We start from the raw sequence: 55,977 nt of genomic DNA, 5'->3' as shown, positions 1-55,977 counted from the left end.
GGACGTTCGAGGTGCAGTTGCTGAAGGTCTGCGCGGTGAGCGACTCGGTGGCGGTGCCGGGCGCGGTCGGGTTGTCGACGACGGTGGCGGTGAACCCGGACGTGGCGCAGGAGATGCCGCTGGTGCCGGTCGTGCTGTTGTACAGGGTGGCGGCGGTGCCGCTGGCCAGCGACGCGTTGAGGACGTCACCGACGGCGACGTCGCCGTTGGCGGTGGTCAGGACCGCCCCGGCCGCGGAGGCCGGAGTGACCGCCGGAAGGGTGAGGACGACGGCGGTACCGGCGACGGCGAGGAGGGAGCGGATGCGCATGGCGGGTGCCTCTTTCTCAAAGGGGGTATTTCTGGGGGGAGTTGACGCACGCAGGCGCGCCGTCCGCCATGTGGGGCGACACGGGGCGGCGTCCGCCGTTGCCGGTTCGTCACGCCTTCTCCGTACGTGACGGACCGGCAACGGCAGCCGGCCGGTGACCGGCCGGAGCCACTGGACGGTGACTCAGGCCGGGCCGGGCGGAAGGGCGACCGGACGCGGCCCGCGGGGGGAAGCGGCCTCGTCGGTGCCGTGAAAGGGGTTTCGGACTCCGGGCGGACATGCCCGTACAGAACGGAGGGTCCGGGAACGCGACGGTCGCCGCGTGACGGATCCGGCGCCACGGATCCGGGCCGAGCCACTCGTCCGGGCTGGGCCACGGAGAGTTCTAGACCTGAGTTTCAGTCAACGTCAAGACGTAGGAACAAAGTTGACGGCACGACAGATAAATCTACGAGACCCTGGAGGGACTTGATCACAGGTGACACATGATGAACACTCTTTTTCCACATCTCCCTTGACCCCTCGCTGTAACCATCGGTAACTTCCTCGTTGGCTACTGCTGCGTAACGTGAAAGCCCTTACGGCTTCCGGGAGGCGCGAGGAGACGTGCGCGGCAGCCGCTGTCCGCGCCAGGACAACGTGCCACTGAAGCCCAACCCGCACCATTTCAAGCGCATGGGAGCAGACATGGCCTCGTCCCCGGACGTCACGTCGTCCGCCGACAACACACCCGGGAACCCGGAAAGCGGTTCCTCAGGAAGACGCGGCCGGGTCCGGCTGCGCCGGGCCGCAGTGATGGCGGTGCCTGCCGCCGCGGTCGCCGCCGGCCTTGCGATCCTCACCGCCGAGGGTGCCCTCGGCGTGCAGTTCTCCATCTCCGGCATGCCCTTCGTGGTCACCGCCGACAAGCTCGACGGCACCGGCTTCGAGCAGTTCGGCGCCCTGGACCACATGATCGAGAACAGCCCCAACCAGGGCGACACCGGCGGCCAGGTCCTGGTCGTCACCTCGGTCGTGCAGAACGGCAAGATCTACAACATGTGCCAGAGCGTCGACCTCGGCGGCATCCAGCTGGTGCTCACCGCCGGCGGCGAGGGCACGCCGGTGCAGGTGGAGAAGCTGGCCATCGACTCCGACGTGATCAAGGGCGACGCCGAGTTCCACGGCATCGAGATCGGCGGGGACTCCAGCGAGTTCAACAAGGGCGGCGTGAAGGGCCCCGAGGGCGTCTACGGCCAGCAGGCCGACACGGTCCTCATCAACAACCTGTACCAGCACAACTACGCGGCCACCGCCGGCGTCTTCAAGCTGCCCGACCTGCACATGCGGTTCGGCACCAAGGGCTGCCCGCAGTGAGCCGAGCGGGCCAGTGGCGCAGCGCCTTCCGCACATGGCGGGGGCGTCGGCCCTTCGTGGGCGGTGTCCTCCTCACCCTCGGCGGTGGCGAGATCCTGCTGACCATGAAGGCGCCGCTTCCGGTCATCCTGCACATCGGTATGCAGGGTCTGGCGGGTTACCTCCTGCCCGCCCTGATGATGGTCTGCGGTCTGCTGATCCTCTTCAACCCGAGTCAGCGGCTGTTCTACTCCGTGATCGCCGTGCTGCTCTCCCTGGGCACCTGGCTCACGTCCAACCTGGGCGGCTTCATGGTGGGCCTGCTGCTGGGGGTCGTGGGCAGTTGCGTGACCTTCGGATGGCTGCCCGACCAGGAGCCCCGGGTGAGCCGCCGCAAGCGGCGCAAGGCGGCCCGGGCGACCGAGACGCTCAGCCGGTCGGTGCTTCCGGAGGCCGGCGAACCGGCCTGAGGACGGACTTTTCCACCGGCGGGGCCGGGGCGACCTGCACACAGCGGGAAGCCCCGGCCCCGCCGGTTCTCGGACACCGGCCCGACAGCCCTCCGGCCCACCGGGTGAGGGCGCCGGATTCCGCACGTCAGTCGGCGCGGCCACCTGGACCGGCCGCCTGCCGGCCGGGCATGGCCAGTTCTTCGTCACGCAATGCCCACCTGGGGTCGTTCTCGTGGCGGAGGCCGGTGGCGGCTTCGGCGGGCTCAGTGCGCCGCCGCGGGCGGCTCCGCCGGGGTGACCGTGGGCGCGTTGTCCGCGGGCCCCTCTTCCTTCATCGCCTTGGCCTCGCTCTTGAGGATGCGCATCGACTTGCCGAGGGCGCGTGCCGTGTCCGGCAGCTTCTTCGAACCGAACATCACGATGACGACGAGCGCCACGATCAGCAGGTGCCAGGGCTCCAGTCCGTTGCGGAGCATGCTCACGACCTCTCCATCGGTAACGGTTGCTACATTGCGCAACTGTACAACCCGGTCGGCTACGACGGACGGCGGCGGGTCAGCAGCCGCAGGGCGAGGGCGTAGAGGGCGAGTACGACGGTGAGCAGCAGGTAGTACGGCACCGGCAACGGGGTCATGCCGAGACGGGTGCCGAGCGGACCGGGCGGCAGCAGCAGGCCGACCGCGCCCAGGACGGCGGCGGACCGGGCGACCGGGCCGACCGCTCCCGGGGTGCGGGTGCCGGTGCGCAGCAGCACCATCACCAGCGCCTGGGTGAGCAGGTTCTCGGTGAACCAGGCGGAGTGGAAGACGGCCCGGTCGTCGACGGCGCCGGAGCCGTCCGGGGCGAGCGCGAGGACGGCGAAGGTGGCGAGGTCGGCGACCGCGTTGAGCGCGCCGAAACCGATGAGCAGGCGCAGGAAGGCACGGGGCCGCAGCTCGGCGGGGCGGCGCAGCGCGGCGGCGCCGGGGCGGTCGTACGCGAAGGCGAGCTGGGCGGCGTCGAAGCAGAGGTTCTGCACCAGCACCTGGGCCGGGAGCATGGGCAGGAAGGGCAGCAGCAGACCGGCGGCGAGCATCGCGAGGACGTTGCCGAGGTTGGAGGAGAGGGTGACCCGCAGGTAGGAGGCGATGTTGCCGCTGCTGTGGCGGCCCGCGGCGATCGCGTGGCCGACGGCGCCGAGGTCCTTCTCGCCGAGGACGACGTCGGCGCTCTCCCGGGCGACGGCACAGGCTCCGCGCGGGGCGATGCCGACGTCGGCCGCGCGCAGGGCGGGCGCGTCGTTGACGCCGTCGCCGAGGAAGCCGACGGTGTGTCCGGCGGCGCGCAGAGCCGCGACGACGCGTGCCTTGTCGGCGGGGGTGCAGCGGGCGTGCACGACGGTGGTGGCGGGAGACGCGGCCGGGGCCGGAACGGGGTCCGCGCCGATGACCACCCGTCCCGGCTCCAGTCCGAGTTCGCGGCAGACGCGGGCCGCCGTCCCCGGGTGGTCGCCGGTCAGCAGCCGTACGGCGACGCCACGGGCGGCCAGGTCCCGCAGGGCCGCCGCCGCGTCCGGGGCGAGGGTGTCGCGGAAGGCGACCAGGCCGCGGAAGGTGAGGCCGCGCTCGTCGGCGGGTGTGTACGCGCGCGTGCGGGCCGGCCGTACGGCGGTGGCGACGGCCAGCAGCCGCAGGCCGCCGTCCGCCTCCCGTGCGGCGAGCGCCTCCAGCCGGGCCCGCTCCCCGGGCGCCAGGACGCACCGGTCGAGGACGTCCTCCACGGCGCCCTTGACGACCAGGGTGTGGGTGCCGGCGCCGGGGCCGCGGACCACGGCGGTCGACAGCCGCCGGACGGGGTCGTGGGGGATGGCGTCCAGCCCGTCGTGCTCCTCGTGATCGGTCACCGCTTCGAGGAGCGCCTCGTCGAGGGCGTCGGGCGCCGGGAGTTCGGCGAGCTGGAGGGTCCACCAGGCGTTGACGGCGGCCCAGCGCAGCGGCGCCGGGTCGTCGTGGCCGTCCGGTCCGAGCGAGCGCTCGGCGACCGGGCGGTCCTGGGTGAGGGTGCCGGTCTTGTCGACGCAGAGGACGTCGATCGCGGCCAGGTCGTGCAGGGCGGGCAGCCGTCTGACGATCACACCGTGGGTGCGGGCGAGCAGGGCGGCGCCCCGGGCCAGGCAGGTGGTGACGATCACCGGGAGCATCTCGGGCGTGAGGCCGACGGCCACCGCGACGGCGAAGGGCAGGGTCGTCAGGCCCCGGCCGCGCAGGGCGGCGTTCGCCATGAGCACCAGCGGCGGGGTGAGCAGCATGAAGCGGATCAGCACCCAGGAGATGCCGTGCACGGAGCGGTCGAACGCGCTCGGCTCGCGCCGCGGCGGTCCGCCGAGCGCGGCGGCGAACCGGGTCCGCGCCCCGGTGGTGAGGACGACGGCGGTGGCGCTGCCCGAGGCGACTTCGCTGCCCTGGAAGCAGAGGTGGGACTCGGCGCGGGCGTCCGGCGGATCCGCCGGGGACTTCGCGACCGGCGCCGACTCCCCGGTGAGGGCGGCCTGGTGCACGGTCAGTCCGCGGGCCCGCAGCAGCCGTACGTCCGCGGGGACCAGGTCGCCGGGGCCGAGCCTGAGCACATCGCCCGGCACGAGTTCGGCGACCGGGATCTCCCGGGGCCGGGGCGGCTGTCCGCCGGTGGGGCGGCGCAGCACGGTGGCGGTGCCCGCGACCAACTCGCGCAGCCCGGCCAGGGAGCGGTCGGCGCGGTGCTCCCCGCTCGCGCGCAGCACACAGCTCACCGCGACCAGGGCCAGGATCACGACGGCGGTGCCCCAGGCGGCGACCAGCGCGCAGACGAGACCGAGACAGAGCAGTACGGCGGTGAAGGGGTCGCGCGGGCCGCGCAGCAGCAGCCGGGGCCATGAGGCCGGCCGGGACTGCGGCAGGGTGTTCTCGCCGGTCCGCTCGAGCCTGGCGGCGGCCTCGGCCTCGGTCAGTCCGCGCGGACCGCTCTCCAGCCGGCGCAGCGCCTGCAGGGCCGTGCCCCCGGCGACGCGGTCGGCGGCGTCGGCGCCCTCGTCAGAGGCCACGGAGGCGGACGGCGCGAGGGTCGGCTCCGGCCGCCCGGTCGGCCCGGTCGTTGAGGCGGTCCACGGCGAGTCGTACGACGTCGACCACGTCGGGATCGTCGACGAAGTACACCTGTCGGCGGCCCTCGCGGCGGGAGCGGACGAGCCCGGCCAGTTTCAGCTTGGTCAGGTGCTGGCTGACGGCGGGCAGCGCACCGCCGACCCGCTCCGCGAGCCCGGTCACATCGCTCTCGCCCTGGGCCAGCGCCCACACGATGTGCAGCCGCGCCGGGGAGGCGAGCAGCCCGAAGGTCTCGGCCGTGTGCGCGAGCACGTCGGCGGAAGGGTCCTCGAACGCCACGGCGGTCCGCCTCCTTCACTGGGCCCGGAACCGGTTCAGTCTAGGGCGTGTGTACCGGGCGGCCCGAGGAGCCGGCCGCCCGTCCCCGCGGGTGCCCCGCGGCCGGCGGCGGCGGGAACGGACGCGGGAAGGGTGAAGAAATCTCCTGTCACCCTCCAACCTCCGGTCACCGTGAGAAGTTGGTGCACATGGGAAACGAAGAGACCGCGGTCCCCTCGGACATCGACTCGGAGACGGCGCACTCGGCGCGGATCTACGACTACATCATCGGTGGCCGGGACCACTTCCCCGCGGACCGCGAGGCGGGCGACGCGATGGTCCGGGAGTGGCCCGCTCTCCCCGTCCACATGCGGGCCAACCGCGACTTCATGAACCGCGCGGTGGGACATCTGGCGCGGGAGGCGGGCATCCGCCAGTTCCTCGACATCGGCAGCGGGATCCCGACCTCCCCCAACATCCACGAGATCGTCCAGGCCGAGGCCCCGGACGCCCGGGTGGTGTACGTCGACAACGACCCGCTCGTCCTCACCCTCTCCCGGAACCTGCTGAGCGGCACCGACGAGGGGCGCACGGCCTATCTGGAGGCCGACATGCGCGATCCGGCCGGGATCCTGGCCGCGCCCGAGTTCCGTACGACGCTGGACCCGGCCCGTCCCGTCGCCCTCACGGTGATCGCGATCGTGCACTTCCTGCTCGACGAGCACGACGCCGTCGGCATGGTCCGCCGGCTCCTCGACCCGCTGCCGTCCGGCAGTTACCTGGCGATGTCCGTCGGGACCGCGGACTTCGCACCCGACGAGGTGGGCAGGGTCGCCCGGGAGTACGCGGCGCGCGGCATGCCGATGCGGCTGCGCACGCGCGCGGAGGCCGCGGAGTTCTTCACGGGTCTCGAACTCGTCGACCCCGGGATCGTCCAGGTCCACCACTGGCGTCCCGACGGCAGCGGCACCGAGGTGGTCCGCGACGAGGACATCGCGATGTACGGGGCCGTGGCCCGCAAGCCCTGACGCAGGGTCGAGATGCCGCACAGCAGATTTGACGATCAGTCAATCGACCTGCGGCGCTGCCCGTTTCCGCCCCCCGTGGCCGACTCCCGGATCACAATGCGGCAGCGGCAGCTCACCCCAGGTGGTTGCTCACTTGACTGTCAGCGGTCACACACGGTTGGCTCCGAGCCAGCGAATGCCTTCCGACGGCGCGCGCCCCCGTCGCCCCGGCGACGCTCGCCCCCGTTCTCCCTGCTCTGCCGCACAGCGAGGTGCAGCCCCCCATGAACACTCCCCTCCCCGCTCATCCGTCCCGGAGAGCCACCGGCTCCCCCGGACCGCTGCGTCTCACGGCATTCGCCGCGGTCGCCTGCGTCCTGCTCGCCGGCTGCTCCGGCTCGTCCGGTTCGGACGACTCGGGCGGGGACTCCGCGGGCCGCTCCGGCGGCCGGCTCAAGATCGCCCTGATCACCCACGGCGCCAAGGGCGACGCCTTCTGGGAACGGGTGCGCAAGGGCGCCGAGGCGGCGGCGGCCAAGGACGACGTCGAACTGACGTACGCGAGCGACGCCGACTCGGCCGGACAGGCCGAGCTGGTACGGGACGCCGTCCGCAACCGGGTCGACGGCATCGCGGTGACCCTGGCCAAGCCGCAGGTCATGAAGAGCCCGGTGGTCGCCGCCAAGGCGGCCGGCATACCCGTGGTCGGCCTCAACTCCGGTATCGACGCCTGGCAGTCCACGGGGCTCATGGAGTACTTCGGGCAGGACGAGAGCGTCGCGGGCCGTGCCGTCGGCGACAAACTCGACGGCCTCGGCGCGAAGCACGCCCTGTGCGTCATCCACGAGCGGGGCAACGTCGCCCTGGAGGCGCGCTGCGCGGGCGTGAAGAAGACGTTCGCCGGGGAGACCGACATCCAGTACGCCGACGGAACGGACATGGACGCGCTGACCACCGCCGTGGCGACCCGGCTCCAGCAGGAACCCGACATCGACGAAGTCATCACCAACGGCGCCCAGTTCGCGCTCGCCTCGGTGGAGGCGGCGAAGAAGGCGGGCAGCAAGGCCAAGGTCGCCACCTTCGACCTCAACCAGGACCTGGTCGATGCCGTCCGCGACGGCAGTGTGCAGTTCGCGGTGGACCAGCAGCCCTATCTCCAGGGCTATCTGGCCGTGGACTCGCTCTGGCTCTACAAGACCAACGGCAACATCAGCGGAGGCGGGGTGACGCCCGTCCTGACGGGCCCGGCCTTCGTGACGAAGACCAACGTCGCCGACGTCGCGCGGTTCGCCGAGGGCGGAACACGCTGACCCCACCCCTGCCCGATCCCCGATCCCCGACCCATCCGATCGCTCTAGGACGACTATGTCTCCACGGACAGGTGCCCGGCGCCGACGTCTCGGCTCCATACGTCTCTCCCTGATCCTCCTGGCACTGGTGCCCAGCGTCACCCTCGCCGCCATGTGGGGCGTGACGACGATCCAGATGTTCTCGGAGGGACTGCGGCTGCGCACCCAGACCGAACTGAGCCGCTCGACCGGCGCCATGGGCACCGAGGCCACGCTCGCGCTGCAGCAGGAGCGCAGCCTGTCGGCGGTGTGGCTGGCCTCGAAGCCCGCGGGTTCCCGGGCCGCCCTGGAGACCGCACGGGAGAAGACGGACGCGGCGGTCGCCAAGCTGGTGGACCGGTCCGACGACATCCAGATGGCGCCGACCCGTGTCCGGGACCGGCTCTACTCCGTCGTCGCCTCGGTGAGCAGCCTGGAGTACTACCGGGGCCAGGTGGACAACCCCTCCGACATCACCCCCGCGCAGGCGCTGGACCAGTACACCTCGATCATCGACGACCAGATCCACGCCTTCGAGGAGCTCTCCCAGGTCGACGACGGCGACCTCACCTCGCAGGCCGGACCGCTCGTCGCCCTGGAGCACGCCGCCGAGTTGGTCTCCGAGGAGGACCTCCAGCTCACCCTGGCAGGGCCCGAGGGGCGGATGGACGAGAAGACATGGGCGCAGTTCGCGCAGTTGGTGAACACGCGCCGCTGGCTGGTGCAGGACCAGATCGTGCCCTCGCTCACCGGCTCCGCGAAGACGCAGGTCGAGAACATCCTCACGAGCTACCAGTGGCAGACCCTGCAGGCCGTCGAGGACAAGGTGCTCGCGTCCCGTGCGAAGCAGAACGAGAACGGCGACGTCGTCCTTCCGGACGTGCAGAAGCAGTGGCGCGCCTCGCTCATCGAGGTCTCCGACCAGTACTCGGGGCTCATCCGGCAGCAGACCACCACACTGCTCCGGCACAGCGGGCAGGACGCGCGCGGGCTGCTGATCAAGGCGGGTGCGCTGAGCGCCGGCGGCCTCGTCGCCCTGCTGGTGTGCGTCGGCATGTCCTGGCGGATCACCCGCTCGCTGTCCCGGCGGCTGCGCGGGCTGCGCGAGGCCACGCTGAGCCTGGCACAGGAACGGCTCCCGGAGGTGGTGGCGAGGCTGGACCGGGGGGAGACTGTCGATGTGGACTCGGCGACTCCGCCGCTGGACTACGGCGGCGACGAACTCGGACAGGTGGCCCAGGCGTTCAACACGGCGCAGCGCACTGCCGTGCACACCGCCGTCGAACTCGCGGACACCCGGCGGGGTTTCCAGAAGGTCATCCTGGGCATCGCCCGGCAGAGCCAGAACCTGGTCAACCTCCAGCTCAGCAAGCTGGACACGCTGGAGCGCACCCACCAGGACCCCGAGGTCCTCAAGGGGCTGTACGAACTGGACTCCACGGCCAGCCAGTTGCGCCGCTACGAGGAGAACCTCGTCATCATCAGCGGCGGCCGGCCCGGACGCAGCTGGTCGCAGCCGGTGGCACTGATCGACATCCTGCGCAGCGCGGTCGGGGAGGTCGCCGAGTACCGGCGGGTGGAGGTGCACACCGAGGAGGAGGTGTGCATCGCGCCGCCCGCCGTGGCCGACGTGATCCATCTGCTGGCCGAGCTCATCGACAACGCGACGTCCTACTCGCCGGCGCCGAGCACGGTCGGGGTGCGGGCGGCCATGGTGGCCAAGGGGCTGGCGATCGAGGTCGAGGACCGCGGTCTGGGTCTGTCCGAGGAGGACTACGCCTCCTTCAACGCGCAGTTGGCGGTGTCCCCGCAGTTCGACGTGGTGGCGCTCGCCGACGACCTGCGACTGGGCATGTTCGTGATCGCCCGGCTGGCCACCCGGCACGGCATCGCCGTGACCCTGCGGCCCTCGCCGTACGGCGGCACCACGGCGATCGTGCTGGTCCCGCACGACATCGTGGTCCCCGAGACGGCTGCGGACACGGCCCCGGAGAGCGGCGGCCCGCGCATCCCGGCGGCCCTCGTACCGCCCACCCCGCGGGGGGAGACGTCCCGGGCGTCGTCCCAGACCGTGTCCGACGCTCCGCGGGAGAGGCCGAGCGAGTCCCGGGAGCCGTCCGGCCCGACGCGCCGCGGCACCGACCCTGCGCAGGAGGCGGCCGCCCAGGCCCCGGAACACGGCAGGTCCGGCTCCGACCGGATCCCGTCCCTCCCGGTACGCCGCAAAACCCCGCCGCCCTCCGACCCGCCGACCGCGACGGAGAGCGCGCCGCCCCCGTCACCCGAGGAGCCGGCCCGGACCGACGGCGCGGCGGGCGCCACCCCCGCCGCCACGGACACCTCACCCTCCCCCGCGGGGCCCCCTCCGCCGGGCGACCGGCGGCCGCACGGGCTCTCCCCGTTGCCCCGGCGGGTTCCCCAGACCAGCCTCGCCGCCGAGTTGCGTGAGGAGTCCGCCGCGCCCGAGGAGGACGGCTTCCCGGACGACTTCACCGCGGAGCGCGCCGCCTCCTCCCTCGCCGGCTTCCAGCGCGGCACCCTCGAGGCGCGCGAGTCCGGCCTGCCGCCGTCCGGCCCGGACGAGGCGGCCGCCGCTCCGGCCGCCCCCCGCCCGCCCGTCGCGGCCGCGGGCACCCCCAAGTCCCCGACATCGCCCGCCGACCGCTCATGAAGGACACCGCGATGACACACTCCATCCCTGCCACGAACACCCAGCTCGACCAGTTGCTCACCGGCCTGGTGGACCGGGTCGCCGACGTGAACCAGGCCGTCGTGCTCTCCGAGGACGGCCTGGTGGTCAGCAAGTCCACCGGCTTCCTGCGCGAGGACGCCGAGCGGCTGGCGGCGACCGCGTCCGGGCTGATGAGTCTCAGCAAGGGTGTCAGCATGGACTTCCGCGGCGGCCCGGTGCGCCAGGCGCTCATCGAGATGGCCAACACCTACCTCATCCTCACCTCGGCCGGCCCCGGCGCCCATCTGGTCGTACTGGCCGGCACGCACGCCGACGTCGGCGTGGTGGCGTACCAGATGAACATGCTGGTGAAGAAGATCGGCGAGCACCTCAGCGCGGCGCCGCGGACCAATATCGGTCCCGTCGTCCGCGGCAACGGCGGGTGAGGTGAGCGGAGGCGACGAAGCGGGCCGGCTCGTCAGGCCGTTCACCCTCACCGGTGGACGGACCCGGCCGAGCCGCGCCGATTTCACCCTCATCACCACCGTGACCGCGGTGGACCCGCCGCCAGAGCGGGCGGCGCGCCCGCAGCCGGAGCACGCCCGGATCCTGCGGCTGTCCGCCCGGCCCGTCGCCGTGGCGGAACTCGCCGCCCATCTGGACCTGCCGGTGAGCGTGGTCGTCATCATGCTCTGCGATCTGCTCGAGGCGGGCCTGATCACGGCCCGCCCGCCCCGTTCCGTCTCCGGCACCGCGGACCTGGACCTGCTGCAGAAAGTGAGGGACGGCCTTGGCCGGCTCTGAGCCCACCGCCGCACCGGTCGCGGCGCCCGACACGGTGAAGATCCTCATCGCCGGCGGCTTCGGCGTCGGCAAGACGACGATGGTGGGGGCGGTCAGCGAGATCGCCCCGCTGCGCACGGAGGAACCGCTGACCGTCGCCGGGCTGGGCGTCGACGATCTGAAGGGCATCGAGGAAAAACGGTCCACCACCGTGGCCCTCGACTTCGGGCGCATCACCATCGGCGACGACCTGGTGCTGTACCTGTTCGGCACCCCCGGCCAGCAGCGCTTCTGGTTCATGTGGAACGACCTGGCCATCGGCGCGCTCGGCGCGGTCGTGCTGGTGGACGTGCGGCGGCCGGAGTGCAGCTTCGCCGCGATCGACTTCTTCGAATGCCGGCACATCCCGTTCGTCGTGGGGGTGAACGGCTTCCACGGGCAGCACCCCTACCCGGCGGACGAGATCCGGGAGTCGCTGGCGCTGCCGGCGCACGTCCCGGTGCTGCTGTGCGACGCGCGGGAACGGAACTCGTGCCGGGACGTCCTGACAGCCCTGCTCGACCGGGCGATCGCGGTGACCGCGGACCCGGACGCCGGCCTCGTCTAGGCCGTGTCGCGAAGGCGGCGAACGCCGGCTGTCGGGGCGCCGGCGGACTTCGGCCGCCGCAGCAGCGCCGCCGTCTCCGGGTGCGGGCCCGTCTCCGCCCACCGCAGGGGTGTCCAGCCGGTGCCGTGGTCCTCGCGCAGGTCGGGGTCGGCGCCGTGGGCCAGGAGGGTGCGGACCGTCTCGGTGTGGCCCCAACAGGCCGCCGCGCACAGGGGTGTTCCCTCCGCGCCGGGGCCCGCGCTCTCGGCGTCCGGCGGGGCGCCGGCCTCCAGCAGCCTGCGGGCGATGCCGGCGGCGCCCTGGACGCAGGCCGTGTAGAGGGGGGTCGTCCCGTCGGCGTCGGGCGCCGCCGGGTCGGCTCCGGCCCGCAGCAGCAGGTCCACCTGGCGGCTGTCCTCGAGCAGGGCGGCGGCGACCAGACGCCGGGTCAGTTTCTTCTGCCGTCTTCTGTTCACGGCCGCCGAGGGTAGCCCCCTCCGCCCGCGCGCCGCCGGATTTGTCGGGGGCGGCGCACAGTCGGAAGGCAGGAAACTGCCGAGTTGTGTCCCAGTGATTGACCTGTACCTCTCACGCCTCTACGTTCTGACCGGCTCACCGAACCTTGTTCGGTATTTCGACCATCCGGGCATCCCGCACCCCGTGGAGAGCACATGACCCCCAACCCCTCCCGCCGCCTCTTCCTCGGCGCGGCGGCCTCCGTCCCCCTCGCCCTGACCCTCGGCACGCCGGCCGCCCACGCGGCCGACTCGGCGTATGTGATGGGCTACTTCACCGAGTCCACCAACCTGGGCGACGGCACCGACTACGGCCTCCACCTGGCCGTCAGCACGGACGGGCTGCGCTGGACGCCGCTCAACCAGAACAACCCGGTTCTCACGCCGACGGCAGGCGCGCTGGGGCTGCGCGACCCGTTCATCCTGCGCAAGCAGGACGGCACCTTCGTGGTGCTCGCCACCGACCTCAAGGGCACCGACTGGAGTTACGTCAGCCAGTACGTGCACGTCTGGAACTCCACCGACCTGCGCACCTTCACCGGCTACCACCGGCTGAAGCTGCACGACATGAACACCCACAGCTGGGCGCCGGAGGCGTTCTGGGACGCCGGCCGGGGCCAGTACGCGCTGATCTACTCCGCCGTCAACAGCAGCGGCCACAACGTGATCATGGTGAACTACACCACCGACTTCGTCACCGCCTCGGCGCCCCAGGTCTTCTTCGACCCCGGCTACGACGTGATCGACGGCGACATGGCGGTGGGCGTGAACGGCGTCAACTACCTCTACTTCAAGAAGGACCAGACGCTGGTGGGGGCCCGCTCCACCTCGCTCGACCCGGGCAGCTTCACGCCCTTCACCACGGGCGTGGCGCACGGCGGAACCGAGGCCCCGACCCTGGTCAAGTCCCTGTCCTCCGGCACCTGGTGGCTGTGGGGCGACACCTACACCCCCAACGGTGTCTTCTACGCCTGGCAGTCCGGCGACCTGTCGGCGGGCACCTGGACCGCGCTGGACCAGAAGACGTACACCCAGCCGGTCAACTCCAAGCACTGCGGCATCACGACGATCACGGCGGCCCAGTACGACAGCCTGCTCTCCTACTGGGGCGCCCCGGCCTGGAACCGGCTGAAGTCCTACAACTATCCGGCCCGTTACGTCCGCCACTCCAACTACGTCGGCCGTATCGACGAGTACCCGGTCGAGCCGTACAAGGACTCGCTGTGGACGATCGTGCCGGGCCTCGCGGACGGCTCGGGGGTCTCCTTCCGGTCGGTCAACTACCCGACCCGCTATCTGCGGCACTACAACTACCAGCTGCAACTGGACGTCAACGACGGCACGTCGACGTTCGCGGCGGACGCGACCTTCTACCGTACGGCGGGGCTGGCGGACTTGGGCTGGTCGTCGTTCCGCTCGTACAACAACCCGACCCGCTACATCCGGCACTCGAACTACGTGCTGCGCATCGACCCGATCTCGACGGCGACCGAGCAGCAGGACGCGACCTTCTACGTGGGGTACTGAGCGGCCCGCCGGATCACAACCCGGCCAGCAGCGGCAGGAGTTCGGTCGCGGCCGTGAGGTCCGCGGTGAGTGGGCGGTCGTCCGTGCCGAACGGCAGGGCGGCCGCCGCCACGGTGAAGGCGGCGCACCGCGGCGGCAGCGACAGCATCCGCAACGCCCTTACGGCGGTGACGAGTTCGCAGGCGAGGACGGTGGCGTAGGCGTCCGTGGCGCGCAGGGACTGGCGGGCGGCCTGGCCGGCGAAGCTGGCGGCCTCCTCCAGGCCCCGCGCGAGGACCGCGTGCCCGGCCGAGGCGGGCGCGGCGCAGGAACGCAGCTCCGCCAGCGCGGAGTTGGCGGTGTACTCCAGGATCATCGTGCCCGAGCTGCTCGCGGCCCCGGTGGCCAGGAAGGCGGACAGTCCGGTGAGGCCGGGGTCTCCGAGGGCGGCGAGGCGGGCGGCGGAGAGCTGGGCGGTCTGCAGCAGCGCGAGGTTCGCGGCGTCCAGGGCGAGACCGAGCGGAGCCGCGAAGAAGCCGCCGTGGTGGTAGGCGGCGGTGCCGTCGGGCGCCATCAGCGGGTTCTCGGAGGGGCAGTTGACCTCCGCCTCGACGACCGTGCGCAGCCGGTCCGCGGCGTCGAGGGCGCAGCCGTGCGCCTGTGGGAAGGCCCGGAAGCCGAACGGGTCCTGGATGCGCCGGCCGGGGGCGCCGGACGCCCGGTCGTCGATGCCCAGCAGCCGCCGTACCTCCGCGGCGGCACGGGCCGCGCCTGGGTAGGGCCGCAGGGCGTGCACGGGTGCCGCGTACGCCTCGGCCGAGCCGGACACGGCGGTGAGGGAGAGGGCGGCGACGGCGTGCGTGGCCCGCAGCAGCGTCTCGAGGCCGTGCTGCGCGAACGCGGCCTGCCCGAGCGCGAGGGCGTTGCTGCTGAGCAGGGCGAGCGCGTCCCCGGGCTCCGGAACGACAGGTGCGGGCAGCGGCCCCGCAATCGACGCCCGCCCTCGTCCCGGCTCGGCGGGCGGCGGCCCGGCGGCCGGTGCGGGGGTTTCTCCGTGTCCGGTCGGCAACGGGTCGGCGGACGGTGTGCGGGCGTCCCGCGGGCAGGTTCCGGACGGGCCGGCGCCAACCGGTACCGGCCCGTCCGGGTCCTGCACCCAGGGCCGTTCGCCGATCAGGGTGAGGCCGGTCTGGGCCAGGGCGGTGAGGTCGCCGGTGCCGATGCCGCCGTACTCGTTGACCGCGGGGTGGACGCCGAGGCGCAGGGCCTCCATGAGGGCGTCGACGAAGGCGGGCTGGATGCCGGAGCCGCCGGCGAGGAGCTGGTTGGCGCGGACCGCGAGCATCGCGCGGACCTGACGGGCGGGGAGCAGCGCGCCCGCACCGCCCGCGTGGCTGCGCAGCAGACGCAGACCGTGGTCGCCCTCGTCGTCCTCGTCGACGAGCACCGAGCGCTGGGCGCCGACGCCGGTGGTGCGCCCGTAGAGCCGTCCGTCGGCCGCGAGGCGACGGGCATGGTGCCAGGAGCGTACGGCCCGTTCGCGGGCCTCGGGGGCCACTGCGGGCACGGCCGCACCGTCGGCGAGCGCGACGAGCTCGCCGACGGTGAGGGTGCCGCCGGTCAGGACGACCCGGACGCGCTCCTGGTGCGCCGGTGTCCGGGTCGGTCCGTCGGTGGTTGCGTCCAACGCGGCAGGGTCAGTCCAGGCCCGCCGACTTCAGCCAGGCCTTGGCGACGTCCAGCGGGTCCTTGCTCTCCAGCTGCACCTGGGAGTCCAGGTCCAGCAGGGTCTTGGTGTCGAGCTTGGCGGAGACGGCGTTGAGCGCGTCGACGCCCTCCTGGGAGAGGCCGCTCTTGTACACCAGGGGGGTCACGTTCGCGAAGCCGAAGAGGTTCTCCGGGTCCTGCAGGACGACGAACTTCTCCTTGGTGATGGTCGGGTCCGTGGTGAAGATGTCCGCGGCCTGCACCGTGTTCTTCTTCAGCGCGGCCTGGGTCAGCGGGCCGCCGGCGTCCAGCGCCTTGAAGGACTTGAACTCCAGGCCGTACACCGACTTCAGGCCCAGCATGCCCTGCTGCCGGGTCTGGAACTCGGGCGAGCCACCGAGGACCAGGTCGGGCGCGATGGCCTTGAGGTCGGCGAGGGTCGACTCGGAGGTCAGCTTGTACTTGTCGGCGGTCGCCTTGTTGACCGTGACGGAGTCCTTGTCCTCGGCCGGGGAGGACTCCAGGAGCGTCAGCTTGGAGTCGAGCTTGGCCTTCGCGGCCGCGTTCACGGTCGCGAGGGACTTCTGCTCGGCCTTGGCGTCGAGGTAGGCGAGCAGCGAGCCGTTGTACTCCGGAAGGACGGTGATGGAACCGTTCTTGAGCAGGCCGTACGTGGTCTCGCGGCTGCCGATGTTGGGCTTGTAGGACACCTTGATGTCCTTGGCCTTGAGGGCCTCGCCGTAGATGTCGGCGATCAGGATGCTCTCGGCGAAGTTGTTGGAGCCGACGACGACGGTCCCGCTGTCCGCCTTGTCTCCGGCGAGCGGGTTGTCCTTGGTGTCGTCGGAAGAACCGCATCCCGCCAGCAGGGCCGTCATCGCGGCGAGCGCGACGGCCGCCGCGCCGGGGTGGTTCCTGAGGGACCTGGACCTGCTGCTGTGGGCGTTGGAAGTCACTGTTCCGTTCCGAGCTCTGGGGGGCGATGAGGAACTGACGAGGTGGGACTGATGGGTGTGGTCCGTCGAGGCGGTCCGTCGCAGCGGAGCGCCGACGCGTCACTGAAACACTCTGGCCTGATCCAATCGACCCACTTCTCGGTCAGTCAAGAGCGGTCCGGTCACCGATTGGACTCGATTCATGGTCACTTGGGTGCTATTTGGAAGCGCATTATGGAGTTTTCGGGGGCGCTTCGTAATGGATTCTTGACGTAGGGCGACGTGCTCGGCCGATCAAAGAAGCGATAGTCTCGCCCGCAGTTGGCGTCGGCCAAGCGGTGCGCGGGGGTCCGCTAAGGTCTCGTTCCACTCACATTCGGCCACAAGCGTGCACCGCCACACCCGCAACACCTTTTGAAGGAGGCCCGGTGTCCACGAACGAAGTGGACGCGCCCGCCCGGTCGGCATCCTCGGCACCCTCGTCGGTGCGCCGGGGTCTGCGGGGCTTCGCAGACCGGTGGCCCTTCCAGCGCAAGCTCAACGTACTGGTCGGTATCCCGCTGACGGTGATCGCCCTTCTGCTGGCGTACCTGATCGTCGACCTGGTGCAGGAGTCCAACCGCGCCGAGGAAGCCGCCCAACTGGTACGGGACAGCGCCCAGGTGGCCCGGCTGGTCGCCGACCTGCAGGCGGAGCACCAGCAGGCGATCCTGCTCTCGGTGCGTCACGAGGCGGCCTTCGACGGCGGCACACCCTCGACCGACGCCTACCGGCAGGCCCAGCTCACGGTGGACGCCCAGGTCACGAAGGTGGTCGACACCTTCGGCGACCGGCTGCCGGACTCCGAGGCCCAGGCCCTCCGGGAGGTCCAGGGTCTGTCCGGGCTGCGGGACACGATCGAGCAGGGCTATCTGCCCGCCGACAACATCGACCCGGCGTACTCCGGCGCCTCCAAGGGCCTCATCGACGGCCTGGGCCTGGACCGGAACTCGGCGCTGGCCACCACCTTCACCGGCAACCTGCTCGACTCGCTGCTGCGCGCCGACGCCGCCCACGGCGCCTACGAGACCGGGGTGTTCTCCGCGCGCACCGGCGACAGCAACGCGCTGATCGAGTTCACCGGCGCGGTCGGCGAGTACGAGCTGTTCGCCTACCAGGCCGAGCGGTTCGACCGGTTCGCGTCCGCCGCGCAGGACGACGAGTTCGGCGGCATCGAGCACAACTCCTCGCAGGCCTCGATCAGCCAGCACTTCGCCGAACTGGCCGTCGACCCCAGCGCGTTGCAGGCGGGGTCCAGGGCCGAGATCCGTGCCGCGTTCCGGACGGCCCTCGACTCCTACCCCGAGTACGGCGCGCAGGCCAAGAACCGGCTGAAGATCACCACCTCGCTGATCGGCCAGATCGCCGACCACGCCGACGACTCGGCGTCCAGCGCCGAGTGGCGGGCGGGCGTCCTGCTCAACCTGGCGCTGCTGGGCTTCGCCCTGTGGATCGCCTTCGCCGTCCTGGTACGGCGCTCCGTGGTCCGCCCGGTGCTGGCGCTGACCGGGGCCGCGCAGGAGGTCGCCGACGTCGCCGGGCGCGAGCTCGCCCGGGTCGCCGACGACGACGCCGAGGAGACCGGCTCGCCGCGACTGCGCGAGCTGCCGGTCACCGCGGACGACGAGATCGGCGAGCTGGCCGAGGCCTTCAACAACGTGCAGACCACCGCGGCCGCGCTGCTGGAGCGGCAGGTGCTCAGCCGGCGCAACGTCGCCGAGATGTTCGGCAACGTGGGCCGCCGCGTCTCCAATCTGACGACCCGCCAGTTGGCGCTGATCGACTGGGTGGAGCGCGGCGAGACCGACCCCGCGCTGCTGGAACGCCTCTACTCGATCGACCACATCGCGGTCCGCCTGCGCCGCAACGCCGACAGCCTGATGCTGCTGGCCGGCATCCGCGAGACCGTCCTCGACTCCGGGCCGACCGAGCTGACCAACGTCGTCCGGGCCGCGCTCGGCCAGATCGAGGGCTTCCAGCGGGTACGGCTGCACTCGGCCACCGAGACCATGGTGGAGCCCGACATCATCGGCGACCTGACGCTGATGATCGCCGAACTCCTGGAGAACGCGGTGTCGTTCTCGCCCGAGGGCAGTTCCGTCGAGGTACGGGTCGGCGTCGCCGAGGACGGCGCGTCGATCACCGTCGCCGACCACGGCCTCGGGATGAGCGCCGATCGCCTCGCCGAGGAGAACGCCCGTCTGGTGCGCCGCGAGCGCCTCGACCTCGTCCCGACCAAGGTGCTCGGTCTGTTCGTGGTCGGCGCGCTGGCCCGCCGCTGGAACATCGACGTCACCCTCTCCCGCACGCCCGGCGGCGGTGTGACGGCCGAGGTCCGGATCCCGTCCACCCTGCTGCTCACGCTCAGCGGGGGCGTGATGCCGTCCGCGGCCACCGCGGCCTCTCTGCCTGCCCCGTCGGCGCCCGCCGCCGGCCCGTCGCCCGCGGCGTCGCTTCCGCCCGCCCCGGCCCCCGGGGCCGACGACGACGGGTTCCCGCTCCCGCGCCGGGTGCCCCGCCGCGAACAGCCGTCCTGGGCCGAACCCGACCCGGTCCGCCCGGCCGACGGCACGCGGCGCGAAACGGGAGCGTACGACCGTACGCCCGAGCCGGCGCGGTACGACGGCGTGGTCGCGCGGGCACCGGAGAGCGCCTCGGCGCAGCCCGGCTCCGCCGCCGACGACCGCACGGCCCACCCGGCACCGTACGAGCGCCCGGCCGCCCCCTCGGTGCCCGCCGCCCACGGCAGGACCGGCGAGGCGGGGCTGCCCGTGCGCGGTGCTGAGCCGACCGCCCGCACCCGTCCGGCCGGCCAGGACCCCTGGGGCCGTACCGCCGGACCCGCGCCGTCCGGTGCCGCGCCCCACGCGGCCGAACCCCCCGCCGGCGACGGCCCGCGTCCGCTGCGGCGCCGGGTGCGCGGGGCGACCCTGCGGACCACCGTGGACGCCTCCGCGCAGACCGCACGGCAGGCCGCCCGGCCCGCCGACGCGGACGCGGTGCGCAGCGCGCTGGAGGAGTTCGAGGCGGCCGTGGAGCGCGCCCACCGCGACACCGGCGCACACCCTCTCCCGGCTGACAGACCGAGCCCGCACGACCGGCACGACCAAAGGGTCCCGGACGACCACCGGAATCCCCCGCACCACCAGAACCACCTTCCGGAAGGAGCCGAGCAGTGAGCACGTCGACAGGTGAGACCCCCACCTCAGACGCCACGCCGACCGACCTGCGGGCCGCCGCAGCCGACTTCACCTGGCTGCTCAACCGTTTCGCCACCGAGACCGCGGGTGTCGTGGACGCCATCGCGGTGTCCTCCGACGGCCTGCTGATCGCGGTGTCCGAACTGCGCGAGCACGCCGACTCCGAGCGGCTCGCGGCGATCGTCTCCGGCATCACCAGCCTGGCCGCGGGCGCCTCCGGCAACTACGGTCTGGGCGGCCTGAACAAGGTCATCATCGACCTGGAGGGCGGTCACGTCCTGGTCTCCGCGATCGGCAGCGGCGCCGTCCTCGGCGTGGTCACCGACAAGGAGGCCAAGCTCGGCAACATCGCCTACGAGATGACGGTGTTCGCCAACCGGGCGGGCGCCGCGCTGAGCCCGCAGCTCGTCCTGGAACTGAAGAACAGCGTCGGCGCCACCAGGTCGCGCTGAGCGTCGGCCACCGCAAAAGGAAGCGAACACCACCGATGGCGGATGGCCGAGGCCCGAGCGGTCCGGGCGAGGTCCCGGCCGGCCCGGTCGGCCCCGCGCCCGCCGTACGGCCCTTCCTGGTCACCGCGGGCCGGGTCGCGGGGGCGGGCGCGGCCCAGGCCGGCCGGACGATGCCCGTCGAGACCCAGTTGGTGGCGACCACCGACGGGATCGACGCGCTCGACCGGCTCTCCTTCGAGCAGCACGACATCGTCGCCGCCTGCCGGGTGCCGCAGTCCATCGCGGAGATCGCGGCGCGGCTCAGGCTGCACCTGAACGTGGTGCGGGTCCTCGCCGAGGACCTGCGGGCGGCGGGGCAGCTGTCGATCCACGTGCCCGACTCCGGCGTCACCCATGACTCGTCCGTCCTGCGCAGGGTTATCGATGGCCTCAGGGCCATCCCAGACTCCCGGGGGGTACTCCGTGACTCCGACTGAACCGCTCGTCCGGCCCGCCGCGGGCCAGGCAGCCGCACGGCCGCCGCTGCCGGTGAAGCTGGTGATCGCGGGCGGCTTCGGCGTGGGCAAGACCACCGCGGTCGGCGCGATCTCCGAGATCGAGCCGCTGACCACCGAGGCGGCCATCACCGAAGTGGCGGCGGGGGTGGACGACCTCAGCCACACCCCGCGCAAGACCACGACCACGGTCGCGATGGACTTCGGCTGTCTCACCATCGACCCGACCCTGAAGCTGTACCTGTTCGGCACGCCCGGGCAGGAGCGGTTCGGCTTCATGTGGGACGACATCGTCGAGGGGGCGGTCGGCGGGCTCGTCATCGTCGACACCCGCCGTCTCGACGACTGCTACGCGGCCGTGGACTACTTCGAGCACAAGCGGATCCCGTTCGCGGTCGCGGTGAACGCCTTCGACGGGGAGGTGGCGCACACTCTGGACGAGGTCCGGTGGGCGCTGGACGTCTCCGACGGGGTGCCGGTGCTGGTCTTCGACGCCCGTGAGCGCGGCTCGGTGCGGGACGCGCTGCTGGTCGTACTGGAACAGGCGCTGGCCCGCTCGGAGGGCTGAGCACACACCGGTCCGCGGTCTCCGGGCGCCCTTCACGGGTTCGTCCGGAGGCCGCGGATCCGTGTCAGCCGGCCCGCCGAACCCCTGGCGACACCGCCGCGCGGGCCGCCAGCCAGAAGATTCCGAGGGTCGCGAGGGCGAGGCCTGCCACCAGGGTGGCGCCGCCGACGACCTTCTCGTAGTCGTGCTGGTAGAGGCCGTCGACGATGTAGCGGCCGAGGCCGCCGAGGCCGACGTACGCGGCGATGGTGGCCGTGGAGACGATCTGGATGGCCGCCGAGCGCAGTCCGCCGAGGATGACGGGCAGCGCGACCGGGAGTTCCACCTGGAGCAGGATCCAGGGCTCCGCCATGCCGATGCCCCGGGCGGCGTCCACGGGCGACGGGTCCACCGAGCGCACCGCCTCGTAGGTGGTGACCAGGATCGGCGGGACCGCGAGCACGACCAGCGGGATCATCACGGGCAGCATGCTGAAGCCGACGATGATGGTGATGAGCACCAGCAGACCGAAGGTGGGCAGGGCCCGGGCCGCGGTGGCGATCAGGGTGAGGGTGTTGCCGCCCTTGCCGTAGTGACCGGTTACCAGGCCGATCGGCAGGCCGATCAGGGCGGCGATGGCGAGCGCCTCGAGCGAGTACTGGAGGTGCTCCCACAGCCGGGTGGGGATGCCGTCGTAGCCGTGCCAGTGGGCGCTGTCGCTGAAGAAGGCGTTGACGAAATTGAGGACGTTCACCGGGCCTCGACCGCCTTCCGGGTACGGGCGGCGCCCGAGCCGCTGGGCATCCAGGGGGTCAGCAGGAGGCGTACGCCGACCAGCGCCGCGTCCACCAGGACCGCCAGGACGGCGGTGGTGAGCACGGAGTTCCAGGCGAGTTCGGGCCGGTTGTAGATCTGCGCGTCGTGCAGCAGGTTGCCGAGCGCGCCCTGGTTGCCGATCAGCATGCCGACGCTCACCAGGCTGATGCTCGACACCGTCGCCACCCGCAGCCCGGCGATGATCGCGGGAGTCGCGATCGGCAACTGGACCTGGACGTAACGGCGCAGGGGGCCGAAGCCCATCGCGGTCGCGGCGGCGAGCGTCTCCTGCGGCACCGAGCGGACGCCGTCGACGATCGCCGGGACCAGCACCACCAGGGTGTAGACGGTCAGCGGGATCATGACCGTCAGCTCGGTCTGGCCGGTGTAGTCGATGAGGACCACGAAGAAGGCCAGCGAGGGGATCGCGTACAGCACGGTCGTCACCCACAGCACCGGCGGGTACAGCCAGCGCAGCCGCACGCACAGCTGGGCGAGCGGCAGCGCGAGCACCAGACCGCCCAGGACCGGCAGCAGGGCCTCGCGCAGATGCAGCACGATCAGGCCGAACCAGTCGTGCTGGAGGTCGCTGGGGATGTCGAAGAAGCGGTTCATCGCAGGGCCTTCGGCTCGCCCGCGGCGCTCTCGCCGTCGCCGGTGGCGCCCGCGCTGTTCTCGTGGGCGCCGCGGATCGCCTCGGCGATGGTGGCCTGCGAGACGACGCCGGTGGCGCGGCCCTCGCCGTCCACGGCGACCGCCCAGCCGGTGGGCGACAGGACGGCGCAGTCCAGGGCGGCCCGCAGCGAGTCCTGTCCGGCGGTGAACGGCCGCCCGTACGGCAGCAGTCGGGCCGGGTCGATCCGGCCGGCGGTCAGCGCGTCCGGCTCGCCCCAGCCGAGGGGACGGCCCTCGAGGTCGGTGACGAGGAGGTAGGACACGTCCGCGCCGCGGTCGGCGATCTGCTCGGCGGTGGCGTCGACGGCGACGATCGGCGCGGTGAGGAGGTCCAGGCCGGCCGCGGAGAAGAAGGACAGGCGCCGGATGCCGCGGTCGGCGCCGAGGAAGTCCTCGACGAACGCGTCGGCCGGGTTCGACAGCAGCTCGGCGGGCGGCGCGAACTGGGCGAGCTTGCCGCCGGTGCGCAGGACGGCGACCATGGTGCCGAGCTTGACGGCCTCGTCGATGTCGTGCGTGACGAAGACGATGGTCTTGCCCAACTCGTCCTGGATGCGCAGGAGTTCGTCCTGCAGTCCCTTGCGGACGACGGGGTCCACGGCCGAGAACGGCTCGTCCATCAGCAGCACCGGCGGATCCGAGGCGAGTGCCCGGGCCACGCCTACGCGCTGCTGCTGACCGCCCGAGAGCTGATAGGGGTAGCGCTTGGCGAGCGAGGCGTCGAGCCCGACGCGCTCCATCAACTCCCGCGCCCTGGCCCGCGCCTTGTCCTTGCTCCAGCCGAGCAGCCGGGGCACGGTGGCGATGTTGTCGACGATCGTACGGTGCTGGAAGAGACCGGCGTTCTGGATGACGTAACCCATGGACCGGCGCAGGGTGTTGACCGGCTGCTGCCGGGTGTCCTTGCCGTCGATGGAGATCGTGCCCTCGCTGGGCTCCACCATCCTGTTGATCATCCGCAGCGTGGTCGTCTTGCCGCATCCGGAGGGGCCGACGAGAACGGTGATCGCCCGGTCCGGGATCTCGAGGGAGAGCCGGTCGACCGCCACCGTGCCGTCCGGGTACCGCTTGGTGACTGAATCTATCCGTATCAAAACGCCGAATACCCTTCGGGTCTGGCTGTTTCCGCCCACTCTCGACCAGACGAGTTTGGGGCCGTTGCGGGGAGAGTCTAAACCGCTTACGTTTCGGACGTTTTCGCGGGCGAGACAAGACCTCGAGCGACCCGGACTGTGCGCGACCTGTGAGTCTCCTGATTCTCACCCTTCGCTCAGAAGCGGCTCAGGGATCCCCCAGATACGGCGCCCATCGTCAGGGTCATGAACGAAACGAACGCGGGAGGCGTCCGGCGCCGGTCGGTCGAGATCGTGGTGCCGGTGTACAACGAGGCGCACGTCCTCGCCGACAGCATCGGCCGTCTCCACGCACATCTCGAAGAGTCCTTCCCGTTCGCGTTCCGCATCACGATCGCGGACAACGCCAGCACGGACGCCACCTGGAGCGTGGCGACCGACCTGACCCTGCGGCTCCCGCACGTCCACGCCCGGCGCCTGGAGGAGAAGGGCCGGGGCCGCGCCCTGAAGCACGTGTGGTCCCGCTCCACCGCCGATGTCGTCGCCTACATGGACGTCGACCTCTCCACCGGCCTGGAGGCCTTCCTCCCCCTGATCGCCCCGGTCCTGTCCGGCCACAGCGACCTCGCGATCGGCAGCCGGCTGCACCGGCAGGCGGCCGTGGTGCGGGGCGGAAAGCGGGAATTCGTCTCCCGCTCCTACAACACCCTGCTCAAAGCCGGTCTCGGCGCCCGCTTCTCGGACGCGCAGTGCGGCTTCAAGGCCGTCCGCGCCGACGTCTTCCGGGCGCTCGCCCCGCACATCGAGGACACCGCCTGGTTCTTCGACACCGAACTGCTGGTCCTGGCCCAGCGCAACCGGCTGCGCATCCACGAGGTCCCGGTCGACTGGACCGACGACCCCGACAGCCGGGTCGACATCGTCCGCACGGCCCTCGACGACCTGAGAGGCATGGGCCGGATGCTCCGCTCCACCCTCACCGGCCGCACCCGGATCCCCGCCGTCCCCCGCCGCACGAGCACCCCCCAGGTGCCGGCCGCGCGCACCCCGTCCCCCGCCGCCGTCCTGCCCACCGGGGCGGACCACCACCTGGAGTACGCGTCATGACGACCCTCGCCCCGCCGCCCGCCCCCGCCCGGGAGGACGGATCCCGTCACCGGGCCGCGCCGCCCTCCAGAAGCGACCTCGCCCGGCGTCTGTTCACCGGCGCACCCGAAGACCCGCGCTGGGCCCGCCCGGCCCTCTGGGCGATCCTGGTGCTCGCCACGGCCCTGTACGCCTGGAACCTCTCCTCCATCACCGGCAACTCCTTCTACGACGCGGCCGTCTACTCCGGCACCAAGAGCTGGAAGGCGTTCTTCTTCGGCGCCCTGGACGCCGGCAGCTTCATCACTGTCGACAAACCCCCCTTCGCCCTGTGGGTGATGGGCCTGTCCGCCCGCGTGTTCGGCTACGGCACCTGGCAGTTGATGCTGCCGATGGTGGCCGTCGGCGTCGGCTCGGTGGCCCTCCTGTACCGCCTGGTCAAGCGGGACTTCGGCCCGGTCGCGGCGACGATCGCCGCGCTCACCCTCACCCTGACCCCGATCACGGTCGCCATCACCCGTGACACCAACCCGGACCCGGTCCTCGTCTTCCTGATGCTGCTGGGCGCGGCCGCCCTGCTGAAGGCCGTGCGCACCGGCCGGACGATGCCGCTGGTGTGGTCCGGCGTCGCCATCGGCTTCGCGTTCAACACGAAGATGATGCAGGCGTACGTCGTCCTGCCCGCGTTCTTCCTGGTCTACCTGTGGGCCGCCAAGGGCAGCCTGGGCCGCCGGATCCGCAACCTGGCCGTCGGCACGGTCGCGCTGGTCGCCTCCAGCGCCTGGTGGATGGTGGTCGTCGACCTGATCCCGGCCTCCTCCCGCCCCTACATCGGCGGCTCCACCGACAACACGGTCTGGGACCTGGTCATCGGCTACAACGGCTTCGGCCGGATCTTCGGGGCGAGTTCCTCGGTGGGCTCCGCAGGCAACGGCGCCAGCTTCGGCGGCGAGGCGGGCCTGTACCGCATGTTCAACGAGATCATGGGCGGCCAGATCTCCTGGCTGATCCCCTTCGCGACGATCGCCCTGGTGGCCGGCCTGGTCCTGCGCGGCCGCGCTCCCCGCACCGACGCCAGGCGCGCGGCGCTCATGCTCTGGGGCGGCTGGTTCGTCCTGCACTACCTGACCTTCGCCCTCGCCGAGGGCACCTTCCACCCGTACTACGTCACCGCCATGGCTCCCGGGATCGCGGCGCTGGCCGGCGCGGGCGGGGTCACTCTGTACAAGGCCTTCCGTGAAGGCTCGGCAGCCGTGGGGGTCCCCCCGCTCGAGCGAAGCCGAGAGTGGGGGAGGGTCTGGGTGCTGCCCTCCGCGATCGCGGTCAGCACGGTCTGGGCGGTCGTCCTGCTCCAGCGGGTCTCCGACTCCGGCACGCTCTACACGGTCGCGGAGGCCGTGGTGGCCGCCGCGGGCACCCTGTCCGTCGCCGGCCTGCTGATCGGCCGCTTCACCAAGCGGCACCGTCTGATGGGCGTCGCGGCGCTGGCCGCGGTGGTGGCCCTGCTCGCCGGTCCCGCCGCGTACTCGGTCTCGGCGGCGACCTCGAGCACCAACGGCACCAACCCGACGGCCGGCCCCAGCACCGGGGGCGGCATGGGTGGCATGGGCGGCGGCCAGCGTCCGAGCGGCGCGGGCGGCCCGGGCGGCACCGGCAGTCGGTCGACGGGCCAGCCCCCGACGGGCAGCGGTTCGTCCTCCACCGGCGAGTCCGGCACGACCGAGTCCGGCACGACCGAGTCCGACAGCACCGAGAGCCAGGCCGGTGGCGGTGGCGGCGGCATGGGCGGCGGCACCCAGGTCTCGTCCGCGATGATCACCTACCTGAAGAAGCACCAGGACGGCGCCACCTGGCTGGTGGCCGTGGCCACCGACCAGACGGCCTCCTCGATCATCCTGGAGTCCGGTCAGCCGGTCATCTCCATGGGCGGCTGGTCCGGCAGCGACGACGCGATGACCCTGGCCAAGCTGAAGAGCCTGGTGAAGTCGGGCAAGCTGCACTACATCGTGATCGGTGACAGCGGCCAGGGATCCTCGAACTCCGAGATCTCCACCTGGGTCAAGAAGAACGGCACGGCGGTCTCCGACTACAGCGGCCTGTACCGACTGGACGCCTCCGACGTCGGCTGACGTACGACAACGGGAAGCGCCCCCGGCCGTGTGATCGGCCGGGGGCGCTGTCGTGCCCGATCCGGGTCACGCCGCCGGGCGCTCCACCGCCGTCGGGAAACCCGGGGTACGCAGCACACCGCCCCCGGCGACCACCGCGAACACCTCGCAGTCCGCCCGGCCCGCCGCCCACTCCACGCCCTCCGCGCCCAGGGCGAACGCGGCCGTGGCGACGGTGTCGGCGAGGGTCAGGGTCGGGGCGACGACGGTGAGGCTGTCGAGGCCGGTGGCCGGGCGGCCGGTGCGGCCGTCGAGGATGTGGTCGCCGCGCTCGTAGCGCGCGGAGGTGGCGACCGCGGCGTCGGTGAGGTCGAGAACCGCGCACAGCTTGTCGGCGAGGAAGGGGTGCCGTACGCCGACCCGCCAGGGGCCGCCCGAGACCACCACGTCACCGCCCGCGTTGAGGCAGAAGCGGGTGAGCCCGGCTCCGGACAGCAGCCCGGCCGCCCGCTGCACCGACCAGCCCTTGACGACGGCGCAGGGGTCCAGGCCCCGGCCGGGCAGCCGTACGTCGAAGGCGCCGCCGGTGGCGACGCGGTACTCCTCGCACAGGTCGAGCACCTCGGCGAGGTCGGCGCTCACGTCCCCGGCGGACAGCTCGCCCCGGTCCAGCCGGGACACCTCGCTGTCCGCCCTGAACGGGCTGAACCGCTCGTCGGCCTCCCGCAGCCACGCGAAGACGGCGTCCGCGGCTCCTTCGGGAACCAGTGCGTCGTCGATGCGCAGCGACACCGGGAAGCCCATGATGTGCTCGACCCTGTGCATGTCAGGCGCCCTTTGCGTCGATCGCGGCCTGGAGGGACTCCTTGTAGCCGTCACTCGTAATGGTCGCACCGGACACCGTGTCGATGTCCGCGCTCTGCGCCTGAAGCGTCTCCGCGATCAGCTTCGGCACCGCGGCCGTCGTCTGCGGATGGTCCGGCTGTTTCAGCATCCTCACGGCCGTGATCTTGTCCCCGCCGAAGGTCACCTGGACCTGGACGTCGCCCTTCTCCGTGTTCACGGTCGTACCGGTGAAGGTGGTCGACCCCGAGGAGGAGGCGGCGGCGGACGGAGTCGAGACGGCTTCCGTGGTGGTGGACGTCGTACCGGTCGACGGCTCGTAGCGCCAGACCGGGATCAGGCCCGCCACGGACAGGACCAGGACAGGTATTGCTCGCTTCACGGTGTTTTCCTCGTGTCTCTCAACCCGCCAGGCTGAAGCGTTCGAAGTGGATCTGCGTCCTGGGTACGGCCAGCTCGCGCAGGGTGCCGAGGACCGCGTTCATCATCGGCGGCGGCCCGCACAGGAACACGTCCCGCTCCGCGATGTCCGGGACCAGCGCGGCGAGTTCACGCGGCGCCAGCCGGTCCGGCACGGGCGGTCCGGTCACCAGGTGGAGTTCGGCGCCCTTGGCGACGGCCAGCTCGCGCAGCTCGTCGTAGAGGACGGCGTCGCGCTCGCCGGCCACCCGGTAGACGACCACCGCGTGCCCGTGGATCTCCTCCAGCAGCGCCCGGATGGGCGTGACGCCGACGCCGCCGGCGATGAGCAGGGACTCCGGCCGGGTGCGGTGCATCGCGGTGAAGGCGCCGTAGGGGCCCTCGGCGAAGACGCGGGTGCCGGGCTTGATGTGGCGCAGTCCGGCCGAGCCGTCGCCGGCGGCCTTCGCGGTGAGGCGCAGGCGGGTGCCGTCGGGGGCGGCGGACAGGGAGAAGGGGTTCGCCTGCCACCAGCGGTCCTTCGTCAGGAACCGCCACAGGAAGAACTGGCCGGCCCTCGCGGGCAGCCGGTCCAGGTCACGGCCGGTGATGTGGACGGAGACGACGTTGTCCGACTCGGGGACGACCGCCTCGACACGCAGCTGGTGACGCCAGTTCCGCCACAGCGGCAGCACGAGCCGGCCCAGGAGCACCGAGCCGAGGGCGACGCCCCACACGCCGTACCAGTACGCCGTGGCGGCGGACGAGGCGGTGAACGTCGTGCCGACGGCGACCTGGTGGGTGAAGGCCAGCACCACGGCGACGTAGGTGTACAGGTGGATGAAGTGCCAGGTCTCGTAGGCGAGCCGGCGGCGGGCCCAGCGGGCGGAGACACCGCCGACGACCAGGATCAGCACCATGGCGACGGCGGCGCGCAGCACGCCCTCGACGGTCTCGGCGAGGTCGACGAGCTGGCCGACCGGGTTCGTCGACGAGGCCGCCGAGAATTCTGCATAGCCGAAGGTGATGAACACCACATGCCCGACCAGCGTCCACAGCAGGCCGAAGCCGGTCCAGCGGTGCCAGTTGGTCAGCCGGTCCATGCCGATACGGCGGTCCAGCCAGGGCAGCCGGGCCACCAGGAGCAGCTGGAACGCCATCAGCAGCGCGCCGTAGAGACCGGCGAACCGGCCGATCACGACGAGCGCGTTGGAGGCGAAGCCGGCCTGGACTGCGAAGAGGGTCACGACGGCCGCGTTCACGGCCAGCACGGCGTACAGGCCCGTGCGGGCCACTACTTTGGGACGTATCGCCGTGGGGGGTACGGGAGGCGATTGGACGGTCGTCACGGACGGAAACTCCTAGATCGGGTCCTCAGAACACAGAGCTTGTCCGTGCTGTGCTGTCGATTTCCTGTCGTACAACTTTCAAGAGGTTATCGATCTCCGCGCGCACGAGACGCGCGTCTGGCGCCGGGAGCCGTGTGCCGCAGTATGAGCGGGTGGAAAAAGTACGACTCCTCGTCGTGGACGACGACCCGCCGATCGCCGATCTCGTGGCGACGGTCGCCCGCTACGAGGGCTGGGACGCGGTCACCGCGAACTCGGGTGAGGAGGCGCTGCGGCGGGCCGCCGACTTCCGTCCGGACATCGTGGTGCTCGACCTGATGCTGCCCGACATCGACGGTTTCGGCGTGCTCGACCGGCTCCGGCAGTCCGGGGCGATGGTGCCGGTGGTGTTCCTCACGGCCCGGGACGGGGTCGCGGACCGGGTGGCGGGGCTGACCCGCGGCGGGGACGACTACCTGGTGAAACCCTTCGCGGTGGAGGAGCTGATGGCCCGGCTGCGGACCGTGCTGCGGCGCAGCGCGGGACCCGCCTTCCAGCGCTCGGTGCTGCGGGTCGCGGACCTCACCATGGACGAGGACACCCGCGAGGTACGCCGGGCCGGGAAGCTCCTCACCCTCACCCCGACCGAGTACGAGGTGCTGCGCTACCTGATGCGCAAGTCACCGACCGTGCTGACCAAGGCCCAGATCCTCGACCATGTGTGGGAGTACGGCTTCGGCGGGCGCTCCAACGTCGTCGAACTGGTCGTCAGCCGGCTGCGCCGCAAGCTCGACGCGACGGGCGACGATCCGCTGATCCAGACGGTACGGGGCTTCGGCTACACGATCCGGCAGGCGGCGGAGTGATCGGCAGGCTCTGGGGGACCTACCGCGGCATGCGGCTCGGCACCCGGCTCGCGCTGGGCCTGGGTGCACTGGCCCTGGTGGTCTTCGCGGTCGTCGGCACCGCCCTGACCACGTACATGCGGGACTATCTGTCGGCTCAGCTCAACGACCAGTTGAAACTCGCCCAGGTCGCCCAGTCCAAGAGCATCGCGGACTCCGGCTCGCTGCAGGGCAAGAAGTACTACCGCTGGTACTACGCCGTGTACGACGTGAAGGCCGACGGCACGCCGGTGCTGCGCAAACCCGAGGACTCGGCGGACGTGCCCGAGGACATCGCCGACCTCACCACCCTGGCCAGGGCGCAGACCGCCGCGGGCACCGAGGTCCTGCGCACCGAGCATCTCGGGAGCGACGGCGAGTACCGGCTGCGCGCCTGCGAGGTCGAACCCGGGGTGGTCCTGGTCAGCGGCGCCCCGATGGACGACATCGAGGACACCGTCCGGCAGCTGATCACCGTCCAGGTCGTCGCCTTCGGCCTGGCGCTGCTCGCCCTGGTGGTGTTCGGGCGGGCGATGCTGCGGCGCGGGCTGAAACCGCTGAGCGACATGGCGCACACCGCGCACGGCATCGCCTCCCACGACCTCACCGAATCGGCGTCCCGGCTCCCGCTGCGCGCGGACCGCCCGGGCGGCGGCCCGGAGGTGGAGGAGTTGCGCACGGCCTTCAACACCATGCTGGAGCACATCGACGACTCCCTCGCCGTCCGCGCCGAGGCCGAGCAGCGGCTGCGCCGCTTCGTCGCGGACGCCTCGCACGAGCTGCGCACCCCGCTGATGTCGGTCCGCGGCTACGCCGACCTCTTCCAGTACGCGGCCGCCAACGCCCCCGAGGAACGCGACAAGCACCTGGCCCGGCTGCGCGCCGAGGCCGCCCGCATGGGCGTCCTGCTCGACGACCTCCTGATGCTGGCCCGGCTGGACGCGGCGGAGGTGGAGACACCGCTGCGCCGGGAGGACGCCGATCTGGTGGCCCTGGCCGAGCAGGCGGCCGACGCGTTCCGGGCGAGCCACCCCGGCCACCCGCTGACGGTGGCCCCGGCGCCCGCGGCCGTACCCCTGCGCATGGACCCGCACCGCATCCGCCAGGTCCTGGACAACCTCCTCACCAACGCGGCCGTGCACACCCCGCCCGGCACCCCGGTGACCGTCGAGGTGTCCGCGTCGCCCGCCACGGCCCGCGTGCGGGTCACCGACCAGGGCACCGGCATCCCGCCCGGCGACCGCGACCGGGTCTTCGACCGCTTCTACCGCGTCGACAAGGCCCGCAGCCGGGACCGCGGCGGCAGCGGCCTCGGCCTCTCGGTGGCCCGATCCCTGGTCCGGGCCCACGGCGGCACCCTGGAGCTGGGCACGGAGCAGGGAGCGACGGTGTTCACGGTGACCCTCCCCCTTCCGGGGTGAGCGCTGCCGTGCGGGGGCAGAACTCTCACAGCCGCACCGCCACGGTCGCCCCTCCGCCCGCGCACCGTCGGCTTCCGGACACCGCACCGTCACACCGGAGGGGAAGTTCTCCCCGCGTTCCCCTCCTCCCCGCCCGGGGCCTGATCCGTCACACCGCACCGCTCGCGGACGTGACGCGGAAGGACGACGTGTGCCGTGACCCTGCTGCCGCTCGACACCACTGCCGCCACCCCGCCCGACACCACTGCCGACACCCCGTTCGAGCACCCCGCCCCGCCCCCGCGTGCGGCCACCCGCCGCCCCCTGACCGCCGCCACCGCCCGCCACGCCGTGAGCCTGCTCCCCGTGCTGTATCTCGGGGTGTGGGCGGCGGTCGACTGGCACGCCGTCCGGGACGGCATCGCCCGGCTGGCCGGTGCCGACCTGTGGTGGCTGCTGGCCGGGCTGTTCTTCACCTACCTCGGCGCGGTCGCGGCGGCCTGTGTCCGCCAGGGCGCGATCCCGGACCGGCTGCCGCCCGGCCTCCTGGTGGCCTCGCAGATCGCCGCGGGCGCCGCGAACCACGTCCTGCCCGCCAGCATCGGCGCCCACGCGGTCACGGTCCGCTTCCTCCGGCGCCAGGGCATCCCACTGCCCCGCGCCACCGCGTCGATCGCCCTGTACTCCCTGGTCAGAGCGCTGGCGAAGACACCTCTTGTGCTCGCTTTCCTGTTCACCGCGCCGGTCGCCGCGCTCCTCCCGGACGGCCGCACCCTGCTCCTGGCCGCGGCGGGCATCGTGCTGGCGCCCACCGCGGCCGCCGTCCTGGCGGTCCTGGTCCGCCCGCTGCGCCGGCCGGCCGTGGACTTCGTCCGTTCGGCCCTCACCGACGCCCGGCACCTGCACACCCGCCCCGGCCGCTTCCTCCCGCTCTGGGGCGGCGCGCTCGCGGCGCCCCTGATCCAGGCCTGTGTGGTCGCCTCGGTGGGCAAGGCCCTGGACCTGCCCCTGTCCTGGCCGGAGCTGCTCTTCGCGTTCCTGGCGGCGAGCACCGCGGCCGGCGCCGTCCCCGCCCCGGGCGGCATCGGCCCGGTGGACGCGGCCCTGGTCATCGCCCTGGCCGGCTACGGCGCCCCGCTCCCGCTGGCCACGGCGACCGTCATCGGCTACCGCACGCTGACGGTCTGGCTGCCCCTGCTGCCGGGGATGCTGGTGCTGTCCGCGCTGGTGCAGCGCGAACAGCTGTGAGGGCGGCTCAGCCCTCGGCGGGCTCCAGCCGCAGCGAGATGCTGTTGATGCAGTACCGCTGGTCCGTCGGGGTGGGATAGCCCTCGCCTGCGAAGACGTGGCCGAGGTGCGAGCCGCAGCGGGCGCACCGCACCTCGGTGCGCACCATCCCGTGCGTCCGGTCCTCGATCAGCTCCACCGCGTCGGTGTCCTTGGGGTCGAAGAAGGACGGCCAGCCGCAGTGCGAGTCGAACTTGGTGTCGGAGGTGAACAGTTCGGCACCACAGGCCCGGCAGGAGTAGACGCCCTTGGTCTTGGTGTCGGTGTACTCGCCGGTGAAGGCGGGCTCGGTCGCGGCCTGCCGCAGCACGGCGTACTCGGCCGGGTTCAGCTCCGCCCGCCACTGCTCGTCCGGCTTCTCGACGTCGTACGACATGGTCCTCAGCCCCTCACTGGGAAAGTCACTGGCGAAGTCACTGGGAAAGACGGTCCAGGATCCGCGGGCCCAGGTCGGTCACGTCGCCCGCGCCCATGGTGAGAACGAGATCACCGGCCTTCGCCATTCCCGCCACGGCCTCGGGCACCTCGTCCTTGTCGTGGACGGCCGTCACGTCCGCGCCGGCCGCCCGGGCCGCGTCGATGATCAGCGCGCTCGTCACTCCCGGGAGAGGGTCCTCGCGGGCCGGGTAGATGTCGAGGACGACGGAGGCGTCGGCCAGGGTGAGGGACTCGCCCATCTCCTTGCCGAGCTCCTGTGTGCGGGAGAACAGGTGCGGCTGGAAGACGACGAGGATGCGGGCGTCGCCGGCCGCCCCCCGCATCGCCTCCAGGTCGGCGGTCATCTCGGTGGGGTGGTGGGCGTAGGAGTCGATCACCTGGACTCCCGCCGCCTCGCCCTTGAGCTGGAGGCGGCGCTTGACGCCGGTGTACGCGGCGAGCGCGGGGGCGAGTTCGGCGGCCGGGACCCCGAGGGCCACGCCGGCGGTGAGCGCGGCGACGGCGTTGAGCGCGTAGTGCCGGCCGGGCACGGAGACGGCGAAGACGATCTCCTGGCCGTCCAGGACCACGGTGACCTGGCTCTTCAGCCCCTGGGGCACGACGGACAGCACCCGTACGTCCGCGTCCTCGGCCTCGCCGTACGTCACCACCCGCACGCCCTCGACCCGGCGGGTCAGCTCGCGGGCGCCCTCGTGGTCGGCGGAGATCACCAGCGTGCCGCCGGGCACGATCCTCCCCGCGAAGGTCTCGAACGACTCGTAGATCTCTTCCATCGACGCGTAGTTGGCGTGGTGGTCCAGCTCCACGTTGAGGACGATCGCGACCTCGGGGGCGTACTTGTGGAAGCTGCGGTCCGATTCGTCCGCCTCGGCGACGAAGATCTCGCCGTCGCCGTGCAGCGCGTTGGAGCCGGGGGCGTCCAGGTCGCCGCCGATGGCGTACGAGGGCCGCCGTCCCAGCGCCGAGAGCGACACCGCGAGCATGGAGGTGGTGGTCGTCTTGCCGTGGGTGCCGGCGACCGCGATCGGGCGCAGCCCGGCCATCAGCGCGGCGAGGGCGTCCGACCGGTGCACGACGGGGATCCCGAGCTCGGCCGCGCGGGCGAGCTCCGGGTTGTCCTGCCGGATCGCCGACGACACGACGACACAGCTCGCGTCGTCGGCGAGATGCTCCGCCGCGTGCCCGATGTGCACGGTGACGCCCAGCGCCCGCAGCGCGGCGGCGGTCTCCGACTCCTTGGCGTCACTGCCCGCCACCTTCGCCCCGCGCTGGGCGAGGATCTTCGCGATCCCCGACATCCCGGCGCCGCCGATGCCGATGAAGTGCGGTCGGTCCATGGCGGTAGGGAGGCCGGGTGCCATGTGTGTCTCCTGGGTGGTACGGCGGACGTGGTCGGTCATCCCGAACCCTATCCGCCCCCCACTGCGGTCGTCGTCGCCCTGTGGAACGCCCTCACGCCTTGCTGTGCGAGAACAGCTTCAGCACCGGCACGCCCACCTTGTGCCGCGCCCGCGACGCCCAGTCCCGGTGGAAGAACTCCTCCACGTAGTGCGGATCGGTGAGGACGATCACCTCGTCCGCCCCCACCTCGCCCACCAAGGACTTCAGCGCGTCCAGCGGATGGTCCTCCACCAGCCGCCCCGCCGCCTCGTTGCCCGCCGCGTGCAGTGCCTGGAGGGAGACCTCGAGGGCTCTTTCGCCGAACCCCTTGGCCTCCTCCCCCTCCGGTGTCTCCCGCTCCCGCGTCGCCTCGTCGAGTTCGCCGAGGGCGACGTCGTCGATGGCCCGCAGCAGCCGGTCGGCCTGGTCGCCGCGCGGCTGGAGCAGTACGTGGAAGGAGACCGCCTCGTCCCCGTGCAGGGTCGTGACGAACTCGACGTCGGCCGACGTCAGGGCCTTCTCGATCATCAAAACGCTGGTGAACACCGGGCGCCCCTTCTGCGGAAACCATCCTGCCCCGTGCTGTCACGGGGACTGCGAGTTCTAGTGTGCCCATCGGAAGTCAAGCGGAACGGTCTACTCCGCTGTTTCAGGACCGTCGGTAGCGTCCGAACAGGAATCCCTCCTCCTCCAACAGGGACACCAGTGCGAACCGCCGCGGCACCTCGACCGCCGGGCCGCCCGCGATCCGCTGCGCGTCCCCCGCGGTGAGCATCGGCGAGACGGTCAGACAGAGTTCGTCCAGTACCCCGGAGGAGACGAACTGACCCAGCAGCCGGGGACCGCCCTCGGTCAGCAGCCGGGTGTGCCCCAGTTCGGCGAGTGCCCGTACGGCCCGAGCGGGATCCACCCCCGTGCCGTCACCCGCGATCACCACCCGCGCGCCCGCCTTCTCGGCGGCGGCCACCTTGTCGGGTGCGGCCGCGGCGCCGGTCAGCACCAGCGTCGGCACCAGCGGCGAGGTGAACAGCGGCAGCGAGAAGTCCAGGTCGAGACTGGCGGTGACCACCGCGATGGCGGGGGCGGGCCCCTGACCGGCCGCCTCCCGGCGCGCGGTGAACTCCGCACGCACGCGTGCGGGCCGGTACCCCTCCTGCCGTACCGTTTCCGCACCGGCGATCACCACGTCCGCGAGTCCCCGCAGTGTGCCGAAGATCCGCATGTCGGTGGCGGTGGAGATGGGCTGGGAGCGCCCGTCGTGCTGGGCGGCGCCGTCGAGCGTGGAGACCATGTTGGCCCGCAGCCAGGGCCGCGGCCCCCCGGGCACGGGCTCGGGGTAGGCGTAGGCCTCGGCGAGCTCGTCGAGGCTCCACTCCCGGTCAGCCGGGGTCGTCGCCGGTGTCTGGTCGGTCACAGGGAACAGCCGTCGCATGCCGTGCAGTCTGGCACGCGCATTAGCATGGGGAACCGTGTCGTCCTCCACCCCCGCCGCCCATGTCGACGAGATAGCCGACGCGGCCCCGCCGTCCCTGTGCGCCCGTGAACCGTACGTCCCCGCGGACCGGCTGGTCGCCGAGATGGTGCCGCCGCCGCGCTTCGACTCGGTGCGCTTCAGCACCTACCTCCCGGACCCGAACCAGCCCAGCCAGACCGAGGCCGTCGCCGTGCTGGAGGGTTTCGCGGGCGGGCTCGGCGGAGCGCACGCGGTGGGCGGGGCCAGGCGGGGCTTCCTCGGCTTCGGCCGGGCGAAGGCGCCCAGGGTCCCGGCGGGTCCGCGCGGGGTCTATCTGGACGGCGGCTACGGCGTCGGCAAGACGCACCTCCTCGCCTCCCTGTGGCACGCCACGCCGGCGGAGCCCGCGCTGAAGGCGTTCGGCACGTTCGTCGAGCTGACCAATCTGGTCGGCGCCCTCGGCTTCCAGAAGACGGTCCAGACCCTCTCCGGCCACCGGCTGCTGTGCATCGACGAGTTCGAACTGGACGACCCGGGCGACACCGTCCTCGTCTCGACCCTGCTCGGCCGGCTGGTGGAGGCGGGTGTCGCGCTCGCCGCCACCTCCAACACCCTGCCCGGCAAGCTTGGCGAGGGCCGGTTCGCGGCGGCCGACTTCCTGCGCGAGATCCAGGGCCTGTCGGCGCACTTCCGCGCACTGCGCATCGACGGCGAGGACTACCGCCACCGCGGTCTGCCCGAGGCGCCGGCGCCGTTCTCCGAGGAGGAGGTGACCAAGGCGGCGTACGCCACCCCGGGTGCCTCGCTCGACGACTTCCCGCACCTGCTTGACCACCTCGCCAAGGTCCACCCCAGCCGCTACGGAGCGCTCACCGACGGCCTGAAGGCGGTCTGTCTGACGGACGTGCAGCCGGTTCCCGACCAGTCGACGGCCCTCAGGCTCGTCGTCCTGGCCGACCGGCTCTACGACCGCGAGGTCCCGGTGCTGGCCTCCGGGCTCCCCTTCGACCGGCTGTTCAGCGAGGAGATGCTGAACGGCGGCTACCGCAAGAAGTACTTCCGGGCGATCTCCCGGCTCACCGCACTGGCCCGGGACGCCGGGCGGCTCGTCGAGGCCCGTTAAAGGATCTCCCTCGGTCCGGTCAAGAGTCGGTTCACGCCACATACCCCTCGCTTTTGAGGCGCACTTCTTCCCGAAACGTCGAGTTAACCCTGCAAACAACTTTGCAGGGTTAACGTGTTTCTTGACCAGTCATTGACCAACCATTGGTCTGGACTAGATGTGCGAACGGCCGGGAGGGGGGCACATGTTCCGAGGTACGACGGCCAGGACCGCGCTCGCGCTCCTCGCCGCCGTCCTGCTCGCCCTCCCGTTCTTCGCACCCGCGCCCCCCTTCGCATCCGCGCACACGGTGCGTCAGGTCGAGGCCAAGGGCCAGCCCAAAACCCACCCCTCCGGCAAGACCCTGCGCGACGAGTACGTCACGGCCCGCGACTGCGGCCTTCCGGTCGGCGGTCCCGCGGACCCGCTGCGCTCCCGCGACCGCCACCGCGCCACCGCCTGCGCCGCCTCCGCCCCTCCGGAGCCCGAGCGCGCGCTGCTGGCGCTGGATCCCGCGGCCGACCGCCAACCGGTCCGCCCGCCCGATCCCCGTCACCGGCCGTCGAGATCCTCGGCGGCCCACTCTCCGGCGGCACTCCAGGTCTTCCGCTGCTGAGAGAGCGGAGCAGAACAGCAGTTCCCCCACCTGTCCTGTTTCCCTGCACGTCCGACGCGCCCCCACCGCGCGCCAGGAGGAGTCACCACATCATGCAGCCCCTCATCGACAACGCCCGTACGTTCGGACAGCGCCCTGAGGAGTTCGCCAGGCTCGCCGAAGGCCAGTCCCCACAGGTCCTCTTCATCACCTGCTCCGACTCGCGGGTCGTCCCCGCCCTGATCACGGGCGCCCGCCCCGGCGAGCTCTTCGAGCTGCGCACCGCGGGCAACATCGTGCCGCCGTACGGCTCCGAGCGTCCCACCGGCGAGGCCGCCACCATCGAGTACGCGGTGGAGGTCCTCGGCGTCCAGGACGTCGTCGTCTGCGGCCACTCGCACTGCGGTGCCGTCGGCGCGCTGGTGCGCGGCGACGACCTCGACGCCGTCCCCGCCGTACGCGACTGGCTCGCACACGCCGCGGACGAACCGGGAGCCGCCGACCCGAGCGACCCGACGGTCGCCCTCGCGGTCCAGAACCACGTCCTCGCCCAGCTGCTGCGGCTGCGCTCCTACCCCTGCGTGGAGAAGCGGCTCGCGGACGGCCGGCTGCGGGTGCGCGGCTGGTACTACGAGGTGCACACCGGATCGGTGCTCGAACACCGCGTGGACACCGACGGGTTCGAAGCCCTGTGAGCGCCCCGATGACCGACACCACCCGCCGGCGGATATCCGGGTTCCCCCACCTGAGGCAGGACTTCGCCGCCTCGCTCGTCGTCTTCCTGGTCGCGCTCCCGCTGTGCGTGGGCGTGGCCGTGGCCTCCGGCGTGCCGGCCGAGCTCGGGCTCGTCACCGGCATCGTCGGCGGCCTCGTCACCGGTCTGATGCGGGGCAGTTCCCTGCAGGTGTCCGGCCCCGCGGCCGGACTGACCGTGCTGGTCTTCGAGGCGGTGCGGGAGTTCGGCCTGCCCGCCCTCGGAGTGATCGTGCTCGCCACGGGCGTCCTGCAGATCGCGATGGGCGCCCTGAAACTGGGCCGCTACTTCCGCGCCATCTCGGTCTCCGTGGTCGAAGGCATGCTGGCCGGAATCGGCCTGGTGCTGATCGCCGGTCAGCTGTACTCGGTGGTCGGCGCCAAGGCACCGGAATCCGGCCTCGGAAAGATCGCCGGACTGCCCGGGGCGCTCGTGGACACGGCAGCGAGCCCCGACGCCGCGGCCTCGCTCGCGCTCGGCGCCGGCACCGTCGCCGTGCTGGTGCTGTGGAAGCGCGTGCCGGCGAAGGTGCGGACCGTGCCCGGCCCGCTCGCGGCGGTCGGCCTCGCCACCGTGGCCGCCCTGCTGCTGAACCTGCCGGTGGCGACCGTGGAGGTGCAGGGCCTGCTGGGCTCGGTCCAGCCGCCGTCGCTGTCCGCCTTCGGCGGGCTGGCGGACATCGGTCTGCTCGGCACGATCGTCGCGTTCACCCTGATCGCGTCCGCCGAGTCGCTGTTCAGCGCGGCGGCGGTGGACCGGCTGCACGACGGCCCGCGCACCGAGTACGACAAGGAACTCATCGCCCAGGGCGCGGGCAACGCGCTCTGCGGGGCGCTCGGCGCGCTGCCGATGACCGCGGTGATCGTGCGCAGCGCGGCGAACGTCCAGGCGGGCGCCCGGACGAAGGCGTCCCGGGTGCTGCACGGCGTGTGGCTGCTGCTGTTCGCGGCCCTGCTGCCCGGTGTGCTCGCCTACATCCCCATCCCGGCCCTGGCCGGCATCCTGGTCCACGCCGGTGCCAAGCTGGTACCGGTGCGTTCGATCGCGTCCCTGTGGCGCGAGCACCGCGGCGAGGCCCTGATCCTGGTGGTCACGGCGGTGTCGATCGTCGCGGTCAGCATGTTCGAGGGGGTCCTGATCGGTCTCGCGCTCGCCGTCGTGAAGACGGCGTGGGAGGCCTCGCACATCCGGCTGGAGGTCGTCGACAAGGGCGCGGGCCCGATCCAGGCGTACCTGTCGGGCAACGCGACCTTCCTGAAGCTGCCGAAGATCCTCGACAGCCTGGAGGCCCTCCCGCAGGACCGCCCGGTCGAGCTGGACCTCTCCGGCCTGCACCACCTGGACCACGCCTGCCGTACGGCCCTGGAGACCTGGGCCGAGCGGCACAGCACGGCCGGCACGGAGCCGGTCAGGGTCACGGCGGCCTCGGGGTCGTAGAAAGACCGCTGCCCGGCCCGGGGCGTGGCCCCGGACCGGGTGGCGGGCATATCGTTGCATAGGCGGATGTAACGGACCTCTTGCGAGGAGGTCGCCATGCTCCAGGAGCTGTTGGGTGTGGCCGCGGCGGTCGGCGCCGCGGGCCTCGTGTATCTCGGGGCGGCCGCGCGGGTCGTCAAGCAGTACGAGCGCGGGGTCGTCCTGCGTCTCGGACGGTTGCGCGGGGATGCCCGGTCGCCGGGATTCACGACGGTGATCCCCGGCGTGGACCGGCTGCGCAAGGTCAACATGCAGATCGTGACGATGCCGATCCCCGCACAGGAGGGCATCACCCGCGACAACGTGACCGTGCGGGTCGACGCGGTCGTGTACTTCAGGGTCGTGGACGCGGCGGCCGCGATCATCAACGTCGAGGACTACCGCTTCGCCGTGTCCCAGATGGCGCAGACCTCGCTGAGGTCCATCATCGGCAAGAGCGAGCTGGACGATCTGCTGTCCAACCGGGAGAAGCTCAACGAGGGCCTGGAGCTGATGATCGACAGCCCGGCCGTCGGCTGGGGCGTGCAGATCGACCGGGTGGAGATCAAGGACGTGTCCCTGCCGGAGTCCATGAAGCGCTCGATGGCCCGCCAGGCCGAGGCCGACCGGGAGCGCCGCGCCCGGATCATCAACGCGGACGCGGAGCTGCAGGCGTCGAAGAAGCTGGCCGAGGCGGCGGCGCAGATGGCCGAGCAGCCCGCCGCGCTCCAGCTGCGCCTGCTCCAGACGGTGGTGGCGGTGGCCGCCGAGAAGAACTCCACGCTCGTCCTGCCGTTCCCGGTGGAGTTGCTGCGCTTCCTGGAGAAGGCCCAGCAACAGCCGCCGCAGGTGGCGGGTCCGGACGGGTGACCGCAGGAGAAGGCACAAGCATATTGTCGTAGAAGCCCTCTTTCTCCTTCTACGTTCGTACGGTGATCACTCCCGTATGTCGTCTCGCCGCCCTCTGCGTCCTCGGCGCAGTCCTCACGGCCTGCGGCGCCGACACCTCCGCCCCGGCGCTCCGGCCCCGCGCCGCCCGTCCGTCGCCCTCCGCCTCCCCCGCGCCGTCCCGGCCGCCGACCCTCGCGCCTGGTCCGGCCGGTCTCACCCCCGTCTTCGAGAACGGCCCCCGCACGCTCGGCCGGACCGTCGCCCTCACCTTCGACGCCGACATGACCGCCGACCAGGGGCCGCGGGCGGCGGCCGGTGAGCACTTCGACAACCCGGGACTGATCAGCGCACTGCGGGAGCTGAAGGTGCCGGCCACCGTGTTCATGACGGGCCGGTGGGCCGAGGAGTACCCCGACCAGGCCCGCTCGATCGGCCGTGACCCGCGTTTCGAGATCGCCAACCACTCCTACAGCCACTACGCCTTCACCGACGACTGCTACGGCCTGCCGACCGTCTCCGAGGACCGGATGCGGGCCGACGTGGAGCGGGCGTACAAGGCGTTCCGCAAGGCCGGGGTGGTGGACGCGATGCCGTACTTCCGTTTCCCCGGCGGCTGCTACGACCGGCGCGCGCTGCGCGCGGTGGGCGGCACCGGCGTGACCGCGGTGCAGTGGGACGTGGTGAGCGGGGACGCGTTCGCGACCGACGCGGACGCGGTGGCACGGCAGGTGCTCGACGGGGTGGGACCGGGTTCGGTGGTCGTCATGCACTGCACCCGCAGCGCCGCTCCGACGACCGAGCGCGCGGTCCGCACGATCGTGCCCGAACTGCGCCGGCGGGGCTACCGGTTCGTGAAGGTCTCGGAGCTGATCGGGGCCGCGGGCGGGCGGCGCTGAGGCTCGTACGCTGGAGGCATGAGCGAGGACTCGTACTGTCTGATCGACCCGGCCAAGCCCCCCAGGGCGGACGGGCCGCCGTACGCCGAGTGCGTGCTGTGCCGGGAGCCGACGGAGTACCCGGAGTCGTACAAGGGGATCACTCTGTGCCCCGTCTGCGAGTGGCAGGAGGCGCAGCGGACCGCCTGTTCAGGGTGATCAGCCCGGTCAGGGTGGCGGGCTTCGGTTCCCGGTGCGCGCTGCTGAGGGCCCGGGGGCCGCGGAGGCCGTGGCCCCCGGGTGGTCCAGTAGCCTGCGCCTGTGAATGAGAGTCCCTTTCAGACCGAGCCCAACCCCCGGGATCAGGCACCCCAGTTCGTGCTGCCCCTTGTCGTGCGCCTAGAGAAGGCGGCGCCCCCGGCCCGTACCGACGCCCTCGAAGCCGCCGCGCGGGCCGTGCTCGTCATGCTGAGCGATGAGCGGTCCGTCGGGGACGGGGAGTGGGCGCAGGCGGTGCGGGACTGGCAGGACGCCCGGATCCGGAAGGTCGTGCGGCGGGCCCGGGGGGCCGAGTGGCGGCGGGCCGAGGCGCTGCCCGGCGTCACCGTCACCGGCAAGACGGCCGAGGTGCGGGTGTTTCCGCCGGTGCCCCTGGACGGCTGGCCGAAGGAACTGGCGAAGCTCCAGGTCTCCGGGACCGACCTCGACGACCCGGAGCCGCCGGCCGACGCCGATCCCATGACCCCGGTGATCTGGCTGAACCCGGATCTCGACATGTCCGCGGGCAAGGCGATGGCGCAGGCGGGGCACGGGGCCCAGCTCGCCTGGTGGGAGCTGTCCGAGGAGGAGCGGACCGCCTGGCGCGAGACCGGGTTCGCGCTCGCCGTGCGGACCGCCGAGCCCGGACGGTGGCGGGAACTGACGGCGAGCGGACTGCCGCTGGTGCGCGACGCGGGGTTCACCGAGATCGCGCCGGGCAGCTGCACGGTCGTGGCGGACCATCCCGCACTTCGCTGAACCGTCCCCCGCCGAACCTCAAATGTTGCTCTGAAGGTGGGCCCGAGGCGGTTCGGCGGGCGGGGGCGGGGTCATACCTCCGTCACCGGCCGGGGGGCGGCCCGTGAGGAGGCGGGGAACATGACGCGACTGGGGACGGGGATCGGCTGGCGGCCGGAGATCGCGGACGCCGTGGAGCGGATGCCGGGGATCGACTGGGTCGAGGTCGTGGCGGAGAACACCTGCCCCGGTCACCTCCCCGAGTCGCTGGTGCGGCTGCGCGAGCGCGGTGTCACCGTGGTCCCGCACGGGGTCTCGCTGGGGCTCGGCGGCGCCGAGCGGCCGGACGAAGGGCGGCTCCTCGCGCTCGCGGAGCGGGCCGGGGCGCTGGGCTCGCCGCTGGTCACCGACCACATCGCGTTCGTCCGCGCGGGCGGCCCGCTGACCGCGACCGCGCCGCTCGAGGCCGGGCACCTGCTGCCGGTGCCACGTACCCGGGACGCGCTGGACGTGCTCTGCGAGAACGTGCGCATCGCGCAGGACGCGCTGCCCGTGCCGCTCGCCGTCGAGAACATCGCCGCCCTCATCGCGTGGCCCGGCGAGGAGATGACCGAGGGGCAGTTCCTGTACGAACTGGCCGACCGGACGGGCGTACGGCTGCTGATCGACGTGGCGAACCTGCACACCAACCACCTGAACCGCGGCGAGGACCCCGCCAAGGCGCTCGCCGAACTGCCGCTGGAGGCCATCGCGTACGTCCATGTCGCGGGCGGCTTCGAGCGGGACGGCGTCTGGCACGACAGCCACGCCCACCCCGTCCCGCGGCCGGTCCTCGACATCCTGACCGATCTGGCGTCCCGGGTGTCGCCGCCCGGAGTGCTGCTGGAGCGCGACGAGAACTTCCCCGAACCGGCCGAGCTGAAGCGGGAGTTGGCGGAGATCCGGGAGGCATTGCGCAGTGGGGAGCGGCTCGCGGTGGCGGCCGAGGCGGCGCGGATCGCCCGTCACGGGGCGGCGGCGGGCGAGATGGTGCGGCCTGCGCGAGAAGGGGTGACGGCGGAAGTCGGCGGGCCCGCCGAGGGCACCCGCGAGCGGCTCGGGCTCGCCCAGGCCGCGCTGCTGTCCGCGCTGGTGGCCGGGACGCCGGTGCCGGAGGGCTTCGACGGGGTGCGGCTCGGGGTGCAGGCGCGGGCGCTGGCCGCGAAGCGGGCGGGGGTCGTGGCCAAGGTGGCGCCGGAACTGCCGGCCATCCTCGGCGCCGGATACCGTCCGGCGTTCCTCGCCTACGCGCAGAGCCGTCCGATGCGCGGCGGCTACCGGCAGGACGCCCTGGACTTCGCGGAGCAGCTGCTGCTCGGCGGGCGGCTGGAGGAGGGGCGGACGAGACGTGAGCTGCGTGCCTGGTGGCTGGACCGGTCGGGGCCGGCCCCGCGGTCACGGCCGCGGCAGGCACTGGCGCGGGTGGGGCGGTCGTTGATCCGCCGGTAGGTGCCGCGGTGGGAGATGTGCCCGGTTTAACACCGTGGCCTCCACCACCGCCGGCCGCCCGATTGGCCCTTGTTGCGCCCTGTATGACGCCCCCTCACCTCTTCCCTTTCGCACCGGATGCCCCTGATTCAACCCTTCGGCCCGGCACGGAACTTGGCAGTGACGGCGCAGTAACATGCGAGTCCCCGCACCCGAAACGCACGAGTGTGCGGTGCCGTGAGCAGGAGGCACCATGCGACCGCGACCCCCCGTCAGAGGCAGAGGCATCTTCAGTGGCACCGGGATCATCGTCACAGGCCTGGCCGCCACCCTTGTGGCGCTGCTCTACCCGTTCTGGTCGTACTCCCACCAGTCGGCGACCGGAGCGGACGTACTGAGCGCACAGACCGTGCCGACGCAGTACGGGCCGCTGTCCGACCTCGACCTGGAGTTCATCACGAAGGTCCGGCTGGCCGGGCTGTGGGAACTGCCCGCCGGACAGCAGGCCGAGCAGAAGGGCACCACCGCGGCCGTGCGGACGGCCGGTCAGCACCTCGTCGAGGGGCACACCTTCCTGGACGAGCGGGTGCGCGACGTGGCGTCGAAGCTGGGGGTCACCCTGCCGAACGAGCCCAACGCCCAGCAGAAGGGCTGGCTGGCGGAGCTGGACTCGGCGCAGGGCGTGGACTTCGACCGGAAGTTCGCCAACATCCTGCGGCTCGCGCACGGCAGGGTGTTCACCGTCGTCGCGCAGGTGCGGGCCGCCACCCAGAACTCGCTGGTGCGCGCGCTCGCCGACGACGCCAACACGACCGTCCTGGACCACATCAGGATCCTGGAGGCCACCGGATACGTCGACTTCGACGCGCTGGCCCGGGACCTGGCGGCGACCGGCACGCCCGTCCCCGCGGCCGATCCTGGCACCGTGGTGCCGGTGGCGCCGTCGCCGTACCCGACGTACACGCTGCCGCCGGCCGCGACGAGCGCGCCGCCCTCCGGCTCGTGAGCGAAACGGGCCCCTGAAGCAAGCGGAACGTCACATACCCACAACGCTCGGTCCGGATCGTGAACAGGGCATGGCGTTTTCCCGTGTACACGGCATAGAAACGTGGCATGTTCTGGGTCCTTCTCCTGCTCCTGGCCTGGGCCGCCGCCGGCGCGTCCTGCACCCGGCTGTGCCTGGCCGCGGTACGTGCGGCGGCCGTCGACACGGACGCGGGCCAGGGACACGACCTGACCCTCTACGAGGCGGCGTTCCTGTCCGGCGGCCCCGGCCGGGTCGCCGATCTGACCATGGTGTCGATGGCGCGCCAGCGGCGGCTGCTGCTCGCCCACACCGGCTGGGCGACCGTCGTGGATCCGCGCGGACGCGACGAGATGGAGCGGTCGGTGATCGGGGCCATCGGGCCCGACGGCCAGTCCCGGATCGCGCCGGTGCGGGCCGCCGCGGCTGCCGCGGACGCGGTGCGCGGCCTCGCCGACCGGCTGGTCAGCGCGGGGCTCGCGGTGCCCGACCGGGCCCGTACGACGGTGGCGGCGGGCGTGCGGCAGGTGCGGCTGGCCGCCGTGTTCGTGCTGGCCGTCGGGGCGGTCGCGCTGTCGATGCCGACGACCGCGGACCACGGCGCCGGAATGCCCCGCAGCCTGGTCGCCCTGTGGTTCGCGCTGCCCCTCGCCCTCACGCTGAGCTGCCTCGCCATAGCGCGGGTGGAGGTGCATCCGTACTCGCGCTGGGCCTCCCCCGCCGGGCAGCGGCTGCTGGGCGGGCTGGCCCGGCGGGCCGGCCGGACCGGCGGCCCGGGGGACGACCGGTCGTATCTGACCTCCGTCGCCGTACTCGGCATCCGCGCGGTGGGCGAGCCGGACCTGCGGGCGGCCTTCGCGGAGGCGCAGCGCGAGCGGTAGCGCCGGGCGCGTTCGCCTCTGGAGGGGGGCGCACAGGGGGCATTGGCGGCGACACCCGGGGGCGGTGCTTGCCTTCCTGCACAACCGTACGAAACATCCCTTTTGTCGCCGCCGCGCACCGAAGGGACACGCGATGAGAGCCGCCGCCCTCTACTCGGCCACGGGAGCCCTGCTCCTGACCACCCTCTCCGCCGTACCGGCAGGCGGTGTCCCGACCGGCGCCGGCGCCCCCGCCGGACTCGCGGCCGGCGTCGCGGCCGCCGCCGCGCGGGCCGCGGCCCGGGGCATCACCTTCGGCAGGTGCGCCGACGCGCAGGACCTGCCCGGCAGCCTCCAGTGCGGCACGGTCGGCGTCCCCCTCGACTACGCGCGGCCGAACGGCAAGCAGATCAAGCTGACCGTCAGCCGGGTCACGGCCACCCACCGCGACCCGCACAACGGCAAGCACCGGGTGCCCCGCAAGGGCGCGCTGGTCTTCAACCCGGGCGGTCCCGGCGGCTCCGGCCTGTACTTCCCGCTGATCGGACTGCTCCCCGAGTGGAAGCGCGTCGGGGCCGCCTACGACCTCGTCGGCTACGACCCGCGCGGGGTGGGCCGCTCGGCCCCGCTGTCCTGCCAGGACCCGGAGAACTTCTTCAAGGGCCCCTCCCCCGCGCCGGCCCACCCCTCCGAGTCGTACAAGCGGGAACGCGTCGCCGAGGCGAAGGCCTACGCGCGTGGCTGCGCGAAGCGGGCGGGCGGCGCCCTGCGGCACTACAACTCCCTCAACAACGCCCGCGACCTGGACGTGCTGCGGGCCGCGCTGGGCGAGGAGAAGCTGAACTTCATGGGGGCGTCGTACGGCACCTACTTCGGCGCGGTGTACGCCACCCTGTTCCCCTCGCACGTCCGGCGGATGGTGTTCGACGCGGCGGTGAACCCGGACCCGGCGCAGATCTGGTACCGCAACAACCTCGACCAGTCGATGGCGTTCGAGAGCCGCTGGACCGACCTGCGGGAGTGGATCGCGAAGCACGACAAGGAGTACGGGCTCGGCGACACCGCGGAGAAGGTGCTTCGCAGCTACGAGCGGGCCCTGGCGCGGCTGGCCGCGGAGCCGGCCGGCGGGAAGGTCGGGCCGGGGCAGTTGCAGAGCGCCTTCCTGCAGGCCGGGTACTACGACGACTACTGGCCGCACCGGGCGCGGGCACTGTCGGAGTACCTGAAGGGCGACCCGGAGGAACTGATCGCGCAGGCCGCGCCGGTCAGGGAGGCCGCCGCGGAGGCCGAGAACTCGAACGCCGTCTACACGGCCGTGGAGTGCAACGACGCGCCCTGGCCGACGGACTGGAAGGTCTGGGACCGGGACAACACCCGGCTCGCGCGGGTCGCCCCGTTCGAGACCTGGGACAACGTGTGGGCGAACCTGCCGTGCGCGTACTGGCAGGCGCCCCGTCAGCAGCCGCTCGATGTGCGGACCGGGGCCGGTGAGTTGCCTCCGACGCTGATTCTCGCCTCCGAGCGGGACGCCGCCGCGCCTTATGACGGGGCGCTGGAGATGCACCGGCGGCTGTCGGGTTCGGTGCTGGTGACGGAGCGGGACTCCGGGACGCACGGGATCGCCGGGGGCCCGAACCGGTGTGTCAACGGGCACCTGGACGCGTATCTGCTGGAGGACCGGGTGCCGGCGCGGCGGGCGGCGTGCGCGGGGCATGCCGAGCCGCAGCCGACGGCTGATCACTGACGCCGGCTACGGGCCGGGGGTGGCCGGTCGCGCCCACGCGGCGGAGCCGCAGATCGACACAGCACCGCGCCCCCTTGGGGGCGCTCTATGCGAGGCCTGCCACCAGCTCCGCGACCGACTTCCTGCGGCCCGTGTAGAAGGGGACCTCCTCACGGACGTGCATCCGGGCCTCCGAGGCGCGCAGGTGGCGCATGAGGTCGACGATGCGGTACAGCTCGTCGGCCTCGAAGGCCAGGATCCACTCGTAGTCGCCGAGCGAGAACGAGGCGACCGTGTTGGCGCGGACGTCCGGATAGCCGCGGGCCATCTTGCCGTGGTCGGCGAGCATCCGGCGGCGGTCCTCGTCGGGCAGCAGGTACCAGTCGTAGGAGCGCACGAACGGGTAGACGCTGACGTAGTCGCGCGGCGTCTCGTCGGCGAGGAACGCCGGGATGTGCGAGCGGTTGAACTCCGCGGGGCGGTGCAGCGCCATGTTCGACCAGACCGGCTCCAGGGCGCGGCCCAGCCTGGTACGGCGGAAGAGGTTGTACGCCTCCTGGAGCTGGTCGCTGGTCTCGGCGTGCCACCAGATCATGAGGTCGGCATCGGCACGCAGACCGGACACGTCGTACGTACCGCGGATCGTCACGTCCTTGGCGGCGAGCTGGTCGAACAGCTCCTGGACCTCGTCGGCGTAGCCCGCGCGCGAGGCGTCGTCGGGGAGCACGTCCTTCAGCCTGAAGACGGACCACAGCGTGTAGCGGATGACCTCGTTGAGGTCCTTGGCCAGCTTGCCCTTGTTCGGGATCCGGCCGGCCTCGGTGGTGGGGGCGTCGTCACTCATGGGTCTCATTCTCCCGCTCCGCCGTGCAGGCTCTGCACCGGGTCGGCGGTGAGCTCCGCCGCGGCGCGCGGGTCGCCTCCGATCTGGTCGACCGCGGCGTACGCGCTCGCGATGCAGGCCGGAATGCCGACGCCGTCGTACTGCGCGCCGCAGACGGCGAGGCCGGGGAGCTTGGCGACGTGTTCGCGGATGCGGGCCACGCGCGCGTGGTGGCCGACCGGGTACTGGGGCAGGCCGTCCGTCCAGCGGGTGACGCGGGTTTCGAGGGGGGTGGCGGTCAGGCCGGTGGCCTCGCGCAGGTCATGGCGGGAGACGTCGACGAGTTCGGCGTCGGAGCGGCGCAGGATCTCCGTCTCGCCGTACCGCCCGACGGAGGTGCGCAGCACGATCACGTCCGGGTTCTCCTCGGCGATCCAGCCCCACTTCTGGGAGGCGAACGTCGACGCCTTGATGGTGCGGCCGTCGACGGGCGGGACGAGGAAGCCGCTGCCCTCGGGCAGGGCGGCCTCGGTGCGGCGGTAGGCGAGGGTGATGAGCGCCATGGAGGCGTACTCGACGGTGCGCAGTTCGGCGGCGGCCGCCGGGGACTCGGCGGCCAGCAGTCCCGCGGCGGCGGGCGCGGGAACGGCGACGACCACCGCGTCGGCGGTCAGGACGCGGTCCCCCGCGGTCACCTGCCAGCCGCCGGCGGGCTCCCGGCGCAGCCCGGTCACCGGCACGCGCGTGTGGATCTCCCCGCCGCGCGCGCGGACGGACTCCGCGACCGCGACCGGAAGGGAGCCCACGCCGCCCTCGATGCCCATGAAGACCGGCCCGGTCTGCTGCTGGGCGGCGGCCCGGGCCTGGATCTCGCGGACGGCCTCGGTGAGCGAGGTGTGGGTGCGGGCGGCCTGGTAGAGCTGCGGGACGGCCGAGCGCATCGAGATGCGGTAGGCGTCGCCGGAGTAGACCCCGCCGAGCAGCGGCTCGATCAGCCGGTCGACGACCTCGCGGCCCAGACGCTCCGCCACGTACTCCCCGACCGCCACGTCCTCGCCGACCTCCGTGCGGGGCAGGTCGGCGTCGCGCTCGATCCGGGCGAGGCCCTCTTCGGACAGCACCCCGGACAGGGCCGCCGCGGTGCCGGGTACGCCCATGACATGGCCCTTGGGCATGGGGCGCAGGGCACCCCGGGTCCAGATCGAGGCGCTCGCCGTGGCCGGCGGCTGGAGACGCTCGGCGAGGCCCGCCTCGCGCGCGAGAGCGACCGCCTCTTGTCTGCGGGCCAGCATCGACTCGGCGCCGAGGTCCACCCGCACGCCCGCGATCTCGCCGGGCAGCAGCTTGCCGCCGACCCGCTCGGAGGCCTCCAGCACGGTCACCCGCGCCCCGCGTGCGAGCAGCCGGTGCGCGGCGGCCAGCCCCGCGATCCCGGCCCCGATGACGACGACGTGCTGCCCCGCACCCGTACCCGTTGCGCTCATGACCCCCACTCTCTCAGACCCCACTGACACCGCCGCCCCGCCCTCGGTGTCCGCGCCGCGTCCCGACCGTGACCCGTTCGGAACCGTTTCCGTCCAACGTTCCGCCCCGGCCCCGCGTCGAAGGAGCGTCAGTCGTCACAACCCTCGGGGGGACACCCAGATGCATGCGCGACGTTCCGTACGACCGGTCCATGCCCTGGCCGGGATCCTGCTCGCCGCCGCCCTCGCGCTCACCGGATGCAGCGGGGCGAGCGACTCGGGAGCCGACAGCTCCAGCGCCGCCGACAAGGCCGCCGCCGTCGGCGAGGCCCCGGAGAACGCGAAGAGCGGCGCCGGGGCGAGCGGTGCGAAGGCCACCTCCGCGCCGAAGCTCACCGCCACCCGCATCATCCGCACCGCCTCCCTGACCGTGCAGGTCAAGGACGTCCCGAAGGCCCTCGACGAGGCCCGCACGACTACGGAGAACGCGGGCGGATACGTCGGCGACGAGACCACCACCCGGGACGAGGAGGGCGCCGAGCAGACCAGGGTCGTCCTGCGGGTGCCCGTCGAGCGCTACGACGACGTCCTCACCGCCCTCCAGGGTGCGGGCAGGCTCCTGGAGCGCACGGCGAAGGCCCAGGACGTCACCGACCAGGTGGTCGACGTCGACAGCCGCGTCGCGTCGCAGCGCGCCAGCGTGGCCCGGATCCGGGAACTCATGGACCGGGCCACCAAGCTCAGCGACGTGGTCGCCCTGGAGGGCGAACTGAGCAGCCGGCAGGCCGACCTGGAGTCCCTGCTCGCCCAGCAGGCCTCCCTGAAGGACCGCACCAGCCTGGCGACCATCACGCTGAGCCTGTCCGAGAAGCCGGTCGAGAAGGCCGCCGGGGACGACGACCCCGGGTTCACCGACGCGCTGGCGGGCGGCTGGGACGCGTTCGTGACGATGCTGCGCTGGCTGGCCGTGGGCCTCGGCGCGGTCCTGCCGTTCCTCGCGCTGGCCGTCCTGCTCGTCCTGGGGTGGCTGGCACGGCAGCGGCGCAGGGCGGCGCCCCCGACGAGCGAGCCCGGGCAGGACTGAAATGCGGGGCGCCCGTAGCGTGTTCGCATGAGCATGGAGCGACTGGTGGTGATCGGCGGGGACGCCGTGGGCATGTCCGCGGCGTCCCAGGCCCGCCGGCTGAAGGGCCCCGAAGAGCTGGAGATCGTGGCCTTCGAACGCGGCCACTTCACGTCGTACTCCGCGTGCGGCATCCCGTACTGGGTGGGCGGCGACGTCACCGAGCGGGACGACCTCATCGCCCGCACCCCCGAGGAGCACCGGGCGCGCGGGATCGGCCTGCGGCTGCGGACCGAGGTCACGGAGATCGACGTGGCCGGGCGGCGGGTACACGCGCGTGACCTCGATTCCGGGGCCGGGCCGGGGTACTGGACGTCGTACGACAAGCTCGTCATCGCGACCGGGGCGCGTCCGGTCCGGCCCGGCCTGCCGGGGATGGACGCGCGGGGCGTGCACGGGGTGCAGACCCTGGACGACGGGCAGGCGCTGCTCGACACGCTGGCACGCGCGCGTGGGAAGCGGGCGGTGGTCGTCGGCGCGGGCTACATCGGGGTGGAGATGGCCGAGGCGCTCATCAAGCACGGCTTCGAGGTGACGGTCGTCAACCGCGGCAGCGAGCCGATGTCGACCCTGGACCCCGACATGGGCCGTCTCGTCCACGAGGCCATGGAGGGCCTGGGCGTCGCCATGGTGAACGACGCCGAGGTCACCGAACTGCTCACCGACCGGGACGGCCGGGTGCGGGCGGTGGTCACGAAGGACGCCGAGTACCCCGCGGACGTGGTGGTCCTCGGCATCGGCGTCCGCCCGGAGACGGCCCTCGCCGAGGCCGCCGGCCTGCCGCTCGGCGCGCACGGCGGTCTGCTCACCGATCTGGCGATGCGGGTGCGCGGCCCCCTGGCCGACGGGACGGTCTGGGCGGGCGGTGACTGCGTGGAGGTCCTCGACCTGGTGTCCGGCCAGGAGCGTCACATCGCCCTCGGCACCCACGCCAACAAGCACGGCCAGGTCATCGGCACCAACGTCGGCGGCGGCTACGCCACCTTCCCCGGCGTCGTCGGCACCGCCGTCAGCAAGGTCTGCGATCTGGAGATCGCCCGCACGGGCCTGCGCGAGAAGGACGCGCGCAGGGCGGGCCTCCAGTACGAGACGGTCACGATCGAGTCCACCAGCCGGGCCGGCTACTACCCCGGTGCCTCCCCCATGACGGTCAAGATGCTCGCCGAACGCAGAACGGGCCGTCTGCTGGGCGTCCAGATCGTCGGGAGGGAGGGCGCGGCCAAGCGGGTCGACATCGCGGCGGTGGCCCTGACGGCCGGGATGACGGTGGAACAGATGACAGCCCTGGACCTGGGCTACGCGCCGCCGTTCAGCCCGGTGTGGGACCCGGTCCTGGTGGCGGCGCGAAAGGCGGCGGCAAAGGTACGAGGGGCCGGATAGCCGGCCCGCCGCTCCTCAGGCCGTCCCGCTGAGCCTCGGCAGGGTGGAGACCGGCGCCGCGGCGGGCTGTTCCATCGGCTTGGCGTGCGCGGCGGCCGCGGGCCGGGTACGCAGCCGGTGCGACACCGCCTCGTCCAGCGTCACCGGCCGCTGCATCTGCGAAGCCAGCCGCCCGGCCTCCTGGCCGAGCCGTGCCACGTCCTCCCACGGCAGCCTGATGACAAGTGCGATCTCCGCCTCGCCGTCGGGCGTGGCGTGCATCGGGGGAGTAACTCGGTCGTTCATTCGCCTGTTCCTCACGTCGTCCCCGCGCCCCGCCTTCCCCGGGTCACGGGCGGTTGCCGGTTCATACGCACGGCCACAGAGGCGTGTTCACCGATTCGCCCACGGAATCGAGGGCAGTACTTCCTTGTGGTCATCCCCGTCCATGACGTGAACCCCGTGCGCCGCACGCCGGTGGTGACGTACGCGCTGATCGCCGCGAACGTCCTCGTGTTCCTGTTCATGCCCGGCCTGTCCGGCTCCGTGGCCGGTGACAGCGGGCTGGCCCAGACATGCCATCTGCACGCCTTCCTGGAGCACTACGCGGCCGTACCGCGCGAGTTGATCCACCATCAGCTCCCCCAGCTCGTCCCGACCGGAGACACACGGGCGGGAGGCTGCGCGGTGGGCCCGCCGGGCTACGAGAAATCCCCGGTCCTGAGCGTCCTCACCGCGATGTTCCTGCACGGCGGCTGGCTGCACCTGCTGGGCAACATGCTGTTCCTGCTGATCTTCGGGAACAACGTCGAGGACCGCATGGGCCACGTCCGCTTCGCACTGTTCTACGTCGCCTGCGGCTACGCGGCGTCGTACGGCTTCGCGGTGCTGAACGCCGACTCGACGGACCCGCTGATCGGCGCGTCGGGGGCGATCGCGGGGGTACTGGGCGCCTATCTGGTGCTGTACCCGAAGGCCAGGGTGTGGGTGCTCGTGCCGTTCCTGGTGTTCCTGCCGCTGCGGCTGCCCGCCTGGCTGGTGCTGGGCTTCTGGTTCGGGCTCCAGGCGGTGTACTCCTCCGGGGAGGGCGTCTCCGGCGGCGGCACCGTGGCGTACGCCGCCCATGTGGTCGGCTTCCTCGCCGGCATGCTCCTCGCCTGGCCCCTCAAGCCGGGCACGCCTCCGCCCCCGGAACCGCGCGGCCTGCTGTTCGGCAGACGGGCGCGGCCCCGGCACACCTGGTGACTCAGCGCGCGGTCCGTGTGTGCACGTACTCGACGAGGCGGGTCAGCGCGTCGGGGTCGGTGGACGGCATCACACCGTGGCCCAGGTTGAAGACGTGGCCCTCGAGCCCCGCGGCCTTCTCAAGGACCTCGCGGGTCTCGGTCTCGACGGCCTCGGTGCCGGCGAACAGGACGGTCGGGTCGAGGTTGCCCTGGAGCGCCTTGCCGGGGCCGACGCGGCGGGCGGCCTCGTCGAGCGGGACGCGCCAGTCGACACCGACGACGTCCGCGCCGGCCTCGCCCATGAGCTTCAGCAGCTCTCCGGTGCCCACACCGAAGTGGATGCGCGGGACGCCGTAGCCCTCCACCGCGCGGAAGACCTTGGCGGAGGCGGGCAGCGCCGAGCGGCGGTAGTCGGCGGGGGCGAGCGCGCCGGCCCAGGAGTCGAACAGCTGGACGGCGCTCGCGCCCGCCTCGATCTGGACCTTCAGGAAGGCGGCCGTGATGTCGGCGAGCCGGTCGAGCAGGTCGGCCCAGAGCTCCGGGTCGCCGTACATCATCGCCTTGGCGTTCTCGTAGGTGCGCGAGGGGCCGCCCTCGACGAGGTAGCTCGCGAGGGTGAAAGGAGCGCCCGCGAAGCCGATCAGCGGGGTGGCGCCGAGCTCGGCGGTGAGCAGACCGACGGCCTCGGTGACGTAGGAGACGTCCTCGGGGGTGAGGTCGCGCAGCTGCGCGAGGTCGGCGCGGGTGCGGATCGGGGTCTCGACGACCGGGCCGACGCCGGGCTTGATGTCGAGGTCGATGCCGATGGCCTTGAGCGGGACGACGATGTCGCTGTAGTAGATCGCCGCGTCCACGCCGTGCCGGCGGACCGGCTGGAGGGTGATCTCGGTGACCAGCTCGGGGCGCATGCAGGAGTCGAGCATCGGGATGCCCTCGCGGACCTTGCGGTACTCCGGCAGGGAGCGTCCGGCCTGCCGCATGAACCACACCGGGGTGTGCGGCACGGATTCACGCCTGCACGCCCTGAGGAAGGCGCTGTCGTACGTCGCTGTCGGCTGCCGGCCCGCAGGGCTCTCGTTCACGCTCACACGGGCAAGTCTCCCACGGCCGGGTGAGCGGCTTCGCCGCCCCTTCGCGGCCCGCGGTCCGTGTGCTTGTTCGCCCAGCGCGCAGCCGTCCGATGGCCCCGCGCGGGTGTCTTGCCCTGCGCGAAGGCCCCGTTCCCCTTAATCTTCCCCGCATGGCTGCGGCTCAGGGACGACTGTCGGACGGCGCTGGCGAGATGGACGACGCGAACGGGGGGGACCGGGATGAGAGCAGGTCGGCGCCATCCGCGCCGTTGCCTTTCCGGACCGCCGTCGAAGCGTTGAAGGGCGCGCGGCTGCGGCCGCAGATCGAGATCGATCCGACACCGGCTCCCAAGCGGCTCGCGCCGTTCGCGTACGCGCTGGAGGCGACGGTCGTGGACGGCGAGCAGGATCTGGCCGACGGCCGGCTGGTGCTGCTGCACGATCCGGACGGGCACGACGCCTGGCGCGGCACCTTCCGGCTGGTGACCCTGATCCGGGCCGAGCTGGAGCCGGAGATGGCCACCGACCCGCTGCTGCCGGAGGTGTGCTGGTCCTGGCTGACCGGTGCGCTGCAGGCGCGCGGGCTGGGGTACGGCGAGCCGAGCGGGACGGTCACGCGGGCGAGCTCGCACTACTTCGGCGGCCTCGCGGAGCGCCCGGCGAACTCGCAGATCGAGATCCGGGCCTCCTGGACGCCCCGCGAGGGGCTGGGCGGGGTGCCGGACTCGGCGGCGCATCTGGCGTCCTGGTGCGATCT

55 protein-coding genes (2 of these 55 only partly in view) are annotated in these 55,977 nt (G+C 72.3%); 34 read left to right on the top strand and 21 right to left on the bottom strand.

The window, feature by feature from the left end; genetic code table 11:
- On the bottom strand, window positions 1–310 hold the start of the coding sequence (locus ABT057_RS20360; RefSeq protein WP_352344470.1) for a Tat pathway signal sequence domain protein. Its footprint begins 326 nt before the window's first position; 310 of the gene's 636 nt are visible here — the first part of the coding sequence; the start codon lies at window positions 308–310; its stop codon lies off the left edge, out of view.
- Between the two features lie 687 nt (window positions 311–997).
- Here ABT057_RS20360 and ABT057_RS20355 point away from each other — a divergent pair.
- Both ABT057_RS20355 and ABT057_RS20350 read left to right on the top strand, forming a co-directional pair.
- Window positions 998–1,666 (top strand): DUF6230 family protein, encoded by a 669-nt coding sequence (locus ABT057_RS20355; RefSeq protein WP_352344469.1) that lies wholly within the window; start codon window positions 998–1,000, stop codon window positions 1,664–1,666.
- Window positions 1,663–2,115, top strand: a complete 453-nt coding sequence (locus ABT057_RS20350; RefSeq protein WP_502973948.1) for a DUF6114 domain-containing protein — start codon at window positions 1,663–1,665, stop codon at window positions 2,113–2,115. The genes ABT057_RS20355 and ABT057_RS20350 overlap by 4 nt, the downstream gene beginning before the upstream one ends.
- A gap of 245 nt (window positions 2,116–2,360) precedes the next feature.
- On the opposite strand, the gene tatA is transcribed toward ABT057_RS20350, so the two are convergent.
- The 3 genes from tatA to ABT057_RS20335 are packed head-to-tail and all read right to left on the bottom strand — an operon-like array spanning window position 2,361 to window position 5,495.
- A complete protein-coding gene (gene tatA / locus ABT057_RS20345) occupies window positions 2,361–2,573 on the bottom strand; it encodes a Sec-independent protein translocase subunit TatA (protein ID WP_352344511.1) in 213 nt (70 codons plus the stop codon).
- 59 nt (window positions 2,574–2,632) lie between these two features.
- Window positions 2,633–5,155 carry a magnesium-translocating P-type ATPase gene (mgtA, locus tag ABT057_RS20340; RefSeq protein WP_352344468.1) on the bottom strand — a complete coding sequence of 841 codons (2,523 nt, stop codon included), beginning with the start codon at window positions 5,153–5,155 and terminating at the stop codon, window positions 2,633–2,635.
- The gene (locus ABT057_RS20335; RefSeq protein WP_352344467.1) at window positions 5,145–5,495 is read right to left on the bottom strand and encodes an ArsR/SmtB family transcription factor; all 351 of its coding nucleotides are present in this window, start codon (window positions 5,493–5,495) and stop codon (window positions 5,145–5,147) included. The genes mgtA and ABT057_RS20335 overlap by 11 nt, the downstream gene beginning before the upstream one ends.
- Before the next feature lie 188 nt (window positions 5,496–5,683).
- Here ABT057_RS20335 and ABT057_RS20330 point away from each other — a divergent pair, with 188 nt between their 5' ends.
- From ABT057_RS20330 to ABT057_RS20305, 6 genes are all read left to right on the top strand, one after another.
- Window positions 5,684–6,502 carry an SAM-dependent methyltransferase gene (locus tag ABT057_RS20330; protein WP_352344466.1) on the top strand — a complete coding sequence of 273 codons (819 nt, stop codon included), beginning with the start codon at window positions 5,684–5,686 and terminating at the stop codon, window positions 6,500–6,502.
- Between the two features lie 263 nt (window positions 6,503–6,765).
- The gene (locus tag ABT057_RS20325; RefSeq protein WP_352344465.1) at window positions 6,766–7,791 is read left to right on the top strand and encodes a substrate-binding domain-containing protein; all 1,026 of its coding nucleotides are present in this window, start codon (window positions 6,766–6,768) and stop codon (window positions 7,789–7,791) included.
- A gap of 55 nt (window positions 7,792–7,846) precedes the next feature.
- Window positions 7,847–10,480, top strand: coding sequence for a sensor histidine kinase (locus tag ABT057_RS20320; protein ID WP_352344464.1), 2,634 nt, complete (start codon window positions 7,847–7,849; stop codon window positions 10,478–10,480).
- Window positions 10,481–10,491: 11 nt separating this feature from the next.
- Window positions 10,492–10,926 carry a roadblock/LC7 domain-containing protein gene (locus tag ABT057_RS20315; RefSeq protein WP_352344463.1) on the top strand — a complete coding sequence of 145 codons (435 nt, stop codon included), beginning with the start codon at window positions 10,492–10,494 and terminating at the stop codon, window positions 10,924–10,926.
- Between the two features lies 1 nt (window position 10,927).
- Window positions 10,928–11,284, top strand: coding sequence for a DUF742 domain-containing protein (locus tag ABT057_RS20310; protein WP_352344462.1), 357 nt, complete (start codon window positions 10,928–10,930; stop codon window positions 11,282–11,284).
- A complete protein-coding gene (locus ABT057_RS20305) occupies window positions 11,271–11,870 on the top strand; it encodes a GTP-binding protein (RefSeq protein ID WP_352344461.1) in 600 nt (199 codons plus the stop codon). The genes ABT057_RS20310 and ABT057_RS20305 overlap by 14 nt, the downstream gene beginning before the upstream one ends.
- On the opposite strand, the gene ABT057_RS20300 is transcribed toward ABT057_RS20305, so the two are convergent.
- Window positions 11,867–12,325: an ankyrin repeat domain-containing protein gene (locus ABT057_RS20300; RefSeq protein WP_352344460.1), complete on the bottom strand. Its 459-nt coding sequence runs from the start codon at window positions 12,323–12,325 to the stop codon at window positions 11,867–11,869. The genes ABT057_RS20305 and ABT057_RS20300 overlap by 4 nt on opposite strands.
- Before the next feature lie 195 nt (window positions 12,326–12,520).
- Between ABT057_RS20300 and ABT057_RS20295 the strand changes: the two genes are divergently transcribed.
- Window positions 12,521–13,891: a glycoside hydrolase family 43 protein gene (locus tag ABT057_RS20295; RefSeq protein ID WP_352344459.1), complete on the top strand. Its 1,371-nt coding sequence runs from the start codon at window positions 12,521–12,523 to the stop codon at window positions 13,889–13,891.
- A gap of 13 nt (window positions 13,892–13,904) precedes the next feature.
- Here the strand turns inward: ABT057_RS20295 and ABT057_RS20290 are convergent, their stop codons facing one another.
- Together ABT057_RS20290 and ABT057_RS20285 are read right to left on the bottom strand one after the other, a co-directional pair.
- Window positions 13,905–15,557, bottom strand: a complete 1,653-nt coding sequence (locus ABT057_RS20290) for an aromatic amino acid lyase (RefSeq protein WP_352344458.1) — start codon at window positions 15,555–15,557, stop codon at window positions 13,905–13,907.
- A gap of 10 nt (window positions 15,558–15,567) precedes the next feature.
- Complete coding sequence (locus ABT057_RS20285; protein ID WP_352344457.1) at window positions 15,568–16,533, bottom strand: ABC transporter substrate-binding protein; 966 nt, start codon at window positions 16,531–16,533, stop codon at window positions 15,568–15,570.
- A 407-nt stretch (window positions 16,534–16,940) separates the two neighbouring features.
- Between ABT057_RS20285 and ABT057_RS20280 the strand changes: the two genes are divergently transcribed.
- The 4 genes from ABT057_RS20280 to ABT057_RS20265 are packed head-to-tail and all read left to right on the top strand — an operon-like array spanning window position 16,941 to window position 21,265.
- Entirely contained in the window at window positions 16,941–19,730 is a 2,790-nt protein-coding gene (locus tag ABT057_RS20280) for an ATP-binding protein (RefSeq protein WP_352344456.1), read from the top strand.
- On the top strand, window positions 19,727–20,203 hold the full coding sequence (locus ABT057_RS20275) for a roadblock/LC7 domain-containing protein (protein WP_352344455.1): 477 nt from the start codon (window positions 19,727–19,729) through the stop codon (window positions 20,201–20,203). Before ABT057_RS20280 ends, ABT057_RS20275 begins: the two co-directional genes overlap by 4 nt.
- A 35-nt stretch (window positions 20,204–20,238) precedes the next feature.
- Complete coding sequence (locus ABT057_RS20270; protein WP_352344454.1) at window positions 20,239–20,679, top strand: DUF742 domain-containing protein; 441 nt, start codon at window positions 20,239–20,241, stop codon at window positions 20,677–20,679.
- The gene (locus ABT057_RS20265) at window positions 20,666–21,265 is read left to right on the top strand and encodes a GTP-binding protein (protein WP_352344453.1); all 600 of its coding nucleotides are present in this window, start codon (window positions 20,666–20,668) and stop codon (window positions 21,263–21,265) included. The genes ABT057_RS20270 and ABT057_RS20265 overlap by 14 nt, the downstream gene beginning before the upstream one ends.
- A 64-nt stretch (window positions 21,266–21,329) precedes the next feature.
- Here ABT057_RS20265 and ABT057_RS20260 read toward each other — a convergent pair whose 3' ends face one another.
- Genes ABT057_RS20260 through ABT057_RS20250 form a run of 3 tightly spaced genes read right to left on the bottom strand, consistent with a single transcriptional unit; the run spans window position 21,330 to window position 23,829 of the window.
- Entirely contained in the window at window positions 21,330–21,998 is a 669-nt protein-coding gene (locus ABT057_RS20260; RefSeq protein ID WP_352344452.1) for an ABC transporter permease, read from the bottom strand.
- Window positions 21,995–22,675, bottom strand: coding sequence for an ABC transporter permease (locus ABT057_RS20255; protein WP_352344451.1), 681 nt, complete (start codon window positions 22,673–22,675; stop codon window positions 21,995–21,997). Before ABT057_RS20255 ends, ABT057_RS20260 begins: the two co-directional genes overlap by 4 nt.
- Window positions 22,672–23,829, bottom strand: a complete 1,158-nt coding sequence (locus ABT057_RS20250) for an ABC transporter ATP-binding protein (protein WP_352344450.1) — start codon at window positions 23,827–23,829, stop codon at window positions 22,672–22,674. Before ABT057_RS20250 ends, ABT057_RS20255 begins: the two co-directional genes overlap by 4 nt.
- 225 nt (window positions 23,830–24,054) lie before the next feature.
- Here ABT057_RS20250 and ABT057_RS20245 point away from each other — a divergent pair, with 225 nt between their 5' ends.
- Both ABT057_RS20245 and ABT057_RS20240 read left to right on the top strand, forming a co-directional pair.
- A complete protein-coding gene (locus ABT057_RS20245) occupies window positions 24,055–24,915 on the top strand; it encodes a dolichyl-phosphate beta-glucosyltransferase (protein WP_352344449.1) in 861 nt (286 codons plus the stop codon).
- On the top strand, window positions 24,912–27,023 hold the full coding sequence (locus ABT057_RS20240) for an ArnT family glycosyltransferase (RefSeq protein WP_352344448.1): 2,112 nt from the start codon (window positions 24,912–24,914) through the stop codon (window positions 27,021–27,023). Before ABT057_RS20245 ends, ABT057_RS20240 begins: the two co-directional genes overlap by 4 nt.
- 66 nt (window positions 27,024–27,089) lie before the next feature.
- Here ABT057_RS20240 and ABT057_RS20235 read toward each other — a convergent pair whose 3' ends face one another.
- From ABT057_RS20235 to ABT057_RS20225, 3 genes are read right to left on the bottom strand one after another with little or no spacing between them, the layout of a single operon-like run.
- Window positions 27,090–27,827 (bottom strand): FAD:protein FMN transferase, encoded by a 738-nt coding sequence (locus tag ABT057_RS20235; RefSeq protein ID WP_352344447.1) that lies wholly within the window; start codon window positions 27,825–27,827, stop codon window positions 27,090–27,092.
- A 1-nt stretch (window position 27,828) separates the two neighbouring features.
- Window positions 27,829–28,227: an FMN-binding protein gene (locus ABT057_RS20230; RefSeq protein WP_352344446.1), complete on the bottom strand. Its 399-nt coding sequence runs from the start codon at window positions 28,225–28,227 to the stop codon at window positions 27,829–27,831.
- 19 nt (window positions 28,228–28,246) lie between these two features.
- Window positions 28,247–29,593 (bottom strand): ferredoxin reductase family protein, encoded by a 1,347-nt coding sequence (locus ABT057_RS20225; protein WP_352344445.1) that lies wholly within the window; start codon window positions 29,591–29,593, stop codon window positions 28,247–28,249.
- 152 nt (window positions 29,594–29,745) lie between these two features.
- Between ABT057_RS20225 and ABT057_RS20220 the strand changes: the two genes are divergently transcribed.
- The 3 genes from ABT057_RS20220 (at window position 29,746) to ABT057_RS20210 (ending at window position 33,104) form a co-directional block, all read left to right on the top strand.
- The gene (locus tag ABT057_RS20220) at window positions 29,746–30,438 is read left to right on the top strand and encodes a response regulator transcription factor (RefSeq protein ID WP_352344444.1); all 693 of its coding nucleotides are present in this window, start codon (window positions 29,746–29,748) and stop codon (window positions 30,436–30,438) included.
- Entirely contained in the window at window positions 30,435–31,877 is a 1,443-nt protein-coding gene (locus tag ABT057_RS20215; protein ID WP_352344443.1) for a sensor histidine kinase, read from the top strand. The genes ABT057_RS20220 and ABT057_RS20215 overlap by 4 nt, the downstream gene beginning before the upstream one ends.
- A gap of 195 nt (window positions 31,878–32,072) precedes the next feature.
- On the top strand, window positions 32,073–33,104 hold the full coding sequence (locus tag ABT057_RS20210) for a lysylphosphatidylglycerol synthase transmembrane domain-containing protein (protein ID WP_352344442.1): 1,032 nt from the start codon (window positions 32,073–32,075) through the stop codon (window positions 33,102–33,104).
- Between the two features lie 7 nt (window positions 33,105–33,111).
- Here ABT057_RS20210 and msrB read toward each other — a convergent pair whose 3' ends face one another.
- The 4 genes from msrB to ABT057_RS20190 all read right to left on the bottom strand — a co-directional run bounded on the left by msrB (window position 33,112) and on the right by ABT057_RS20190 (window position 36,393).
- Entirely contained in the window at window positions 33,112–33,519 is a 408-nt protein-coding gene (gene msrB, locus ABT057_RS20205) for a peptide-methionine (R)-S-oxide reductase MsrB (RefSeq protein WP_352344441.1), read from the bottom strand.
- Between the two features lie 37 nt (window positions 33,520–33,556).
- Window positions 33,557–34,942 carry a UDP-N-acetylmuramate--L-alanine ligase gene (gene murC, locus ABT057_RS20200; RefSeq protein WP_352344440.1) on the bottom strand — a complete coding sequence of 462 codons (1,386 nt, stop codon included), beginning with the start codon at window positions 34,940–34,942 and terminating at the stop codon, window positions 33,557–33,559.
- A gap of 91 nt (window positions 34,943–35,033) precedes the next feature.
- Window positions 35,034–35,507: an indole-3-glycerol phosphate synthase gene (locus ABT057_RS20195; protein ID WP_352344439.1), complete on the bottom strand. Its 474-nt coding sequence runs from the start codon at window positions 35,505–35,507 to the stop codon at window positions 35,034–35,036.
- Window positions 35,508–35,610: 103 nt separating this feature from the next.
- Entirely contained in the window at window positions 35,611–36,393 is a 783-nt protein-coding gene (locus ABT057_RS20190) for a pyrimidine reductase family protein (protein WP_352344438.1), read from the bottom strand.
- Between ABT057_RS20190 and zapE the strand changes: the two genes are divergently transcribed.
- The 12 genes from zapE to ABT057_RS20130 all read left to right on the top strand — a co-directional run bounded on the left by zapE (window position 36,392) and on the right by ABT057_RS20130 (window position 48,177).
- Window positions 36,392–37,537 (top strand): cell division protein ZapE, encoded by a 1,146-nt coding sequence (zapE, locus tag ABT057_RS20185; protein WP_502973947.1) that lies wholly within the window; start codon window positions 36,392–36,394, stop codon window positions 37,535–37,537. The two genes, ABT057_RS20190 and zapE, sit on opposite strands and share 2 nt — an antisense overlap.
- 184 nt (window positions 37,538–37,721) lie before the next feature.
- A complete protein-coding gene (locus ABT057_RS20180; RefSeq protein ID WP_352344436.1) occupies window positions 37,722–38,132 on the top strand; it encodes a hypothetical protein in 411 nt (136 codons plus the stop codon).
- Between the two features lie 92 nt (window positions 38,133–38,224).
- A complete protein-coding gene (locus tag ABT057_RS20175) occupies window positions 38,225–38,806 on the top strand; it encodes a carbonic anhydrase (RefSeq protein WP_352344435.1) in 582 nt (193 codons plus the stop codon).
- Window positions 38,807–38,814: 8 nt separating this feature from the next.
- Window positions 38,815–40,302: a SulP family inorganic anion transporter gene (locus ABT057_RS20170; RefSeq protein ID WP_352344434.1), complete on the top strand. Its 1,488-nt coding sequence runs from the start codon at window positions 38,815–38,817 to the stop codon at window positions 40,300–40,302.
- Window positions 40,303–40,398: 96 nt separating this feature from the next.
- On the top strand, window positions 40,399–41,190 hold the full coding sequence (locus ABT057_RS20165; protein WP_352344433.1) for a slipin family protein: 792 nt from the start codon (window positions 40,399–40,401) through the stop codon (window positions 41,188–41,190).
- 62 nt (window positions 41,191–41,252) lie between these two features.
- Entirely contained in the window at window positions 41,253–42,107 is an 855-nt protein-coding gene (locus ABT057_RS20160) for a polysaccharide deacetylase family protein (RefSeq protein ID WP_352344432.1), read from the top strand.
- Window positions 42,108–42,125: 18 nt separating this feature from the next.
- Window positions 42,126–42,305 carry a hypothetical protein gene (locus tag ABT057_RS20155; protein ID WP_352344431.1) on the top strand — a complete coding sequence of 60 codons (180 nt, stop codon included), beginning with the start codon at window positions 42,126–42,128 and terminating at the stop codon, window positions 42,303–42,305.
- A gap of 102 nt (window positions 42,306–42,407) precedes the next feature.
- Entirely contained in the window at window positions 42,408–43,103 is a 696-nt protein-coding gene (locus tag ABT057_RS20150; protein ID WP_352344430.1) for an aminoacyl-tRNA hydrolase, read from the top strand.
- 120 nt (window positions 43,104–43,223) lie between these two features.
- On the top strand, window positions 43,224–44,570 hold the full coding sequence (locus ABT057_RS20145; RefSeq protein WP_352344429.1) for an MbnB/TglH/ChrH family RiPP precursor modification enzyme: 1,347 nt from the start codon (window positions 43,224–43,226) through the stop codon (window positions 44,568–44,570).
- A 232-nt stretch (window positions 44,571–44,802) separates the two neighbouring features.
- Window positions 44,803–45,555, top strand: a complete 753-nt coding sequence (locus ABT057_RS20140) for a DUF4142 domain-containing protein (RefSeq protein WP_352344428.1) — start codon at window positions 44,803–44,805, stop codon at window positions 45,553–45,555.
- 107 nt (window positions 45,556–45,662) lie between these two features.
- Complete coding sequence (locus tag ABT057_RS20135) at window positions 45,663–46,454, top strand: TIGR04222 domain-containing membrane protein (protein WP_352344427.1); 792 nt, start codon at window positions 45,663–45,665, stop codon at window positions 46,452–46,454.
- 133 nt (window positions 46,455–46,587) lie between these two features.
- A complete protein-coding gene (locus ABT057_RS20130) occupies window positions 46,588–48,177 on the top strand; it encodes an alpha/beta hydrolase (RefSeq protein WP_352344426.1) in 1,590 nt (529 codons plus the stop codon).
- A gap of 85 nt (window positions 48,178–48,262) precedes the next feature.
- Here ABT057_RS20130 and hemQ read toward each other — a convergent pair whose 3' ends face one another.
- Entirely contained in the window at window positions 48,263–49,000 is a 738-nt protein-coding gene (hemQ, locus tag ABT057_RS20125) for a hydrogen peroxide-dependent heme synthase (protein WP_352344425.1), read from the bottom strand.
- Window positions 49,001–49,005: 5 nt separating this feature from the next.
- Window positions 49,006–50,463 (bottom strand): protoporphyrinogen oxidase, encoded by a 1,458-nt coding sequence (gene hemG, locus ABT057_RS20120; RefSeq protein WP_352344424.1) that lies wholly within the window; start codon window positions 50,461–50,463, stop codon window positions 49,006–49,008.
- Window positions 50,464–50,623: 160 nt separating this feature from the next.
- Between hemG and ABT057_RS20115 the strand changes: the two genes are divergently transcribed.
- Window positions 50,624–51,526 carry a DUF4349 domain-containing protein gene (locus ABT057_RS20115; RefSeq protein ID WP_352344423.1) on the top strand — a complete coding sequence of 301 codons (903 nt, stop codon included), beginning with the start codon at window positions 50,624–50,626 and terminating at the stop codon, window positions 51,524–51,526.
- Between the two features lie 27 nt (window positions 51,527–51,553).
- Window positions 51,554–52,945: an FAD-dependent oxidoreductase gene (locus tag ABT057_RS20110; RefSeq protein WP_352344422.1), complete on the top strand. Its 1,392-nt coding sequence runs from the start codon at window positions 51,554–51,556 to the stop codon at window positions 52,943–52,945.
- Window positions 52,946–52,960: 15 nt separating this feature from the next.
- Here the strand turns inward: ABT057_RS20110 and ABT057_RS20105 are convergent, their stop codons facing one another.
- A complete protein-coding gene (locus ABT057_RS20105) occupies window positions 52,961–53,230 on the bottom strand; it encodes a hypothetical protein (protein WP_352344421.1) in 270 nt (89 codons plus the stop codon).
- A gap of 126 nt (window positions 53,231–53,356) precedes the next feature.
- Between ABT057_RS20105 and ABT057_RS20100 the strand changes: the two genes are divergently transcribed.
- On the top strand, window positions 53,357–54,169 hold the full coding sequence (locus ABT057_RS20100; RefSeq protein ID WP_352344420.1) for a rhomboid family intramembrane serine protease: 813 nt from the start codon (window positions 53,357–53,359) through the stop codon (window positions 54,167–54,169).
- Window position 54,170: 1 nt separating this feature from the next.
- Here ABT057_RS20100 and hemE read toward each other — a convergent pair whose 3' ends face one another.
- Window positions 54,171–55,238 carry a uroporphyrinogen decarboxylase gene (hemE, locus tag ABT057_RS20095; RefSeq protein WP_352344419.1) on the bottom strand — a complete coding sequence of 356 codons (1,068 nt, stop codon included), beginning with the start codon at window positions 55,236–55,238 and terminating at the stop codon, window positions 54,171–54,173.
- Window positions 55,239–55,390: 152 nt separating this feature from the next.
- Here hemE and ABT057_RS20090 point away from each other — a divergent pair, with 152 nt between their 5' ends.
- A protein-coding gene (locus tag ABT057_RS20090) for a DUF3000 domain-containing protein (protein ID WP_352344418.1) crosses the window boundary here: on the top strand, window positions 55,391–55,977 show its 5' portion. It continues 91 nt past the right edge of the window; 587 of the gene's 678 nt are visible here — the first part of the coding sequence; it begins with the start codon at window positions 55,391–55,393; the stop codon falls past the right edge of the window.

The organism is Streptomyces sp. NPDC002588 (genome assembly GCF_040295925.1).
Lineage (GTDB): Bacteria > Actinomycetota > Actinomycetes > Streptomycetales > Streptomycetaceae > Streptomyces.
The sequence above is the reverse complement of the archived record's forward strand: the minus strand, read 5'-3'. Positions and strand labels throughout refer to the sequence as shown.

Bases quoted from the DNA above. Each gene is read 5' to 3' on its own strand.
- ABT057_RS20190 (WP_352344438.1), bottom strand. From the start codon at position 36,393: ATGCGACGGCTGTTCCCTGTGACCGACCAGACACCGGCGACGACCCCG.
- ABT057_RS20105 (WP_352344421.1), bottom strand. From the start codon at position 53,230: ATGAACGACCGAGTTACTCCCCCGATGCACGCCACGCCCGACGGCGAG.
- ABT057_RS20145 (WP_352344429.1), top strand. From the start codon at position 43,224: ATGACGCGACTGGGGACGGGGATCGGCTGGCGGCCGGAGATCGCGGAC.
- zapE (WP_502973947.1), top strand. From the start codon at position 36,392: ATGCCGTGCAGTCTGGCACGCGCATTAGCATGGGGAACCGTGTCGTCC.
- ABT057_RS20240 (WP_352344448.1), top strand. From the start codon at position 24,912: ATGACGACCCTCGCCCCGCCGCCCGCCCCCGCCCGGGAGGACGGATCC.
- ABT057_RS20130 (WP_352344426.1), top strand. From the start codon at position 46,588: ATGAGAGCCGCCGCCCTCTACTCGGCCACGGGAGCCCTGCTCCTGACC.
- ABT057_RS20115 (WP_352344423.1), top strand. From the start codon at position 50,624: ATGCATGCGCGACGTTCCGTACGACCGGTCCATGCCCTGGCCGGGATC.
- tatA (WP_352344511.1), bottom strand. From the start codon at position 2,573: ATGCTCCGCAACGGACTGGAGCCCTGGCACCTGCTGATCGTGGCGCTC.
- ABT057_RS20165 (WP_352344433.1), top strand. From the start codon at position 40,399: ATGCTCCAGGAGCTGTTGGGTGTGGCCGCGGCGGTCGGCGCCGCGGGC.
- hemG (WP_352344424.1), bottom strand. From the start codon at position 50,463: ATGAGCGCAACGGGTACGGGTGCGGGGCAGCACGTCGTCGTCATCGGG.
- ABT057_RS20235 (WP_352344447.1), bottom strand. From the start codon at position 27,827: ATGCACAGGGTCGAGCACATCATGGGCTTCCCGGTGTCGCTGCGCATC.
- ABT057_RS20170 (WP_352344434.1), top strand. From the start codon at position 38,815: ATGACCGACACCACCCGCCGGCGGATATCCGGGTTCCCCCACCTGAGG.
- ABT057_RS20245 (WP_352344449.1), top strand. From the start codon at position 24,055: ATGAACGAAACGAACGCGGGAGGCGTCCGGCGCCGGTCGGTCGAGATC.
- ABT057_RS20355 (WP_352344469.1), top strand. From the start codon at position 998: ATGGCCTCGTCCCCGGACGTCACGTCGTCCGCCGACAACACACCCGGG.
- msrB (WP_352344441.1), bottom strand. From the start codon at position 33,519: ATGTCGTACGACGTCGAGAAGCCGGACGAGCAGTGGCGGGCGGAGCTG.
- ABT057_RS20330 (WP_352344466.1), top strand. From the start codon at position 5,684: ATGGGAAACGAAGAGACCGCGGTCCCCTCGGACATCGACTCGGAGACG.
- ABT057_RS20110 (WP_352344422.1), top strand. From the start codon at position 51,554: ATGAGCATGGAGCGACTGGTGGTGATCGGCGGGGACGCCGTGGGCATG.
- ABT057_RS20325 (WP_352344465.1), top strand. From the start codon at position 6,766: ATGAACACTCCCCTCCCCGCTCATCCGTCCCGGAGAGCCACCGGCTCC.
- ABT057_RS20320 (WP_352344464.1), top strand. From the start codon at position 7,847: ATGTCTCCACGGACAGGTGCCCGGCGCCGACGTCTCGGCTCCATACGT.
- ABT057_RS20175 (WP_352344435.1), top strand. From the start codon at position 38,225: ATGCAGCCCCTCATCGACAACGCCCGTACGTTCGGACAGCGCCCTGAG.
- ABT057_RS20315 (WP_352344463.1), top strand. From the start codon at position 10,492: ATGACACACTCCATCCCTGCCACGAACACCCAGCTCGACCAGTTGCTC.
- ABT057_RS20255 (WP_352344451.1), bottom strand. From the start codon at position 22,675: ATGAACCGCTTCTTCGACATCCCCAGCGACCTCCAGCACGACTGGTTC.
- hemQ (WP_352344425.1), bottom strand. From the start codon at position 49,000: ATGAGTGACGACGCCCCCACCACCGAGGCCGGCCGGATCCCGAACAAG.
- ABT057_RS20135 (WP_352344427.1), top strand. From the start codon at position 45,663: ATGTTCTGGGTCCTTCTCCTGCTCCTGGCCTGGGCCGCCGCCGGCGCG.
- ABT057_RS20295 (WP_352344459.1), top strand. From the start codon at position 12,521: ATGACCCCCAACCCCTCCCGCCGCCTCTTCCTCGGCGCGGCGGCCTCC.
- ABT057_RS20270 (WP_352344454.1), top strand. From the start codon at position 20,239: ATGGCGGATGGCCGAGGCCCGAGCGGTCCGGGCGAGGTCCCGGCCGGC.
- murC (WP_352344440.1), bottom strand. From the start codon at position 34,942: ATGGCACCCGGCCTCCCTACCGCCATGGACCGACCGCACTTCATCGGC.
- ABT057_RS20155 (WP_352344431.1), top strand. From the start codon at position 42,126: ATGAGCGAGGACTCGTACTGTCTGATCGACCCGGCCAAGCCCCCCAGG.
- ABT057_RS20140 (WP_352344428.1), top strand. From the start codon at position 44,803: ATGCGACCGCGACCCCCCGTCAGAGGCAGAGGCATCTTCAGTGGCACC.
- ABT057_RS20180 (WP_352344436.1), top strand. From the start codon at position 37,722: ATGTTCCGAGGTACGACGGCCAGGACCGCGCTCGCGCTCCTCGCCGCC.